This window comes from Microbacterium sp. ET2 (assembly GCF_030347395.1).
Lineage (GTDB): Bacteria > Actinomycetota > Actinomycetes > Actinomycetales > Microbacteriaceae > Microbacterium > Microbacterium albipurpureum.
Genome location: NZ_CP128170.1, coordinates 1302863 through 1359718 on the forward strand (window position 1 = coordinate 1302863; position 56856 = coordinate 1359718).

53 protein-coding genes and 1 riboswitch (2 of these 54 only partly in view) are annotated in these 56856 nt (G+C 71.0%); of the genes, 18 read left to right on the plus strand and 35 right to left on the minus strand.

Annotation, left to right across the window (positions count from 1 at the left end):
- From QSU92_RS06360 to QSU92_RS06375, 4 genes are all read right to left on the minus strand, one after another.
- On the minus strand, positions 1–934 hold the 5' portion of the coding sequence (locus QSU92_RS06360) for a bifunctional 2-methylcitrate synthase/citrate synthase (RefSeq protein ID WP_289265332.1). 251 nt of this gene lie to the left of the window's left edge; only the first 934 of its 1185 coding nucleotides appear in the window; the start codon lies at positions 932–934; the stop codon falls past the left edge of the window.
- 8 nt (positions 935–942) lie between these two features.
- Positions 943–1842 (minus strand): methylisocitrate lyase, encoded by a 900-nt coding sequence (gene prpB / locus QSU92_RS06365; protein ID WP_289265333.1) that lies wholly within the window; start codon positions 1840–1842, stop codon positions 943–945.
- A 124-nt stretch (positions 1843–1966) separates the two neighbouring features.
- Entirely contained in the window at positions 1967–3493 is a 1527-nt protein-coding gene (locus QSU92_RS06370) for an MmgE/PrpD family protein (RefSeq protein WP_289265334.1), read from the minus strand.
- A complete protein-coding gene (locus QSU92_RS06375) occupies positions 3490–4134 on the minus strand; it encodes a GntR family transcriptional regulator (protein WP_289265335.1) in 645 nt (214 codons plus the stop codon). The genes QSU92_RS06370 and QSU92_RS06375 overlap by 4 nt, the downstream gene beginning before the upstream one ends.
- Positions 4135–4281: 147 nt before the next feature.
- On the opposite strand from QSU92_RS06375, the gene QSU92_RS06380 reads away from it, so the two are divergent.
- The 6 genes from QSU92_RS06380 to QSU92_RS06405 are packed head-to-tail and all read left to right on the plus strand — an operon-like array spanning position 4282 to position 10300.
- The gene (locus tag QSU92_RS06380; protein ID WP_289265336.1) at positions 4282–5190 is read left to right on the plus strand and encodes an ABC transporter ATP-binding protein; all 909 of its coding nucleotides are present in this window, start codon (positions 4282–4284) and stop codon (positions 5188–5190) included.
- Entirely contained in the window at positions 5187–6794 is a 1608-nt protein-coding gene (locus tag QSU92_RS06385; RefSeq protein WP_289265337.1) for an ABC transporter permease, read from the plus strand. Before QSU92_RS06380 ends, QSU92_RS06385 begins: the two co-directional genes overlap by 4 nt.
- Positions 6787–7269, plus strand: a complete 483-nt coding sequence (locus QSU92_RS06390) for a GbsR/MarR family transcriptional regulator (protein ID WP_289265339.1) — start codon at positions 6787–6789, stop codon at positions 7267–7269. Before QSU92_RS06385 ends, QSU92_RS06390 begins: the two co-directional genes overlap by 8 nt.
- Positions 7266–8795: a carboxylesterase/lipase family protein gene (locus QSU92_RS06395; protein WP_289265340.1), complete on the plus strand. Its 1530-nt coding sequence runs from the start codon at positions 7266–7268 to the stop codon at positions 8793–8795. Before QSU92_RS06390 ends, QSU92_RS06395 begins: the two co-directional genes overlap by 4 nt.
- A gap of 36 nt (positions 8796–8831) precedes the next feature.
- Entirely contained in the window at positions 8832–9353 is a 522-nt protein-coding gene (locus tag QSU92_RS06400) for a ribonuclease H family protein (protein ID WP_289265341.1), read from the plus strand.
- 38 nt (positions 9354–9391) lie between these two features.
- On the plus strand, positions 9392–10300 hold the full coding sequence (locus QSU92_RS06405; RefSeq protein ID WP_289265342.1) for a hypothetical protein: 909 nt from the start codon (positions 9392–9394) through the stop codon (positions 10298–10300).
- Between the two features lie 143 nt (positions 10301–10443).
- Here QSU92_RS06405 and QSU92_RS06410 read toward each other — a convergent pair whose 3' ends face one another.
- The 7 genes from QSU92_RS06410 to rlmN form a co-directional block, all read right to left on the minus strand.
- Positions 10444–10905 (minus strand): NUDIX hydrolase, encoded by a 462-nt coding sequence (locus QSU92_RS06410; RefSeq protein ID WP_289265343.1) that lies wholly within the window; start codon positions 10903–10905, stop codon positions 10444–10446.
- Entirely contained in the window at positions 10905–11918 is a 1014-nt protein-coding gene (locus tag QSU92_RS06415) for an aldo/keto reductase family protein (RefSeq protein ID WP_289265344.1), read from the minus strand. The genes QSU92_RS06410 and QSU92_RS06415 overlap by 1 nt, the downstream gene beginning before the upstream one ends.
- 23 nt (positions 11919–11941) lie before the next feature.
- Positions 11942–12871: an aldo/keto reductase gene (locus QSU92_RS06420; protein WP_289265345.1), complete on the minus strand. Its 930-nt coding sequence runs from the start codon at positions 12869–12871 to the stop codon at positions 11942–11944.
- A gap of 100 nt (positions 12872–12971) precedes the next feature.
- Positions 12972–14969 carry an ABC1 kinase family protein gene (locus QSU92_RS06425; protein ID WP_289265346.1) on the minus strand — a complete coding sequence of 666 codons (1998 nt, stop codon included), beginning with the start codon at positions 14967–14969 and terminating at the stop codon, positions 12972–12974.
- Positions 14970–15013: 44 nt separating this feature from the next.
- Positions 15014–15856 carry an ABC transporter permease gene (locus QSU92_RS06430; protein WP_289265347.1) on the minus strand — a complete coding sequence of 281 codons (843 nt, stop codon included), beginning with the start codon at positions 15854–15856 and terminating at the stop codon, positions 15014–15016.
- Positions 15853–16758, minus strand: a complete 906-nt coding sequence (locus tag QSU92_RS06435; protein WP_289265348.1) for an ABC transporter ATP-binding protein — start codon at positions 16756–16758, stop codon at positions 15853–15855. The genes QSU92_RS06430 and QSU92_RS06435 overlap by 4 nt, the downstream gene beginning before the upstream one ends.
- Positions 16759–16813: 55 nt before the next feature.
- Complete coding sequence (gene rlmN / locus QSU92_RS06440; protein ID WP_289265349.1) at positions 16814–18043, minus strand: dual-specificity RNA methyltransferase RlmN; 1230 nt, start codon at positions 18041–18043, stop codon at positions 16814–16816.
- Positions 18044–18237: 194 nt separating this feature from the next.
- On the opposite strand from rlmN, the gene QSU92_RS06445 reads away from it, so the two are divergent.
- Complete coding sequence (locus QSU92_RS06445; RefSeq protein ID WP_289265350.1) at positions 18238–18705, plus strand: GNAT family N-acetyltransferase; 468 nt, start codon at positions 18238–18240, stop codon at positions 18703–18705.
- 3 nt (positions 18706–18708) lie between these two features.
- On the opposite strand, the gene QSU92_RS06450 is transcribed toward QSU92_RS06445, so the two are convergent.
- The 4 genes from QSU92_RS06450 to QSU92_RS06465 form a co-directional block, all read right to left on the minus strand.
- Positions 18709–19539, minus strand: coding sequence for an SDR family oxidoreductase (locus QSU92_RS06450; protein WP_289265351.1), 831 nt, complete (start codon positions 19537–19539; stop codon positions 18709–18711).
- The gene (locus QSU92_RS06455) at positions 19536–20363 is read right to left on the minus strand and encodes an enoyl-CoA hydratase/isomerase family protein (RefSeq protein ID WP_289265352.1); all 828 of its coding nucleotides are present in this window, start codon (positions 20361–20363) and stop codon (positions 19536–19538) included. Before QSU92_RS06455 ends, QSU92_RS06450 begins: the two co-directional genes overlap by 4 nt.
- A complete protein-coding gene (locus tag QSU92_RS06460) occupies positions 20360–21121 on the minus strand; it encodes an SDR family NAD(P)-dependent oxidoreductase (RefSeq protein ID WP_289265353.1) in 762 nt (253 codons plus the stop codon). Before QSU92_RS06460 ends, QSU92_RS06455 begins: the two co-directional genes overlap by 4 nt.
- Before the next feature lie 111 nt (positions 21122–21232).
- A complete protein-coding gene (locus QSU92_RS06465) occupies positions 21233–22267 on the minus strand; it encodes a TerC family protein (RefSeq protein WP_289265354.1) in 1035 nt (344 codons plus the stop codon).
- A gap of 179 nt (positions 22268–22446) precedes the next feature.
- On the opposite strand from QSU92_RS06465, the gene QSU92_RS06470 reads away from it, so the two are divergent.
- Both QSU92_RS06470 and QSU92_RS06475 read left to right on the plus strand, forming a co-directional pair.
- Entirely contained in the window at positions 22447–23181 is a 735-nt protein-coding gene (locus QSU92_RS06470) for an aminoglycoside 3'-phosphotransferase (RefSeq protein WP_289265356.1), read from the plus strand.
- On the plus strand, positions 23178–23696 hold the full coding sequence (locus tag QSU92_RS06475; RefSeq protein WP_289265357.1) for an SRPBCC family protein: 519 nt from the start codon (positions 23178–23180) through the stop codon (positions 23694–23696). The genes QSU92_RS06470 and QSU92_RS06475 overlap by 4 nt, the downstream gene beginning before the upstream one ends.
- Before the next feature lie 300 nt (positions 23697–23996).
- Here the strand turns inward: QSU92_RS06475 and QSU92_RS06480 are convergent, their stop codons facing one another.
- From QSU92_RS06480 to QSU92_RS06490, 3 genes are all read right to left on the minus strand, one after another.
- Complete coding sequence (locus tag QSU92_RS06480) at positions 23997–24785, minus strand: energy-coupling factor transporter transmembrane component T family protein (RefSeq protein WP_289265358.1); 789 nt, start codon at positions 24783–24785, stop codon at positions 23997–23999.
- Positions 24782–26269: an ABC transporter ATP-binding protein gene (locus QSU92_RS06485; protein WP_289265360.1), complete on the minus strand. Its 1488-nt coding sequence runs from the start codon at positions 26267–26269 to the stop codon at positions 24782–24784. The genes QSU92_RS06480 and QSU92_RS06485 overlap by 4 nt, the downstream gene beginning before the upstream one ends.
- Before the next feature lie 4 nt (positions 26270–26273).
- Positions 26274–26909, minus strand: coding sequence for an ECF transporter S component (locus tag QSU92_RS06490; protein WP_289265361.1), 636 nt, complete (start codon positions 26907–26909; stop codon positions 26274–26276).
- Positions 26903–27012, minus strand: a riboswitch (TPP riboswitch). Its footprint overlaps the gene before it by 7 nt.
- 36 nt (positions 27013–27048) lie before the next feature.
- Here QSU92_RS06490 and QSU92_RS06495 point away from each other — a divergent pair.
- Positions 27049–28566: a D-alanyl-D-alanine carboxypeptidase family protein gene (locus QSU92_RS06495; RefSeq protein ID WP_289265362.1), complete on the plus strand. Its 1518-nt coding sequence runs from the start codon at positions 27049–27051 to the stop codon at positions 28564–28566.
- A gap of 63 nt (positions 28567–28629) precedes the next feature.
- On the opposite strand, the gene QSU92_RS06500 is transcribed toward QSU92_RS06495, so the two are convergent.
- Genes QSU92_RS06500 through QSU92_RS06510 form a run of 3 tightly spaced genes read right to left on the minus strand, consistent with a single transcriptional unit; the run spans position 28630 to position 30940 of the window.
- The gene (locus QSU92_RS06500) at positions 28630–29556 is read right to left on the minus strand and encodes a DnaJ domain-containing protein (RefSeq protein ID WP_289265363.1); all 927 of its coding nucleotides are present in this window, start codon (positions 29554–29556) and stop codon (positions 28630–28632) included.
- A gap of 9 nt (positions 29557–29565) precedes the next feature.
- Positions 29566–29865: a helix-turn-helix transcriptional regulator gene (locus tag QSU92_RS06505; protein WP_289265364.1), complete on the minus strand. Its 300-nt coding sequence runs from the start codon at positions 29863–29865 to the stop codon at positions 29566–29568.
- A 49-nt stretch (positions 29866–29914) separates the two neighbouring features.
- Positions 29915–30940, minus strand: a complete 1026-nt coding sequence (locus QSU92_RS06510) for a TerC family protein (protein WP_289265365.1) — start codon at positions 30938–30940, stop codon at positions 29915–29917.
- Positions 30941–31125: 185 nt separating this feature from the next.
- On the opposite strand from QSU92_RS06510, the gene QSU92_RS06515 reads away from it, so the two are divergent.
- Positions 31126–31797 (plus strand): Type 1 glutamine amidotransferase-like domain-containing protein, encoded by a 672-nt coding sequence (locus QSU92_RS06515; protein ID WP_289265366.1) that lies wholly within the window; start codon positions 31126–31128, stop codon positions 31795–31797.
- A 15-nt stretch (positions 31798–31812) separates the two neighbouring features.
- Here QSU92_RS06515 and QSU92_RS06520 read toward each other — a convergent pair whose 3' ends face one another.
- Positions 31813–32649, minus strand: a complete 837-nt coding sequence (locus tag QSU92_RS06520; protein ID WP_289265367.1) for an AlbA family DNA-binding domain-containing protein — start codon at positions 32647–32649, stop codon at positions 31813–31815.
- A 9-nt stretch (positions 32650–32658) separates the two neighbouring features.
- A complete protein-coding gene (locus QSU92_RS06525) occupies positions 32659–33282 on the minus strand; it encodes an NUDIX hydrolase family protein (protein WP_289265368.1) in 624 nt (207 codons plus the stop codon).
- Positions 33283–33367: 85 nt separating this feature from the next.
- Here QSU92_RS06525 and QSU92_RS06530 point away from each other — a divergent pair, with 85 nt between their 5' ends.
- Entirely contained in the window at positions 33368–34036 is a 669-nt protein-coding gene (locus QSU92_RS06530) for an alpha/beta hydrolase (RefSeq protein WP_289265369.1), read from the plus strand.
- 5 nt (positions 34037–34041) lie between these two features.
- Here the strand turns inward: QSU92_RS06530 and QSU92_RS06535 are convergent, their stop codons facing one another.
- Complete coding sequence (locus QSU92_RS06535) at positions 34042–34389, minus strand: hypothetical protein (RefSeq protein WP_289265370.1); 348 nt, start codon at positions 34387–34389, stop codon at positions 34042–34044.
- A gap of 1045 nt (positions 34390–35434) precedes the next feature.
- On the opposite strand from QSU92_RS06535, the gene QSU92_RS06540 reads away from it, so the two are divergent.
- From QSU92_RS06540 to QSU92_RS06560, 5 genes are all read left to right on the plus strand, one after another.
- On the plus strand, positions 35435–37063 hold the full coding sequence (locus QSU92_RS06540) for an ABC-F family ATP-binding cassette domain-containing protein (RefSeq protein ID WP_289265371.1): 1629 nt from the start codon (positions 35435–35437) through the stop codon (positions 37061–37063).
- Between the two features lie 55 nt (positions 37064–37118).
- Complete coding sequence (locus QSU92_RS06545) at positions 37119–41873, plus strand: ATP-dependent helicase (protein ID WP_289265372.1); 4755 nt, start codon at positions 37119–37121, stop codon at positions 41871–41873.
- Complete coding sequence (locus QSU92_RS06550; RefSeq protein WP_289265373.1) at positions 41866–42639, plus strand: DNA-formamidopyrimidine glycosylase family protein; 774 nt, start codon at positions 41866–41868, stop codon at positions 42637–42639. The genes QSU92_RS06545 and QSU92_RS06550 overlap by 8 nt, the downstream gene beginning before the upstream one ends.
- Before the next feature lie 152 nt (positions 42640–42791).
- Entirely contained in the window at positions 42792–43199 is a 408-nt protein-coding gene (locus tag QSU92_RS06555) for a transferase (RefSeq protein WP_289265374.1), read from the plus strand.
- Positions 43200–43244: 45 nt separating this feature from the next.
- On the plus strand, positions 43245–43856 hold the full coding sequence (locus QSU92_RS06560; RefSeq protein ID WP_289265375.1) for a LysR substrate-binding domain-containing protein: 612 nt from the start codon (positions 43245–43247) through the stop codon (positions 43854–43856).
- Between the two features lie 192 nt (positions 43857–44048).
- Here the strand turns inward: QSU92_RS06560 and QSU92_RS06565 are convergent, their stop codons facing one another.
- The 4 genes from QSU92_RS06565 to QSU92_RS06580 form a co-directional block, all read right to left on the minus strand.
- Positions 44049–46499, minus strand: coding sequence for a CHAT domain-containing protein (locus QSU92_RS06565; RefSeq protein WP_289265376.1), 2451 nt, complete (start codon positions 46497–46499; stop codon positions 44049–44051).
- 128 nt (positions 46500–46627) lie between these two features.
- Positions 46628–48301: a S8/S53 family peptidase gene (locus QSU92_RS06570; protein ID WP_289265377.1), complete on the minus strand. Its 1674-nt coding sequence runs from the start codon at positions 48299–48301 to the stop codon at positions 46628–46630.
- Positions 48302–48355: 54 nt separating this feature from the next.
- Positions 48356–48826 carry a hypothetical protein gene (locus QSU92_RS06575; RefSeq protein ID WP_289265378.1) on the minus strand — a complete coding sequence of 157 codons (471 nt, stop codon included), beginning with the start codon at positions 48824–48826 and terminating at the stop codon, positions 48356–48358.
- Positions 48813–49430 carry an RNA polymerase sigma factor gene (locus QSU92_RS06580; RefSeq protein ID WP_289265379.1) on the minus strand — a complete coding sequence of 206 codons (618 nt, stop codon included), beginning with the start codon at positions 49428–49430 and terminating at the stop codon, positions 48813–48815. The genes QSU92_RS06575 and QSU92_RS06580 overlap by 14 nt, the downstream gene beginning before the upstream one ends.
- 78 nt (positions 49431–49508) lie before the next feature.
- Between QSU92_RS06580 and QSU92_RS06585 the strand changes: the two genes are divergently transcribed.
- Positions 49509–50255: a glutamine amidotransferase-related protein gene (locus QSU92_RS06585; protein WP_289265380.1), complete on the plus strand. Its 747-nt coding sequence runs from the start codon at positions 49509–49511 to the stop codon at positions 50253–50255.
- 21 nt (positions 50256–50276) lie between these two features.
- On the opposite strand, the gene QSU92_RS06590 is transcribed toward QSU92_RS06585, so the two are convergent.
- From QSU92_RS06590 to QSU92_RS06620, 7 genes are all read right to left on the minus strand, one after another.
- Positions 50277–50768, minus strand: coding sequence for a glutaminase (locus QSU92_RS06590; protein ID WP_289265381.1), 492 nt, complete (start codon positions 50766–50768; stop codon positions 50277–50279).
- On the minus strand, positions 50765–51985 hold the full coding sequence (locus QSU92_RS06595) for a cation:proton antiporter (protein ID WP_289265382.1): 1221 nt from the start codon (positions 51983–51985) through the stop codon (positions 50765–50767). The genes QSU92_RS06590 and QSU92_RS06595 overlap by 4 nt, the downstream gene beginning before the upstream one ends.
- A 50-nt stretch (positions 51986–52035) precedes the next feature.
- A complete protein-coding gene (locus QSU92_RS06600) occupies positions 52036–52917 on the minus strand; it encodes a coiled-coil domain-containing protein (protein WP_289265383.1) in 882 nt (293 codons plus the stop codon).
- Between the two features lie 50 nt (positions 52918–52967).
- Positions 52968–53681 carry a GTP pyrophosphokinase gene (locus tag QSU92_RS06605; RefSeq protein WP_289265384.1) on the minus strand — a complete coding sequence of 238 codons (714 nt, stop codon included), beginning with the start codon at positions 53679–53681 and terminating at the stop codon, positions 52968–52970.
- A gap of 53 nt (positions 53682–53734) precedes the next feature.
- A complete protein-coding gene (gene xylB / locus QSU92_RS06610; protein WP_289265386.1) occupies positions 53735–55033 on the minus strand; it encodes a xylulokinase in 1299 nt (432 codons plus the stop codon).
- Between the two features lie 100 nt (positions 55034–55133).
- Positions 55134–56321, minus strand: coding sequence for a xylose isomerase (gene xylA, locus QSU92_RS06615; protein ID WP_124292305.1), 1188 nt, complete (start codon positions 56319–56321; stop codon positions 55134–55136).
- A 70-nt stretch (positions 56322–56391) separates the two neighbouring features.
- Positions 56392–56856, minus strand: the 3' end of a protein-coding gene (locus QSU92_RS06620; RefSeq protein ID WP_289265387.1) for a beta-xylosidase/alpha-l-arabinosidase. It continues 1947 nt past the right edge of the window; only the last 465 of its 2412 coding nucleotides appear in the window; the start codon falls outside the window, past its right edge — the gene reads right to left on this strand; it ends in the stop codon at positions 56392–56394.

Genomic DNA, 56856 nt, shown 5'->3' on the forward strand with positions numbered 1-56856 from the left:
AGATCCCCTTGCGTGAGACGAACTCCGACTCGAGCGTCTCGTAGAGCTCGAGCACGTCGGGGCGGTCGTAGTGCGCGACGAGGGTGTCGAGCGCCGCCTTCATCGTCGGCACCCGCGAGTCGCCGCGCTTGTAGACGCGGTGCCCGAAGCCCATGATCTTGCGCTTCTCGGCGAGCGCGGCGTCCAGCCACGGCGCGACGTTCTCGGCCTCGCCGATCTCGTCGAAGATGTGCAGCACGGCCTCGTTCGCCCCGCCGTGGAGGGGTCCCTTCAGGGCGCCGACGGCGCCGACGACGGCCGAGTACAGGTCGCTGAGCGTCGAGGCGATGACCCGGGCGGTGAAGGTCGAGGCGTTGAAGGAGTGCTCGGCGTAGAGGATCATCGACCGGTTGAACGCGTCGACCACGACCGGGTCGGCTTCCTCGCCGAAGGTCATCCAGAGGAAGTTCGCCGCGTAGTCGAGGTCATCCCGCGGCGCGACGGGCTGCTGACCCCGCCGGCGCCGCTGACCGTAGGCGACGATGGCCGGCAGGACGGAGAAGAGACGGATGCTGCGGGCGAGGTTCTCCTCGGCGCTGCCGCTCGCGTCGAGGACCGAGCCGGTCCCGGCGAGATCTCGGGCACCGACGAGGCTGAGGGCGGTGCGCACCTCGTCCATCGGGTGGGCGTCGAGCGGCACGAGGTCGATCGCGGCCCGCACGTCGGCGGGAAGCGCGCGGTAGGAGCGCTCGGTCGCGCGCAGCTTCGCCAGCTCCAGGTCGGTCGGCAGTTCGCCGTTCCACAGCAGCAGCGCCACCGCCTCGAACGGCTGGGTCGCGGCGAGCTCCTGCACGGGGTAGCCCCGGTACAGCAGCGAGTTCGTGTCTGGGTTGACCTTCGAGACCGCCGTGTAGTCCACGACGACGCCGGCGAGGCCCTTCTTGATGTCGGTCACGCGATCTCCTATCGGTCGATCTGGAAGGTGAAGACGTCCTGATCGAAGTGGGCGTACTGCTCGTAGTCGATGAGGTCGTACAGGTCGGCGCGGTGCTGCATCTCGCCGAGCTTCGAGGTGAGGTGGCCCTCGTCCACGAGCGTATCGAGGGCGCGCGACGCCGACCCCATCGCGATCCGCAGCAGCGACACCGGCCAGATGACGATGTTCACACCGACGTCCCGCAGCTGCGACACCGAGAAGAGGTCGCTCTTGCCGAACTCGGTCATGTTCGCCAGGATCGGCACGTCGATGGCCCGCCGCACCGCCTCGAACTCCGACAGGTCGCGCATCGCCTCGGGGAAGATCGCGTCGGCTCCGGCGTCGACCAGGGCGCGGGCGCGATCGACGGCGGCATCGAGACCGTCGACGGCACGGATGTCGGTGCGCGCCATGATCAGGAAGTCGGGGTCGCGCCGCGCGTCCACCGCTGCGCGGATCCGCTTGATCGCCGTGTCCTCGTCGACGACCGACTTGCCGTCGAGGTGGCCGCACCGCTTGGGGTTGACCTGATCTTCGATGTGCGTGCCGGCGATTCCGGCGTCCTCGAGGGTCTGGATGGTGCGGGCGACGTTCATCGGCTCACCGAACCCGGTGTCGGCGTCGATGAGTGTCGGCAGGTCGGTCATGCGCGCAATCTGCTGGCCGCGACCGGCCACCTCGGGGAGAGTCGTGAGCCCGATGTCGGGAAGCCCGAGGTCGGCCGAGAGCACTGCCCCGGAGATGTAGACGCCCTCGAAGCCCTTCCGCTCGATGAGGCGTGCCGATAGCGGGTTGAAGGCGCCGGGGAACCGCAGCAGCTCACCCGAGGCCAGCCGCTCACGGAACACCCGGCGCTTCTCATGCGCGGGAACGGTCGAGTACAGCATCAGCGGCCGACCCCCCGTGCGCTCCGGCGGGGATCCTCGCCCACACGCCGCGCCGCGGCCTCCGTCCGCGGCGTGTCGGCCCCGCGACCCGCCGTTACGAACGCCGGCACGCGCGACACACGCATCAGAACAGACCCTTCGGCGCCGGCGCGGTGGCCAGAACTCCGGGCTTCGCGACGATCGACAGCTGCCGCACCTCGTCGGCGGTGAGCTCGGGCAGACGCTCCGCGAGAGAGAGGAAGCGCTCGACCTCCTCCGGCGCGAGGACCGGCTCGGCGAGAAGCCGGAACTTCCGCACGTAGTCCTCGCGCACGAAGGGGCGCGCCCCGAGCGGATGCGCGTCGGCGACGGCGATCTCGTCCTCGATCACCGTGCCGTCGGTCAACGAGATCACCACGCGCCCGCCGAACGCCTTCTCGTTCGGGTCGTCGGAGTGGTACCGGCGGGTCCACTCGGCGTCCTCGGCCGTGGTGATCTTCCGCCACAGCTCGACCGTGTCGGCGCGCCCCGCCCGCTCGCGCGTGTACGAGTCGACGTGGTGCCACCCGCCGTCCTGCAGCGCGACGGCGAAGATGTACGGGATGGAGTGATCGAGGGTCTCGCGCGACGCGGTGGGGTCGTACTTCTGCGGGTCGTTCGCACCCGACCCGATCACGTAGTGCGTGTGGTGAGAGGTGTGGAGCACGATCGACTCCACCTGCGCCGGATCCACGAGAACCGGGTGCTCCCCGTGAAGCTTCCGCGCCAGATCGATCCAGGCCTGCGCCTGGTACTCGGCCGAATGCTCCTTCGTGTACGAATCCAGGATCGCCCGCTTCGGCTCCCCCGCGGCCGGAAGCGGCACGTCGTACGACGCCTCAGGGCCGTCGAGCATCCACGCGACCACACCGTCCTCGCCCTCGTAGATCGGCGAAGGCGACGTCTCGCCGCGCATCGCACGGTCGACCGCTTCGACGGCCATCTTCCCGGCGAACGCCGGCGCGTGAGCCTTCCACGTCGAGATCTCGCCCTTCCGCGACTGCCGAGTGGCCGTCGTGATGTGCAGAGCCTGGCCGACGGCCTGGTAGATCGTCTCGACGGGGAGGTTCAGAAGCGTACCGATCCCCGCGGCCGCCGACGGGCCGAGGTGGGCGACGTGGTCGATCTTGTGCTTGTGCAGGCAGATCGCCCGGACGAGATCGATCTGGATCTCGTAGCCCGTGGCGATACCGCGCAGCAGCGCCCGTCCATCCGCCCCCACGTGCTGGGCGACGGCGAGGATCGGCGGGATGTTGTCGCCCGGGTGCGAATAGTCGGCGGCGAGGAACGTGTCGTGGTAGTCGAGTTCGCGCACGGCGACTCCGTTCGCCCATGCCGCCCATTCGGGGCTCGTGCGGCGCTCGAGCGCGCACCCGAAGATCGTCGCGCCCTCGCCGCCGACCGACACGGCGTGGTCGAGCGCCTGCTGCCGCGCGGCGCTGACCGGCGCCCGAGTGAGGGATGCCGCCGCGACAGCGGCGTTGTCGATGATGCGGTTGATGACCATGTCGGTCGTGTCGGCGTCGACGTCGACGGGGTCGGCGGCCACCTCGGCGATGTGCCAGGCGAGCTGTCCCTCGCGCGCGAGGTGCTCATCGCTGCGGTGGACGCGCAGGTGGTGCGTGACGGTCATGCTGCTCCTTGCTGGGTGCGGGGGGATGCGATCACGTGCGAGAGCGCGTGGTGGAGGTGGACGTGCGTGGCGTGCGCGGCGAGGTCGGCGTCGCCGTCAGCGATGGCCTGCGCGATCAGGCGGTGTTCGGAGACGGATGCCGCCAAGCGGCCGGTGTGCTCTCGTGCGAGCCTACGCACCCGCACCAGGTGCGTGCGAATGGTGCGGAGGGCGGCGGCGAGGTAGTCATTGCCGTGCGCGGCGTCGAGAGCGGCATCGAACCGTGCAATGAGGGCGTAGTACTCCTCGCGCGCCGCTGCGCTGCTGACGTCCACCTCGGCGAAGCTCTCCGCCAGCTCGGCGAACCCGCGACGGAGCTGACTGCGGGCGGCGGCACGGGCCGCGGCCTCCTCGAGGGCACGGCGCACCTCGAACAGCGCGCGGATGTCATCGGAGTCGATGGGTGCGACCACCGTCACGCGCGGAGACTGCTGCACGACGAGCCCGTCGGCCACCAAGCGCGCGAGCGCCTCGCGCAGGGGCGTGCGACTGACGCCGAGGCGCGTGGATTGCTCGACCTCGCCGAGGACGGCACCTGGCGCGAGAACACCCCGCTGGATCTCGTCGAGCAGGGTCGCGTATGCCCGATCGCCTGCCCGCATCGCCGTCACCTCCTCGTCTTCACGGCCATTGTATACATAATAGACGCTTTCCTCTCCTGGCGAGCGACATGATCCCCCTTCGGTATACAAGCCTGTAACCGCAAAATCCTCTTCACAAATTTGTGAATTATGTGTAGCTTCAGCGACATGACAGAGATCATCCGCACCCGAGGACTCGTCAAGCGCTACGGACGCGTCTCAGCGCTCGAGGGACTCGATCTCACGGTGTCCGCCGGTCAGGTCCATGGATTCCTCGGACCGAACGGGGCAGGGAAGTCCACCACCATCCGCATCCTCCTCGGGCTCGCACGCGCCACGACCGGAGACGCGCACGTGCTCGACGGTGATCCGTGGCGCGACGCGGTTCGCCTTCACCGTCGCATCGCCTATGTTCCCGGCGATGTCAGCGTGTGGCCCAACCTCACGGGCGGAGAGGCCATCGACTTCCTCTCCCACCTGCGCGGCGCGGGCCGCCGCGACGCCCGCTATCGCACGGAACGCGAGCGGCTGTGCGAGGCATTCCAGTTCGATCCGCGCAGGAAGGGTCGCACCTACTCGAAGGGCAACCGGCAGAAGATCGCGCTCATCGCCGCCTTCGCCGTGCCTGCGGATCTGTACATCTTCGACGAGCCGACCAGCGGCCTCGACCCACTGATGGAACTGGTCTTCCGAGAGGAGCTTCAACGGGCCCGAGACGCCGGGGCGACGGTGCTGCTCTCCAGCCACATCCTCCCCGAGGTGGAGCAGGTCTGCGACCACGTCTCGATCATCCGCGCCGGACGTGTCGTCGAGTCCGGCACCCTCGCCGAGCTTCGCCATCTCACCCGCACCTCCGTCTCGTTCACCGCCGGTGACGGATCCGTCCCCGCGATCGCGGGCGCGCACGACGTCGAGGTGGCGGGTGGACGCATCCGCCTCTCCCTCGACAGCGATCGGGTGACCGCTGCGCTTCCCGACCTGGCCCGACTGGGCGTCGAGGGTCTGCGCATCGAGCCGCCGAGCCTGGAGGAGCTGTTCCTGCGTCACTACGGTGACCAATCCGTGGGGACGTCGTGATACTCCTTCGCCAACGGCTGCGACGCGACGGCGCGCAGCTGCTGGTGTGGATCGTCGCGACCGCCGCCCTGTGCTTCTCGGCCACGGCGGGCGTCAGCGAAGCGTTTGCCATCGAATCCGAACGGCAAACGCTCCTCGCCGTCGCGTTGGCGAATCCCGCCATCCTTCTCTTCCGCGGACTGCCGTCCGGGGCGAGCGAAGGTGCATTCCTCGTGTTCACGATCCTCCCGTTCCTCGTGCTCCTCGGCGCGCTGATGGCGAGCTTCCTCGCGGTACGCCACGTGCGCGCCGAGGAGGAGTCGGGCCGCGCCGACGCGGTGTCCGCGACCCCGGCCGGTCGGCGCGCGCCCTTCGTCGCGACCGTCGTCCACGGGGTCATCGCCAGCGTGCTCCTGGGCGTCGCCGCCGCAGTCGCTTTCATCGTGGCGGGTCTCGAGGCGGGCGGCAGCATCGCAATCGGGGCTGCCATCGCGGCCTCGACGGCCGTGTTCCTCGGGATCGGTCTCGTCGCGGCGCAGCTGTTCCGAAGCTCTCGCGCCGCCAACTCCTTCTCGGTCGGGGTGATCCTCGTCACCTTCCTCGTCGCGGGGATCGGCAACGCGCTCGGCACGCCGTCGGACGACCTCACCCGGATGGAGAGCTCCGGGCTCGCCTGGCTGTCACCCTTCGCCTGGGCCGAGAATGTGCGACCCTTCGCTGACGACGATCCGGCGCCGATCCTCCTCGCGGTCGGTGTGAGCGCGGTGCTGCTCATCGTCGCCGCCGCCCTCCAGGCCACCCGCGATCTGGGCGCGGGTGTGATCGCTCCGCGCCCGGGCCGCGCCGCGGCATCCGCTCTCCTCTCCCACCCCTTCGGGCTCTCCGTCCGCCTGAGCGCCGGATCCCTGCTCGCCTGGGTGGTGGGCGCTGCCGTCGTGGGCGCCCTCTCCACGTCGCTCGGCGACGTCATCGACGAGATCGCCACACAGAACCCTGCCGTCACCGAGATGCTCGACCGACTCGCCGCACAGGGGTCGATGGATCAGGGACTCGTCATCACCTTCTTCGTGATGGTGGGCACCTTGGCGGCGTGCTTCGGAGTGCAGACGGTGCAGCGGGCTCGTCAGGAGGAGACCCACGGCACGGCCGAGCAGACGCTGGCGACCCCGGTCGCGCGGGCGGAGTGGCTCGGCGCCTTCCTCACGACTGCCCTCGTGGGCGTCGTCGTCATCGTCGCGGCGGCGGTGGCGGCCGCGGCACTGGCCCTCTTCGCGCGCGGCGGCGACACCGCCATCCTCGGTGACGTCGTGGTCGCCGGCATCGGGCAGATCCTCGCCGCGGCGGTGTTCCCCGTCCTGACCGCCGTGATCTTCACCCTCCTCCCGCGCGCGACCACGACGCTGGGGTGGGTGCTGGTGATCGCGGCGGCATCGCTCGCGCTGTTCGGCACGCTGCTGGGCCTCGACGAGGACGTCGTCTCGCTGTCGCCTTTCGCGGCGGCACCCGTGCCGAACGCGGACGGGGTCGCCTGGAACGGAAGCGCCTGGCTCGTCGTGCTCACTGTTGCCGGGGTAGCGTCGTCCGTGATGCTCATGCGACGCAGAGAGGTGGCCACGGGTGGCTGAACCGGACGGACGCCACCCCGGCGTCGAGCGTGCGGAGCGGGCCGCCGCGATGCTCGCCGCCGCCGGCATGCCCCGCATGCCGGCGCGGGTGATGATGGCGCTCGTCGGCTCACCCGACGAGGGGTACTCCGCTGCGGATCTGGCCGCGCGCCTGGGCGTCTCCCCCGCTGCGGTCTCCGGCGCGGTCCGCTACCTCGAGTCGATGCGGATGGTGCACCGCCTCTCGCGGCCCGGCGAACGGATCGCCCGATTCGACCTCATCGACGACGGCTGGCGGTCGATGGTCATCTCCCAGACGCCCATGTACGGGCGCCTCGCCGACGACATCGACGCCATCGCCGACGACAACGGCGACGCGCCGGCCTCCGTCGACCGCGCGCGGGAGATCGCCGGGTTCCTCCGCTACCTCGAGAAGCGGATGCCGGAACTCGTCGTGGAATGGCAGGAAGCGAACGACAGGAGCGCGAGCCGATGACAGACACCGCCACTGCGACCGCGCCCGCGGGCGTCTTCCACGGTGACGGCCTCGCCGGCGGGGCGCGCCGCTGGCGCGGCATCCGCTACGCCCTCTCGACCGCCGGCGACGGCCGGTGGCGACCCTCCGAACCCGCCCCACCATCGCCCGGCCCCGTCGACGCGCGCGCGTTCGGACCCGCGGCTCCTCAGGGGCATACCCCCGCGGTCAAGCTCCCCGCCGACACCCCCACCGACGAGGACTGCCTGACGCTGAACATCTGGAGTCGGGATGCCGCGGGCGACGGCCCCGCGCCGGTGATGGTGTGGCTCCACGGCGGCGCCTACATCTTCGGGGCGAGCAGCCAGGCGATGTACGACGGCGCCGCGCTCGCGCGTGCCGGTGCCGTCGTCGTGACCGTCAACTACCGTATCGGCGCCCTGGGATTCCTCGACCTCACGCGCGTGTTCCCGGGCGAAGGGTTCACTGCGAACCCGGCGCTCGGCGACATCCTGCTGGCACTCCGGTGGGTGAAGCAGAACATCGCCGCGTTCGGTGGTGACCCCGACCGTGTGACGGTCTTCGGCGAGTCGGCCGGCGGGGGGCTCGTCACGACCCTGCTCACCACCCCGGCAGCCGAAGGCCTCTTCTGGCGGGCGATCGCGGAATCGTCGCCGGCGTCGAGCGTCTACGACGCCGACCGCGCCGCGGGGATCGCCGACCGCATGCTCAGCGAGCTGGGCGTCTCCGACGTCACGGGACTCCGAGCGGCCGCCCCGGAGGCGATCGTCGCCGCGCAGATGGCGGTGTTCGCGGCGATCCCGGCGGCTGAGCCCGGCACGATCGCGTTCGCCCCCGTCATCGACGGCGATCTCGTGCCCGAAGCGCCCGCCGCGGTGCTCGCCCGCGGCGACGGACATCCGGTTCCGCTGCTCATCGGCACGAACCGCGACGAGGCGTCGTTGTTCCGCATGATGAAGTCGCCGCTGCTTCCCGTGGACGACGCGTCGATCGACCGCATGATCGCCGATCTGTCCCGCGAGCGACCCGAGCTCGAGGTGCCGTCGCGCGCCGAGGTGCACGCCGCCTACGAGGGCGTGCGCCACCATGCCATCGGCATGGGCATCGCGCGCGACATCGGCTTCCGCATGCCGACGCTCTGGGTCGCCGAGGGCCACAGCCGTCGCGCACCGACCTGGCTGTACCGCTTCGACCACGCCACCCCGATGCTCAAGCTGCTGCGCATCGGGGCGACCCACGGGTCGGAGCTGGCGTACGTCTGGGGTACCTTCGGCGTGAACTCCCCCGACATCACCTTCCGCCTCGGCGGACGGCACGACGCCGAGCGGATCGGCGAGCGCGTGCGCGAGCGCTGGGTGGCGTTCGCCGCAGGCGGGAGTCCGGATGCTACGGACGCCGAGGCCTGGCAGCCCTACGACACCGCCGAGCGGGCGACACTCGTCATCGAGACCGTCGACCGGGTCGTGCCCGACCTCGATCAGAAGCTGCGGGAGAGCTGGGGCGACACCGTTCTGGCCTTCCCCTGAGTGGGGCGCACGCGTGAGCCCGGGTAGCGTATCGGGGTGACCAGCTACACCGTTGCCACCGACGGCGCCTGCAAGGGCAACCCCGGCCCGACCGGCTGGGCGTGGGTCGGCGAGGACGGCCACTGGGCCGCCGGGTCGATCGCGCTCGGCACGAACAACATCGGCGAACTGACCGGCCTCCTCCGCGCGATCGAGGATCACCGCGAGGTCGCCGACCTCATCGTGCAGGCCGACTCGATGTACGCCATCGACACGTACACGAAGTGGATGGACGGCCACCGCCGCCGCGGCTGGAAGACCTCGACCGGCTCGCCGACGAAGAATCGCGACCTCCTCGAGCAGCTGATCGCCGCGCGTGACGCGCGCCGAGCGGCAGGCCTCCCCGATGTCGTGCTTCAGCACGTGCGCGGCCACTCCGGCCACGTGCTCAACGCGTGGGCCGATGAGCGCGCGGTGCGCGCCGCCGAGCACGCCGCCGAGGGCAAGGAGAGCGCCTGGTCGTCCCTGGGCTCGCACCCGAAGCTGGATGTCGCGACGGCGCCGAAGAACGGACGCTGACCGGCCCCGATGCGGCGCGGCGGTTCTAGCCTGGAACCGTGGCAGAGGAGCCCGACCGCCTGCGCTCTGAGGAACGCGCCGAGCTGCGCGCGCTCCAGCGGCGGGCGTACGGACCCGATGCCGACATCCACAGCGACCCCGCGGCGCTCGCCCGGTTGCGCGCGTTGGAGGCGGCCGGGTCGCTGCCGACGCCGCCGCCGGGTGATGACGGTCGCGCCGATGGCCGGTTCACCGACATGCCCGTCGAGGCCGGCGGCGCAGGCGCGACCGGCAGCGCAGGCGGCGACCCGGTCGGGGCCGAACCCGGCGCCGACGCTGCGACAGCAGCATCCGCTCTCCCCCGTCGCGCCACCCGGCGGTCGACCCTGTGGCTCGTCACCGGCGGAGCCGCGCTGGTGGTCGCGGGCAGCGCTTTCGCCGCGTCGACCATCGGGCCGCCGTCGGCGGAGGGGGATGACCTCGCAGCCGTCCGACAGGAGGCCGCCGACGCCGCCGCGGAGCGCCTCGCACGCGACGACGACGCGCCTCATCGGAACCCCTACGAGCTCTACTTCGACGGGAAGCGGGACGAGGTCCTCACCCTGCCGGGCGCGGAGGGCGTCGCATCCCGCGTGGTGTACGACCAGTTCCGGCCCTACGGCACTCTCTACGGTCGCCTCGTCGGGGCGGGGCCGACCGAGGACGACCGGTTCTGCATGATCGTGGAGAGCAGCCCCTCGGCGGTCACGGTCTGCCTCGATCCGGCGATCTGGGGGTTCGCCCCGCTGCCGAAGACCCTCGTCTTCCCCGCGCCGCAGTTCGACGCCGCCTCGCCGGGCGAGGTCGCCTACGTCGGGTACACCCTCGAGGCCGACGGGCAGGTCGTCGCGCGTCCGGGAGTCGATCCCGCGTCGGCATCCGAGCCCGAACCCATCCGCACGGCCGTGCCGGCGCCCGGCACCCAGTAGCCCGTCGTCACGCCGCCCCCGCGCCGCACGCAACCGCGGGTCACGCGACCGACACCCCGGGGAACGGATGCCGCGGCGCGGCGTGTCGCCGATGATCCCCGCGGTTGCGCACGCGCGCAGCGCGCGCAACGCCGGCCCGCGCATCACACCGCGGCGAGCCGGGCCTCCAGGGCGTCGATGGCGGGGCGCTGGCCCTTCACCAGGCGCTCGCGCGCCACGTCGAATCCGACCCACTCGACCCGGTCGACCTCGGGGAACATCGCCTGCTTCCCCGACCGCGGCGGCCACTCCATCTCGAACTCGCCGAACCCCGCCGTCGGGGCGTCGAACCCCGCGCCGTCTCCGACGAACACGGTCACCCGCTTCCCGGACGAATACGGGTAGGTGCCGAGCTCGGCATAGGCCACGTCGGGCGCCGGGATACCCAGTTCCTCGTGGAACTCCCGCCGGGCGGCATCCAGCGGCGCCTCGTCGTCGCCGAACTCGCCCTTCGGGATCGACCACGCGCCGGCATCCTTCTTCGCCCAGTACGGCCCGCCCATGTGGGCGATGAGCACCTCGGGGTGCTCGCCGAGCCGGAAGAGGAGGATGCCGGCGCTGCGCATCAGGTGAGGCGCTTCTTCGGCGACACCCCGTAGGTGTGCTCGGGGTCGGTGAACACCGCACCGCCGAGGGCGGTGTCGATCGCCGACGACGTGTCGGCGTCGAGGGTCACCCCCGAGGCCTTGACCGTGTCGGCGAGCTGCTCGGGGCGCGACGCCCCCACGAGCGCCGCGGCGACGTTGGGATTCTGCAGCACCCAGGCGATCGCGAGCTGCGGCATGGTGAGCCCCGCCTCTTCGGCGATCGGCTTCAGCCGCTGCACGGCCTCGAGCACCTCGTCGCGGAGGAATCCCTTGATGAACTGCGCGCCGCTCTTCTCATCCGTCGCGCGAGACCCCTCGGGCACGGGCTGACCGGGCAGGTACTTCCCGCTCAGCACGCCCTGGGCCATCGGCGACCACACGATCTGCGAGATCCCGAGCTCCTCCGACGCCGGGACGACCTTGCCCTCGATGACCCGCCAGAGCATCGAATACTGCGGCTGGTTCGAGATGAGCTGGATGCCGAGGCTCTTCGCCAGGGCGTGGCCCTCGCGCAGCTGCTCGGCGGTCCACTCCGAGACGCCGATGTACAGGGCCTTGCCCTGTCGCACGACGTCGGCGAATGCCTGGAAGGTCTCCTCCAGGGGCGTTTCGTAATCGAAACGATGCGCCTGGTAAAGATCGACGTAGTCGGTGCCGAGGCGCTTCAGCGACCCGTTGATCGACTCCATGATGTGCTTGCGGCTGAGCCCGGTGTCGTTGGGGCCCCCGGGCCCGGTCGGGAAGTACACCTTGGTGAAGATCTCCAGCGACTCCCGACGCTGACCCTCCAGCGCCTTGCCGAGCACCACCTCGGCGGCGGTGTTGGCATAGGTGTCGGCGGTGTCGAAGGTGGTGATGCCGGCGTCGAGTGCGGCGTGCACCGTCTTCACCGCGGCATCGTCCTCGACCTGCGAGGCATGTGTCACCCAGTTGCCGTAGGTGATCTCCGAGACCTTCAGTCCGCTGTTTCCGAGATAGCGATATGCGACCACGTGGGTCCTCCTTCGAGAGTGGTTCAGGGCACGCGGTAGCCGGCGGCACGGAACAGTTCGTACCACTCGGCCCGCGTGAGGGGGATGTCGGAACCGAGCGCGGCACCCTGCACACGCTCGATCGTGGTGGTGCCGAGCACCACCTGCATGTTCGCCGGATGCCGGGTGATCCACGCCGTCGCGATGGCGATGGCCGGTACATCGTAGGCCTTGGCGAGGCGGTCGATCACGGCGTTCAACTCGGCGTAGTCGGGGGATCCGAGGAAGGTTCCGGTGAAGAATCCGGCCTGGAAGGGCGACCAGGCCTGCACCGTGATGCCGTGCAGTCGGCAGTAGTCGACGATCCCACCGCCGTCGATCACGACCGACTGGTCGGTGCCCGCCATGTTCGCCGCGACCCCCTGCGCGATGATCGGCGCGTGCGTGATCGACAGTTGGAGCTGGTTGGCGACGATGGGCTGGCGCACGGCGGTCTTCAGCAGCTCGATCTGGGCGGGAGTCTGGTTCGAGACGCCGAAGGCCCTGACCTTGCCCGCACTTTCGAGGTGATCGAACGCGCGGGCGACCTCCTCGGGCTCGACGAGCGCGTCCGGCCGGTGCAGGAGCAGGATGTCGATGTAGTCGGTCTTCAGCGCCTTCAGCGACCCCTCGACCGAGCTGACGAGATGGTCGTAGGAGAAGTCGAAGTACGGCCCCTCCCGCACGATTCCCGCCTTGGTCTGCAGAGTGATCTGCTCGCGCTCGGAGGAGGAGAGCTGAAGGGCCTCGGCGAAGCGCGACTCGCAGCCGTGCAGCTCTTTGCCGTAGACGTCGGCGTGGTCGAAGAAGTCGATCCCGACGTCACGGGCCGCACCGACGAGTGCGCGGACCTCGACGTCGGTCTTGTCGGCGATGCGCATGACACCGAGGACGACGTTGGGGGCGACACCTGCGCCCAGGGGGATCTTCCTCATAGCGGTCCTCTTCTCGGCCTCTCGGCATCCGGAGCGTGCGTCCCCACACTAGGCGGTGCGCGCATCAGCCGTTCCGGCTGGACAACAGCCCGGCGAGCCGTCAGGCTTCGCCGTCTGACCCGTCACCCTCGAGCACGTCGCCTCGCAGGCGGAGTGCCCGCCGGAGGCTTCGCAGGAGCAGCAGGAAACCGCCGAGCGCGACGACGCTGCCGAGGAAGGGCGAAACCGCCACCTGCGCCGTGAGCTCCGGGCCGCCGTCGGCGACGGCCAGCAGAATGCCCATGAGCAGCAGGGCGATCCCGACGACGGTCACGGTGACCTGGCCGAGCAGACCGTCGAGCCAGCTGCGCTCGGTCGGGTTGGAGAAGCGGCGCAGTTGCACGACGAACGTGCCGTCCTCGAGAGACCGGCCGAGGTTCTCCATGCGGCGGGGCAGACGTCGAAGCTGCTCGACGAACAGCGCACCGTTGGACTGCGCCGACAGGAGCAGGTCGCGGGGGGTGTTCATCAAGCGCGCCGTGTGGGGGGCGCGGCTGAGCGCGTGGCCCACCATGTCGTAGTCCGCCTGCAGCCGCCGCATCGATCCTTCGAGGGACGCCAGGGTGCGGAAGACCAGCAGGAGCGACGGCGGCATGGCCAGTCGGTGAGCGCGTAGGACGTCGATCAGCGCCCGGAACACGTTCTGGTCGATCGTGCCGTTGTGGATGCGGGTCAGCACCACGCCGATGTCGTGCTGAAGCGCGGCGCGATCGGCCGACGTGCCTCGCGTCGGTGCGCAGAGGAGAAGGACGACGTCGGTGGCGGCGATGTCGTCTTCGTTCAGGATCGCGATGAGGAAGGGCACGAGGAGGTGGCGCATGCTGCGTTCGAGCACGCCGATGGCTCCGAAGTCGACGAGCGCAACGCTGTCGTCATCGCGCAGCACCAGGTTCCCGGGATGCAGGTCGGCGTGGAAGACGCCGCGGACCGCGATCTGCTCGAACACGGCATCCACGACACCATCGGCGATCGCCACGGCGCGTTCGGGTGGAAGATCGCCGGGGGTCAGCCGACTGAACGGTGTTCCGGTCACCCGCTCGAGGACGAGCATGCGTGACGTGGTGAACTGCGCGTACACCTTCGGCACCACCACCTTCGAGTCGCTCGATCGGGCGGTGGCCCCGCGCAGCAGCTCGGTGTTCGTCGCCTCGACGCGGTAGTCGAGCTCCTCCCGCAGCGCGCGCGCGAACTCGACCACGAGGGCACGCAGTCCGTAGTCGCGGGCCCACTCCATGCGACGTTCGGCGTCGGTGGCCAGACGCTCGAGGATGTCGAGATCCGTCGTCACCTGCGCGCGGGCCCGCGGTCGTTGGATCTTCACCACGACCTCCTCCCCCGACAGCAGGGTCGCCGCATGCACCTGGGCGACGGATGCGGCGGCGAGTGGATGCTTCTCCACCGAGGCGAACACCTCGTCCAGCGGCAGCCCGAGCCCGGCGGCGATCGCCGCCTCCGCCTCGGCCCACGGGATGGCGGTCGAATCCATCTGCAGCGTGGACAGGGCGCGGACGAACTCGGGCGGGAGGACGTCCTCACGCGTGGACAGGGTCTGTCCGAGCTTGACGAAGGTCACCCCCGCCTGATTGAGGGCGGCGACGAGGGCTGTCGGCAGATCGTCGCCGTCACCGCGACGGTGGCGCTGGTAGAGCCCCAGCCCGTGTCGCGATCCGATGGCGACGATCTGCGCGTAACGGCGAGCGCGGTCGCGTCGCCGCAGGGCTTGGCGGAACGCCGTGACCGGGTTGCGGAAACCTCGGGAGGGCCACAGGAATTCGACCGCCATGATGACGGCGACGACGATCGCGAGCATCCACCCGAGCGTGAGGGCGAGGAATGCCAGGGCGATGAAGCCCTGGACGGCGAACGTGAAGTCATCGTCGAGGACACCCGAGCGCTGCAGCATCCACAGCGCCACCGGCGCGCTGACGAGGAAGACGAGCACGGAGAGGATGAGCGCCCGGATCTCGCCGATCCTCCGGTCGAGAAGACGACGCGCCACCCACGTCGCGATGAGCGCGAACGCGATCGCGATCAGACCTACGATCACCCAGGCCGGCATAGGTCGATTGTGTCAGTGCTAGCCGGCGGTGTCAGGCGAGGCGCTCAGCCGTCCTTGCGAATCCACCGGAAGGTCAGTCGGGCGAGGATCAGTCCCACCACCAGCCAGATGAGAAGCGCGATGAGGGTCTCCTGGTGCTGCCAGGAGCCACCCGGCTCGGCGTCGGCGAAGACCTCGGGGAGGAAGACCGAGCGCATCCCCTGCGCGATCCACTTCAGCGGGAAGATCCCGGCGAAGTTCTGCAACCACTCCGGGAGGGTGTCGAAGGGGATGAACACCCCGGAGATGAACTGCAGCACCAGCACGATCGGTATCACGACAGCGGTGGCGCTCCGGCCGCTGCGGGGCAGGGCACTCAGGGCGATGCCCAGCACGCCGCAGGTGATGGCGCCGAGAAGGAACACCCAGGTGAAGGTCAGCCAGCGCTCGGGATCAGTGGGGAGCGCCACACCGAAGAACACCGCCGCGATGACGAGCAGCAGAGCGGCCTGGAACACCCCGGTGACCAGCACCTGCCCGAGCTTGCCGATGAAGTACGACACCGGTGAGAGCGGCATGCCTCCCAGACGCTTGAGCGTGCCGTCGCTGCGCTCCATGGCGATGTCGATCGCCAGCAGCTGCGTGCCCGACAGCAGAAGGCCCGCGGCGAGCATGGCGGGGAGGTAATACCCGGCGGCGGTGACCTCATCGGTGGGCGGGCCGAAGGTGCTGCTGCTGAAGGCGACCGCGAAGATGAACAGGAACAGCACGGGAAAGAGGAAGGTGAAGAACACCGAGTCGCCCTGGCGGAAGTAGGCGCGCACCTCGAAGACGATGCGGCGGAGTCCCAGCCGGATGGTGCGGGCCGGACCGAATGAGACCTTGTGCGACGCGCGGGTCGTGCTCATCGGGTCACCTCCGTGACGGTTTCGGAGCCGGGACCGGGGTCGGGTGCGGAACCGTCGCCCGCCTCGCCCTCGACGAACGAGAGGTAGACGTCCTCGAGGCTCGGGCGCACGATCTCGAGGCCCTCGGGCTCCCCACCCGCCGACGCGTACAGTTCGGCGACCAGGCGTCCGGGCTGCTCGGTGCGCTGCTCGCGGACCTGGCCGGCCTCCCGCCACCGCACGATGGGAATGCGCGCCTCGGCACCGCCGAGCTCATCGACCGGACCGAGCGAGGCGAGCTTCCCGCCCACGACGATCGCGGCACGTTCGGAGAGCTCGGCGGCTTCATCGAGGTAGTGGGTGGTCAGCAGGATCGTCGTCCCCTCGCGCTGCAGCCCCCGGATGAGTTCCCAGAACACCCGCCTGGCTTCGGGGTCGAACCCGGTGGTCGGTTCGTCGAGGAAGAGAAGTTCGGGCGAGCCGATGATCCCGAGGGCCACATCCACGCGCCGGCGCTGACCACCGGAGAGCTTCCGCACCGAGGTCTTGGCCTTCTCCGAAAGCCCGACGGCCTCGATGACCTCGTCGACTTTCCGAGCCCGCGGGTAGAACGATGCGAAGTGCGACAGCAGCTCCTTCACGCTCGCCGACGGCGCCTCGCCCGTGCTCTGAAGCACGATCCCCAGGCGCGACCGCCAGCGGAGATCCCCCTGGCGCGGGTCGACGTTCAGCACACGCACCTCACCGCCGGAGCGATCGCGGTACCCCTCGAGGATCTCGATGGTCGTGCTCTTGCCTGCGCCGTTGGGACCGAGCAGGGCAAAGGTCTCACCGCGGCGGATGTCGAAGCTCACACCCTTCAGCGCCTGGAAGCCGCCGCGGTAGGTCTTGGTGAGGTCTTCGACCTCGACAACACTCGTCATACTCCGACCATGCCGTATCCCGCGGCCCTCCGGGGACGATCTGACGGGTCGGTGATCAGCTCGACGTCGCTGCCGCGACATCCTCTTCGGTCGCCACCAGCTGCCCGCACGCGCCGTCGATCTCCTTGCCGCGCGTGTCTCGCAGCGTCGTGGGGATGCCCGCGGCGTTCAGTCGCCGCACGAACTCGTTCTGAACGCTCCGCTCCGATGCGGTCCACACCGACCCCGGGGTGGGGTTCAGCGGGATCGGGTTCACGTGCACCCAGCCCCGGCCGCGGGCGTTGAGCTTCTCGGCCAGCAGGTCGGCGCGCCAGCCGTGGTCGTTCATGTCCTTGATCAGTGCGTATTCGATCGAGACGCGGCGCCCGGTCTTGTCGAAATACTCGCGGGCGGCGTCGAGGGCCTCATCGACCTTCCACTTCGAGTTGACCGGAATCAGCTCGTCTCGCAGGTGGTCGTCGGGGGCGTGGAGCGACAGGGCGAAGGTGACGGGGATCTCTTCGGCGGACAGCTTCCGAATCGCGGGCACGAGTCCGACCGTCGACACCGTGATGCCGCGTGCACTCATCCCGAGCCCGCGCTGCGGGTCGATCATCACCCGCACCGCCTGCATCACCCGGGCGTAGTTGGCCAGAGGCTCCCCCATGCCCATGAAGACGATGTTGGTGACCCGCTCGTCGGGGTGCTCGGCCTTCCCGAGCCCACCCTCGCGGATGAGGCGGTTCGCGCGCACGATCTGATCGACGATCTCGGCCGCAGACATGTTGCGGGTGAGTCCCGCCTGGCCGGTGGCGCAGAACGGGCAGTTCATGCCGCATCCGGCCTGGCTCGACACGCACAGCGTGATCCGGCCCGGGTAGCGCATCAGCACCGACTCCACGAGCGCGCCGTCGTGCAGCTTCCAGAGGAACTTGATCGTGTCGCCGCGATCCGTCTGCAGACGACGCACCTCGGTGAGAAGCGGCGGCAGGAGGCCGGCGACAAGGTCGTCGCGGACGGATGCCGGGAGGTCGGTCATCTCACCGGGGTCGCTGGTGTAGTGGCGGAAGTAGTGGGTCTCGAGCTGCTTCGCGCGGAACGCCGGGAGACCGAGCTCGGTGACTTTCGCAGCGCGCTCCTCGGCGGTGAGGTCGGCCAGATGCACCGGCGGCTTCCCCCGCTTGGGGCTGGCGAACTGCAGCAGGGGTCGGCCGTCGGCATCCTTCTGCTGCTTCCACCCCTCGGTGCGCGGCCGCACCTGGCGGACAGGCCCGGCGGCGCCGCGGGCAGGAGGATTCTCGGTCACCGTCCCAGGTTACCTGGGGCCTCCTGGGCGGAACCTGCCGCCACGTGCCGGGGGGCGCGGCACGGTCACGACCGGTCGAAAAGTTTCCGCTTCACGCGTTCCACACCGCAGAAATCGACGGGTCGCGGCGACGGACGCGGTCGCAGCGGTCAGGTCGCTCAGAAAGCGATGACGGCGCGGCGTACCGTGAGAGCGTGAGCGAGCTGCAGATCCGTGACATCCGTCCCTCCGACGCCGGCGAGGTGCTGACCCTGCAGCGAGCGGCCTTCGTGTCGGAGGCGCTGATCTACGGCAGCGTCGAGATGCCGCCGTTCACCCAGACGCTCGAGGAGGTCGAGCACGAGCTGGCCGAGAACCTCGGCTGCGTCGCGCACCTGGGTCACCGGATGGTGGGCGCCGCCCGCGCACGAGCGGATGACGGGCTGCTGCTGATTGGTCGCATCTCCATCGCCCCCGACGTGCAGGGCGAGGGCGTCGGATCGCGACTTCTCGTGGCGCTGGAGGAGCGTGGCCGCGCGGCGGGCGCGACCGAGGCCGAGCTGTTCACCGGGTCGCTCAGCGAGGCGAACCTCCGCCTCTACGAGCGCGAGGGCTACCGCGAGACCCAGCGGGTGCCGGGCGACGGCAGCGACCAGGTGTTCCTGCGCAAGCCGCTCGTCTGACGATCAGTCGAGGAAGATGTCGGGGAAGAGCTCGGAGTCGGGTGTTCCCGGCACCGCCGCGTAGCGCGAGAAGTCGGTCACCCCGGCGGCCTCCAGCACGTCTTCGACGATGAGCGTCTGGCCGGTGTACTCCCGCGACGGCTTCGTGAGCACCTCGTACGCGGCGTCGGCGTAGATCTCAGGCGTGCGGCTGGCGCGCATCATCCGGTCCCCGCCGAGCGCGAACTGCACCGCCGCGGTCGCGATGGTCGTGCGCGGCCACAGGGTGTTCGCGGCAATGCCCGCCTCGGCGAACTCCGCGGCGAAGCCGAGCGTCGCCATCGTCATCCCGTACTTCGCGAGGGTGTACCCGGTGTGCGCACCCAGCCAGCGGGGGCTGAGGTTCAGGGGCGGAGAGAGGGAGAGGATGTGGGGGTTCGCCGCGTCGCGGAGGATCGGCGCCGCTGCCCGGGACAGCATGAAGGTGCCGCGGACGTTGACATCCTGCATGAGGTCGTACTTCTTCGCCGCGAGGTCGAGGGAGGGCGACAGGTCGATGACGCTGGCGTTGTTGATCACGATGTCGATGCCGTCGAACTCGCCCTGCGTCTTCAGCACCGCCTCGGTGATGTCGTCGTCATTGCGCACGTCGCCGACGATCGGCAGGGCCCGGCCGCCTGCCTCTTCGATCGCGGCCGCGGCGGTGTGCACGGTGCCCTCGAGCTTCGGGTGCGGAGTGTCGGTCTTGGCCAGCAGCGCGATGTTCGCGCCGTCGCGGGCGGCCCGCAGCGCGATCGCGAGGCCGATCCCGCGGCTGCCGCCCGAGATCAGGATGGTCTTTCCGGCGAGGGTCATCGGGTCTCCTCCGAGCGTGATCGTGAATGGGATGCCGCGGCGAACGCCGCGACGCGGGTGCGCGCCTCGTCGGTGGCGAACCGGGTTCCGATCGTCGCGGCCTCGTCGTCGAGATTGACCTTGAACGGGCGGTCGGCACCATGCCGGACCAGTCTCTTGGCCTGCCCGAACGCCGCGGTGGCGCCGTCGATCCAGGTGCGCGCGATCGCCTCGGCGCGGGCAGCCAGGTCGTCCGCGGGCACGACCTCGGCGATGAGACCCCAGTCGAGCGCCTCTTCGGCGGTAAGGGTGCGGTCCTGAAGCAGCAGCTGCAGGGCGCGGCGCTGGCCGATCGCCGCGGGCAGCAGCGTCGTCACCCCGAGGTCGGGAGTCAGCCCGATGTTGGCGTAGCGGCTGACGAAGCGCGCCGCGTCGGTGGCCACGATGTAATCGGCGGTGAGCATGAGCCCGAGGCCCCCGCCGGCCACGGCGCCCTGCACGGCGGCGACGATGGGCTTATCCGACAGGGCGAGGGTGCGGATGCCGTCGTGGATGACGTGTGCACTCGCGGTCACGTCGTCCCCGGTGGCACCGGTGGCCGACATCGCCACGACGTCGCCGCCGGCGCAGAAGGCCGGGCCCGCGGCATCCAGGATCACCGCCCCGATCCCCGGGTCATCGGCCACCCGGTGGGCGATCTCGCGCCAGCGCTCGGCCATCGCGAAGTCCATCGCGTTCAGTCGCGCCGGGCGGTTGAAGGTGACGCGTGCGAGGCCGTCCTCCGCGATGGTGACGAGGATGCTCTCCTCGGCGGCGGTGCTGTCGAGGACGGTCGTCGGGGTCATCGCGGAGCCATCCGGATCGCGCCGTCCAGGCGAATGGTCTCGCCGTTGAGGTAGCCGTTCTCGACGATCTGCTGCACGAGGGCGGCGTATTCGTCGGGCCTGCCGAGCCGGGCGGGGTAGGGCACCTGCTCGCCGAGGGAGTCCTGCGCCGCCTGCGGCAGCCCCTTCAGCATCGGCGTTTCCATGATGCCGGGGGCGATCGTGACGACCCGAATGGCGTGACGGGCGAGTTCGCGCGCGATCGGAAGGGTCATCGCATGCACGCCCCCCTTGCTCGCCGCATAGGCCGGCTGACCGATCTGCCCGTCGAACGCCGCGACGCTCGCGGTGTTGACGATGACGCCGCGGTCTCCGGATGCCGTCGGCTCAGTGCGGACAATGGCCGCGGATGCTTGCGCGATGACGTTGTAGGTGCCGATGAGGTTCACGCGGACGAGGCGTTCGAAGTCGGCCAACGGGGTCGGCCGGCCGTCTCGGTCGAGGACCTTGGCCGGCGGGGCGATGCCGGCGCAGTTCACAACGATGCGCAGCGGTCCAGTGCTGGCCGCCGTGGCGACGGCCGCCGCGACCTGCTCGGGGTCGGTGACATCGGCGGGGGCGAAGGCGCCGCCGAACCCGTCCGCAACCCCGGCGCCGGGCGATGAGGGCAGGTCGACGATGGTCACGACCGCGCCCGCGCGGGCGAGGCGTTCGGCGGTGGCGAGGCCGAGGCCGCTCGCACCTCCGGTCACGAGGGCTGCTGCGCCCGAGATCTCCATGCCGTTCTCCTTCGAACCGTCCAGCCTGTCAGCGATACGGCGTGTCAATCCCTGTGGGACTGAGTGTCACCGCCGTATCGCTGACACCAGGCTAACCGGTCCGAGGAAACCTCACGAGCCGCGCGACTCGTCCTTCGCGACGATGACCGGCTCGCCCTCGATCTGCTCGCGATCCTTCGCCTCGCGGTCGTTGCGGGTCTTGATGAGGCTCGCGATCGTCGCCACCGTGATCGTGCCGGCGATGAACAGCAGCGAGAGCCAGATGGGAATCTCGGGGACCCACAGCAGCGGCTCACCGCCGTTGATGAAGGGCAGCTCGTTGACGTGGAGGGCGTGGAAGACGAGCTTCACGCCGATGAAGGCGAGAATGACCGCGAGGCCCTGCGCCAGGTAGACCAGGCGCTCCAGTAGACCGCCGATGAGGAAGTAGAGCTGACGCAGACCCATCAGGGCGAACGCATTCGCGACGAAGACGATGTACGCCTCTTCGGTCAGGCCGTAGATCGCAGGGATGGAGTCGACGGCGAAGATGAGGTCGACGAAACCGATCGCGACGATGACGAGCAGCATCGGGGTGACGAACCGACGGCCGTCCTTCTTGACGGTCAGCTTGTCGCCGTTGTACTCGTCGCTGACCGGCAGGTGGCGACGCACGAACGTCATGAACCTTCCGTTGGCGGGGTCGGACTCGCCGTGCGCGAACGCCTGCCGGTAGGCCAGGAACAGCAGCAGCGCGCCGAAGACGTAGAAGATCCACGAGAAGTTCTCGATGAGCGCCGCGCCGACGGCGATGAACGCGCCGCGCATGACCAGCGCGATCACGATGCCGATCATCAGCACCTTCTGCTGGTAGATCTTCGGCACGGCGAAGCCGGTCATCACGATGAGGAAGACGAAGAGGTTGTCGATCGACAGCGCCTTCTCGGTGAGGTAGCCGGCGTAGTACTCGCCGCCGAAGTCCCAGCCCCAGACCATGCCGATGACGACACCGAAGAGGAGCGCGAGGCCGATGTAGAACGCCGACCAGCGGGCCGACTCGCCGATGCTCGGCTCATGGGGCGTTCGCACATGGGCGAAGAACTCGTAGATGAAGAACGCGATCGTGACCGCGATCGTGATGATCCAGACGAGGGGGGTGATGTCCACGAGGAGGCTCCAAGGGTGGGTGGGTAGGCGTGGTACCGCCCAAGGTCTCCTCCGCCCAGAATGGGTCGGCGGCCCGGAACGCTGCATCGGATTCGTATTGACGGGCACGCCGCAGACGGGAGTACTCCCCTTGTCGCGGCTACCAGGGTACCAAAGCCCCCCGGGTCTAGGGTGGCCCCGTGTCGATTCCGGTGGATGGGGTGGTGGTGCCCGGGCGGGTCCGCCGGCTCGCCGGGGGTGACGATCTGATCCCGGTCTGGCGGAACGAGCTCGGCGGGCTGACCTTTCGGGCGAATGGGGCCGGCGGCATCCGGTACGTGAAGTGGGGTCCGCGTAACGCCGAGACGACCGTCGAGGGCGAGGCGGAGCGCCTGGCATGGGCGACGCGATTCACCGCAGTGCCACGGGTGATCGCGCGGGGCGGCGATGACGACGAGGAGTGGCTTGTCACCGAAGCGCTTCCGGGCGAGAGCGCCGTCGCGCCGCGGTGGATCGCGGCACCCGAGGTCGCCGTGACGGCGATCGGGGTCGGACTGCGGTCCTTTCATGACCGGCTGCCCGTGCCGGAGTGTCCGTTCTCGTGGCGCGTCACCGACCGCTTCGAGAAGGCGGCGCGGCGCGGCATCCAGCTGCCCGAGGCATTGCGGGACGCGCCTTCCGAGGACGACCTCGTGGTCTGCCACGGCGACGCGTGCGCCCCGAACACGGTGCTCGCCGACGATGGGAACGTGTCGGGGCACGTGGATCTCGGTGCGCTCGGCGTCGCCGATCGCTGGGCAGATCTCGCGGTCGCCGCGATGAGCCTGGAGTGGAACTATGGGCCAGGATGGACCGAGACGTTCCTCGACGCCTACGGCGTCGCCGGGGACGAGGACCGGATGAGCTACTACCAGGAGCTGTGGAACGCGACATGAGTGACATCCCCAAACCCTCGGTCACCGGCGTCGTCGAGTCGATCGACAGCGAACCCCACCTCGTCCTTCGTCGCACCTTCGCCTCCTCGGCGAAGAAGGTGTGGCGCGATCTCACCGACTCCGACCGCCTTTCACGGTGGATCGGGCACTGGAAGGGCGACCCCGCCGAAGGCCACGTGTCGTTCCAGATGACGGCCGAGGGCGACAACGTCCCGCCGGAGACCTTCACGATCCGCGAGTGCGACAAGCCGCGCCGGTTCGTCGCCGACACCCAGCAGGGTGGCGGCACGTGGCACCTCTGGTTCGAGCTGCGCGAGGACGACGGGGAGACGACTCTCACCTTCGGGCAGCGGTTGAATCCGAACGAGGATGTCGGCTCGATCGGCCCCGGGTGGGAGTACTACCTCGACCGCCTGGTCGTCGCGCGGCAGGGCGGCGACGTGGACGCCGTCGAGTGGGACGCGTACTACCCCGCGCTCCGGGCCGGGTACCAGAAGCAGGTCGCCGCAGGCTGAGCGCGGGGCGTTCGCGCGGCGGCGGCGCCGCGTGGTGATGCCGCGATGCGGTGGCCTGGCGCAGAAGTGGCGCATATGGTCGCCTTGCCGCGCTCAACCCGACAATCTGCGCCACATCGATCCGCAGCGCCAGGAGAAGGTGACGCACATTGTCGCCTTAGGCCCCTCAACCCGACAATCTGCGCCACCTCGATGAGCCGGTGCGTACGGCGCTGACACGCGTGGGCGCGCGTGGGCGCGCGTGGGCTTCGGGCGACCCGACCCTCAGCCCGACCCTCGACCCGACCCTGCGCCCGACCGTCAGCCCGGCCCGAGGATGAGGTTCCAGGTACCCGCGGCGACGGCCGCGGCAACCGCGATCCCGCCGATGGCGGCGCCGACCGCCAGCAGCGCCCACTCGCGACGACCGAACGTGGATTCCCGGGCCCAGGTGCGGCGGCCCGGCGCGCCGAAGCCCCGCGCCTCCATCGCGGTGGCGAGTGTCGCCCCGCGGCGCAGCGACAGCACGAGCAGGGCGAACGCCATGCCGAGGAAGCGCCGCACCCGCCCGCGATCGGCAACGCCGCGCGCGCGGCGCGCGAGTTCGAGCGCCCGCCAATCATCGAGGAACAGCCCCACCATGCGCAGCCCCGCGAGCGCGCCGAGCACGAAGCGCGACGGCAGCCGCAGCACCTGGCCGAGCCCGTCGGCGAGGTCGGTGGGATCGACGGTCACGAAAAGCACGACCGAGGGCAGCGCGATGGCGAGCACGCGCAGCATCGTCGCGAACGCCAGCTCGAGCGACCCCTCGCTGACCCGCACGACGAACAGCTCCAGCAGCACCCGCCCCGACGTCTCGCCGTAGAGGGCTATCGTGAGCGCCGTGAGGGGCGCGGCCAGCCACACCGGCCAGGTGCGACGCCAGAACTCGCGCCAGCCGAGCCCGGCGAACGGGAACAAGGCGAACTCCAGCAGCAGGGCCACCCCCGCCGACACCGGGTCGAGGGTCAGCACGAGCGGCACGGTGAGCAGCGCCGCGGCGCCGAGCTTGGCGACGGGGTTGATCGCGGCGACCGGGCCGGTGCGCGCACGCGTGCGCTCGAGCGTCATCCGACCGCCCCCATCTCCAGCTCGTCGGCGCCGAGCGCGCGCACCACCTCGCGGTCATGCGTGATCGCCACGATCGCCGTCCCGGCGTCGCGGAGGTCTGCCAGGAGCGCCACGAGCTCGCTCCAGGTGCGGGCGTCCTGTCCGAAGGTCGGTTCGTCGAGGACGAGCACGCGCGGCCGCGTCGCGATCGCCGCCGCGACCGTGAGCCGACGCTTCTCGCCACCGGAGAGCGTGTACGGGTTGGCCGCACCGAGGTGGTCGAGCCGCAGCCGCCGCAGCAGGTCGTCAACCCGCGCCTCGACGTCGGGGTCGGCCAAGCCGAGCGCGCGCGGCCCGACGGCGAGCTCGTCGCGCACCGTGCGCGTGAGGAGCTGATGCTCGGGCTCCTGGAACACCGTGCCGATGCGGGTGAGAAGCGCCCGCGAACTCCACCGGATCGGCGTCGGCCCCGCTCCGTCGGCGAGCGTCTCGGTCGCCACAAGAGCACCGGATGCCGCAGGCAGGAGTCCCGCGAGCGTCAACCCGAGAGTGGACTTGCCAACCCCGTTCGGTCCGGTGATGGCCAGCACGCCGCGCTCGCGCACGACGGCGCGCTCCACGCGCGCGACGGGGGTGTCGCGCACGCGTGCGACAGCGAGGTCGTCGCCCTCGAGGAGAGGGCGACCGGGCGGAAGGGGCGCCGGCGCCGGGTGACGCGGCGGCCACCCCGGCACCCAGACTCCCTGCGCCGCGACGGCCGCGCCGTCGCGGCGCAGCACCTCATCGGGTGCACCGTCGGCGATGACTCCGCCCGCACCCCCGACGTCGCTCGCACGGTCCGGACCGCCCAGCACGATCACCCGATCGACGACCCCGAGCCACGCCTCGACGCGGTGTTCGACGACGACCAGTGTCATCCCGGACTCTGCCGCGACTCTGGCGACGGCGTCGCGCACCTCGATGACCCCCGCCGGGTCGAGGTTGGCAGTCGGCTCATCCAGGAGCAGGATGCCTGGGCGCATCGCCAGCGCCCCGGCGAGCGCGAGCCGCTGCTTCTGACCCCCCGAGAGCGCCTTCGTCGGCCGGTCGAGCGGCACATCGAGGCCGACGGCGTCGAGGGCCGCCCCGACCCGCGGCCAGATGTCCGCTCGGGGGACGCCGAGGTTCTCGCAGCCGAAGGCGACATCGTCGCCGACGCGGGCGAGGATCACCTGAGCGTCGGGGTCCTGGAGCACCAGGCCCGCCCGACCGCGGGCGTCGGCCGCCGGCATCCCGTCGATGAGGAGCTCGCCGGCCTGCTCGCCGTCCTCCCCCTCGCCGAGGACGCCGGCGAACCCGTGGAGAAGGGTCGACTTGCCCGCTCCCGACGCTCCGAGCAGGAGCACGCGCTCCCCTGGATCGATTCGCAGCGTGACGTCGTTCAGCGCCCACGCACGACGCGAGGCGTGTCGCCACCCCCAGCCGCGCGCCTCCAGCGCGCCCGGACGTGTGCCGGTCGAGTCCACCGGTCTAGACGCGCGCGCGCGCCTCGCGCCCGATCGCGAAGCGGTCGAGTGCGCCGGTCGCCGCGAGGCCTCGCGCGAGCACCCACGACAGCGCCCCGGCGATCAGCGCGCCCGACACGAGCGTGCTGGCGAGGTACACGGTGATGAACACGCCTCCGGAGCCCGGGTACCACAGGATCAGGTTGTTGATGCCGCCGGCGAGCGCCGCGCCCATGCCGGCGAGCACGGCGACCGGGAGGCTCCAGCGCCGGTAGAAGAACAGCAGGAAGATGAGCTCGGCGCCCAGGCCCTGGACGAGACCGGCCTCGATCGTGAGGAACCCGCCCCAGGTGTTGCCGACGAGGGCTGAGACGACCGCAGCGAGCGTCTCGGTGTAGATCGCCGCCCCGGGCTTGCGGATGATGAGCGCTCCGAGCACCCCGGCGAACAGCCACGGTCCGTCGAGAAGGCCCTGAAGCCCCGGCAGCAGGGGGCTGAGGAAGTTGCTCGGCCCGAGGTAGGCGATGTTCCACAGCAGGAACACCAGACCCGCCGCAACCCCGAGGACGCTGGCGATGACGATGTCGATGACGCGCCAGCGGAAGCGGTGGCCTCCGGTGCCGGTGGTCGACGACGCGGACGTGGACGTGTGCGTGTGCATCAGTACTCCCTTCCTGCGCTGGCATGACCCAGATCAGGTTCGACGGTCGGAGCGCGATTCGCTCCCTCTCAGCCCGGCTCGCCGGACTCCCGTGGTTTCGGCAACCATCCTATCGCCGTCGGCGTTGTAGCGTAGGCGAATGGCGGAGGACGACCGGGACCCCCTCACGCGTCGTGGCCTGCGCCGGCGACAGGGGGAGACGGATGCCGCGGAGTCGCCGTCGCACGCGGGAGTGTTGACCGCACCCGAGGGCGACGCCGCCCCGTCACCGACACGATCGAGCTTGGCCGAACCGTCGATCGTCGCCGAGTCGCGGCATCCCACCGCCCTCACCTGGGTCGATGAGTCTGCGCTCCTCGCCCGCCCGCCCGGGTTCACCGACCTCTCCGGCGGGGGTGTGCCGTATGTGCCGGTGGGCGCCGACCTGCTCGCCGGCGCCCCGCGCCGCTCGATCTTCCGTCCCGGCGTCCTGCTCCCCGCCGCGGTGATCCTCGGTCTCGTGGGGGGCTACGCCGCGACCACGGGACTCTGGCCGCTGTACGCCGTGACCCCCGAGGTCGAGGCCGTGCAGGTCCTCCCGTCCGCGGCGCCCGCGGCAGCGCCGGTGTGGCCCACCGAGGGAAGCGCCGCCGTCGCGGTCGAGGGCATCGGCGGGCCGCTGGCCTCCAGCGCCGACCGCGACGCCATCGCGAGCATCACCAAGGTCGTGACCGCCCTCGTCGTCCTCGATGAGCTCCCCCTCGCCCCCGGTGAGCCCGGACCGGAGTTCCGCTTCACCGGAGGTGACAGCAGCGAGTACTGGGACTACCTGGCCGGCGGCGAGTCCGCCCTCGACGTCCCCGTCGGGGGAAGCCTCTCGATGTACCAGATGCTCGAGGGCATCCTGATCGGCTCTGCCAACAACTACGCCGACCGCCTCGCGTCGTACCTGTACCCCACCGACGCCGTCTTCGCCGACGCGGCGGCGAGCTGGCTCGACCGGCACGGCATCTCGGGGCTCACGATCGTCGAACCCACCGGCATCGACGAGCGCAACAGCGCCAGTGCCGAAGCCCTCATCCCACTCGCCCAGCGCGCGCTCGCGAATCCGGTCGTCGCCGAGATCGTGGCCAAGCAGTCCGTGGAGCTTCCCGGAGCCGGGCTCGTGACCAACACCAACGGCCTCCTCGCCGACCCGGGGGTCGTCGGCATCAAGACCGGCACGCTCGACCGGTGGAGCCTGCTGTCGGCGAAGAACATCACCGTCGCCGAGACCCCGATCACCCTCTACGCCGCCGTCCTCGGCCAGCCCGATGACGAGACGCGCCTGGCGGCATCCCGCGCCCTGTACGCGCAGCTCGAGGCCGAACTGCAGCCGACGGTCGCGGTACCGGCCGGCACGACGGCCGGATTCGTCCGGACGGCGTGGGGTGAGGACGTGCCGATCGTGACGAGTGCGGATGCGTCGGTGATCGCGTGGAACGGCGGGTCGGCGTCCGTGGAGTCGACCTTCGACCTCGACGACCTGCGCGCCGAGGGCGACGCGGTCGGAGCGCTCACCGCAGCCGGCGCGCTCGATGACAGCGTGGTCGGCCTCGAGCTCGCGCAGGACGTCGAGGACCCGACGTTCTGGTGGCGGCTCACCCATCCGCTGGAGTTGTTCGGCCTCACCGGCTGAGCGCAGCGCGGTCGCGGCTTCTCGCGCTGGCGGCCCGCGCGGTCACGGCGCGGGCGTCGCCGCTCAGACGAACTGCGCAGTGTGCTGGAGCCGCGTGCGGATCTCGAACAACTCCGTTCCGCCGATGGCGCGGGCACCGGGCAGACCCCGTCGCAGCACCGTGGCCAGGGCGCTGCGCGAGACGAGCGCTACGGGCACGCCCTTGACCTTGCCGAGCTCCTGGATCGTCTCGGCGACGTCCTCGTCCGGGAGCACCACGATGGCCCCGGTGAACTTCACCCGTGCGGCGCGGGAGACCACCCGCATCCGCGACAGCAGTCCCGCGACGGATCCCTCGGGGATCCCGTCTCCGACGATCTCGCCTCGGCGGACCCCGACCGGCCCGCCGAAGTCCTCGGAAAGGATCCCGAACAGCCCGCTGGGGCCGAGCACGATGTGATCGAGCTTGACGTCGGGGTCGCCGTCGCGACCTGAGGCGGCGACGTCATGCCACACGGTGTAGCCCATGCCGAGGTCGGCGACGGTGCGGGCGGTCTCCTCCTCGGCGAGCGCGTCTGCCAGCAGCCGACGCAGGTGGTGGGGCGCGGAGCGGACGAGAGCCGGGTCGTAGGGGTCGTCGACGGTGACCCCGCGTCCGACCCACTCACGGACGAGGGCGAGATACCGCTCGCGACGCCAGCCCCCGGGGTGCCCGTAGGACCGGGCGCGGGGACGCGTGTCGGCGCGGGGCGCCGGCGGGCGCCATCCCGACCATTCCGGTGCCGGCTCGGCACCGAACCCGTGCCCGCGGTCGTAGGCGGCGCGGGCGTCGGCGGTGCCGACGAGTTCCCAAGCCCGCTGCACCTGCACGAAGATCGCGGCATCGCCCCCGGTGTCGGGGTGAGTCTGTCGCAGCCGCAGGCGGTAGGCACGGCGCAGGGTCTCGTCATCGGCCGTGGGGTCGACCTGCAGCACCTCGTAGGCCGAGGCGGACAACGGGCTGTCGAACACCGTTTCAGGCTATGCGCTGCTGATCGAGACTCGGCTGAGAGCGCCGATCAGGTCGCCGATCGTATGGTCGGCGTTGGAGGGATGCCGCAGGGGCCGCGTCGAACGCACCGTGTAGTGGTTGCGGCGCCCGCGCCGCTCGCGCTCGACGTAGCCCTCGGCGACGAGGTCGTTCAGGATCGTCACCGTCGAGCGCTCGGAGATCCCCACGATGCGGGCGATCTCGGCGAGGGTGACGTCGTTGTTGTCGGCGACGGCGACGAGGACGTGCGCGTGATGGGTGAGGAAGGTCCACGCTCCGCCGCTGGTCATCCCTCGATTGTGTCGCGCGCGCCCCCCGCCCGCCAATCCCGCACCTCGGTCAGACCTTCTCGAGGCGGGCGGAGGGTCGACGCCAGAGCGGCTCGAGCTCGGCCATCTCCTCCTCCGTGGCAAGACGGAAGGCTCCGGCCGACTCCACCTCGATCTGTCGACGACCCTGACCGCGGGTCGCGATGAGCGACGCGGTGATGGCGACGGCGATGATGAGCGCGACCACTGCGAGCGAGACGAGGGTCGGGATCTTGACGATATCGAGGAGGGCCATTTTCACACCGACCCACACGAGCACGAACGCGAGCCCGATCTTGAGGTAGCGGAAGCGGTGGATGAGGTCGGCGAGGAGGAAGTACATCGCCCGGAGGCCGAGGATCGCGAACGCGTTGGCGGTGAACACGAGGAACGGCTCACTGGTGACGGCGAAGATCGCCGGGATCGAGTCGACCGCGAAGATGATGTCGGTCACCTCCACCAGCACGAGAACCGCAAGAAGAGGCGTGGCGACCAGGACGCCGGCCTTGCGCACCAGGAAGCGCGGGCCGTGGTAGGCGTCGGTCATCGGGACGAATCGGCGGAACAGCTTCAGCGTCCGGGACTTCTCGGGGCGGACGTGCTCGTTGCGGGTGCGGATCATCTGGATGCCGGTGAGGACCAGGAACGCGGCGAAGACGTACAGGATCCAGGAGAAGTTCTCGATGAGCGCCGCGCCGGCGGCGATGAAGATCCCGCGGAAGACGAGGGCCCCGAGCACACCGAGGAAGAGCACCCGGTGCTGGAACTCGCGGGGCACCGCGAAGGCGGCGAAGATGATCGCCCAGACGAAGACGTTGTCGACGGCGAGGGACTTCTCGATGACGTATCCGGCGAAGTACTGCTGGCCGAACTCCGCGCCCCACGAGTTCCAGACGACGATGCCGAAGGTGATGCCTGACAGCACCCAGACGATCGACCAGGCGGCCGCCTCGCGGATCCCGATGACGTGGGCTTTCCGGTGGGCGACGAGATCGGCGACGAGCATCGCGACGATGACGCCGAGGACGACGAACCAAGCCCAGAGCGGGACGGACATGAGAGAACCTCCACGAGTGTCGTGAAGGTCTCATCAGGCGTGTCGCGCCCCACGCACCGGGTCACAACGGGTGACCGTACTGTCGATACGTCGCGAGGATTACTCCCCTTCGAAGAAGAGTGAAGCATACTTCATGTTTCGGTGGCAAGCTCGTGCATCGTGCGGACGGCGCGTAGGGTGCGATCGTGAAGCTCCTCCTGACATCCGGCGGCGTGACGAACCCGACCATCCGCGAGGCTCTGGTCGAGATGCTCGGCAAACCCGTCGAAGAATCGGATGCGCTCGTCATCCCGACCGCCCAGTGGGGCCACCCCCTGTGCTCACCGCAGAGCGCTTGGCGAACCGTCGCTGCCCACCCTCCGGGAGGGTCGGCGCTCACGGGGCTCGGCTGGCGATCGCTCGGGATGCTGGAACTCACCGCGCTGCCGAGCATCGACCGCGATCGCTGGGTGCCCTGGGTCAGGGAGGCGGACGCGCTGCTCGTCGACGGCGGCGAGGCGGTTTTCCTCGCTCACTGGCTGCGGGAATCCGGCCTCGCCGATCTCCTCCCCTCCTTGACCGACACGGTGTGGGTCGGCGTCAGCGCCGGGAGCATGGTGCTCACCCCGCGCATCGGTGCGCAGTTCGTCGAGTGGCGACCCGATGCAGGCGACGAGACGCTGGGCCTGGTGGACTTCTCGATCTTCCCCCACCTGGATTACCCGGGGTGGGAGTCGAACACGCTCGACCGCGCGCACCGGTGGGCGGAGGGGATCGACCGGCCCGCCTACGCCCTCGACGATCAGAGCGCGATCTCGGTCGTCGACGGAGTCACGCACGTCCTGTCGGAGGGCACGTGGGTAGACCTCCGCGCGTGATGCGGCGCGGGGGGCTCAGCCCGCGGGGCGTCCCGTCAGCACCGACGCGAGCGTCGGGCGCCAGTGGCGCTGGACGTACTCCAGGGCCTCGTCGACCGGCAGCGCACGGGTGGAGTTGCCCACACGGATCCACAGTTCGGTCGTGGCGCCTCCGCCGCTCGCCGCAAGGAACACCGGCTTCGGTGACGGCGGGCACTCCACCGCGCAGACGACAGCATCGCCGGGTGACACACGGACGAACCGGATGCGCGGCAGCGCCGCCGCGTTCCGGCCGAGCGTCGTGGACAGCATGTCGCGCAGCCACAGCTCGAATCGATCATGGTCGGGTGTCCGAAGGGTCGCGAGGTCGCGGTCGAGTCCCACCGCCTCGCCGGCGTCGTTCGCACCGATGACGAGCACGCCGCCTCGACTGTTGAGGAACGCCGCAATCGTCTTGGCGATCGCGAGCTCCATCCGCGCATCCTTCTTGCTCTCCCGCACGTTCCAGCGCGCCGTCTCCTTGAACTCCGCGCGCTCCGACTCCCCCGCGCGCAGCACCGCCGAGACGTCGGCGTCGCCCGCCCCGCGCTGCGTGAGGGCGACGATCGCCGCGACGAGGAACGACAGCCCGAGGCTCGTCCCGAAGGTGAGGAGGAGGGTGGTGGGCATCCATAGTCGCTGGCCGTAGAGGAACATTCCCGCCAGGAAGATGCCGACGCTGAACCCGAGGAGCGAGATCAGCGTCATCGCCGTGACGCTGAACGAGAGGCGTCTGCCGAAGATCGCCAGGATGAGGCGGGCGAGCAGATACGCGGTACCGACGGAGATCGGCAGCGCGACGGCGAAATCGACCAGAAGGGGGCTCTGCGGCATCCGTCCCTCTCAGCGCAGCGCGCCCACGCTCGCCAGCGCGAGGCGGATGAGGGTTCCGCGCCCACCCTCCATCTCGGCCGCGACGGCGTCGGACGACGCCTCGTCGGGCGAGAGCCAGGTGACTTCGAGGGCGTCCTGACGCGGCTCGCAGGTGCCGGTGACCGGCACGACGAACGCCAGCGACACGGCGTGCTGCCGGTCGTCGTGGAAGGCGCTGACACCGGGGAGGGGGAAGTACTCGGCCACGGTGAACGGCACCGGCTGAGGCGGCAGGAGCGGGAAGGCCATCGGGCCGAGGTCGTTCTCGAGGTGGCGGAACAGCGCGTCGCGCACCGTCTCGCCGTACCGCACCCGCCCCGACACGATCGAGCGGGTGATCTCCCCGACGGGGGTGGCACGGAGCAGGATGCCGACCTGGATCACCTGCCCCATGCCGTCGGTGCGGACGGGAATGGCCTCGACGTACAGCATCGGCAGCCGCCGCCGGGCCTCGGCCAGTTCGACGTCGCTCAGCCATCCGGGATTGGCCGACGAGCCCGTCGAGCCCCCGCCGAGCCCGTCGAGCGGGTCGCGGCGAGCGCCGCGGGCGTCGTCGTTCTCGCCCGGGTCGGGGTCAGGGGTACGCACCGGCATAGGTCATGTATACCCCGAGGCGTCGCGATCACCCAGGAGCGAGAGCGCCGGGAGACCTGTCGGGAGCCTCTGGAAGGATGTCGGCATGTCCGACGAGCCCGCTCCCTCCCTCGCCCTCGCCGACGACCTGGCGCTGTGGTCCGCTGAGCCCGGCGACCGCGCGGGGCGACCCCTGCTGGTGCTGCTGCACGGCTACGGCGCCGACGAGCGCGATCTGTTCGGACTGGTCCCGTTCCTCCCGCCCGACTTCGTCGTCGCCGCGGTGCGGGCGCCGCTGACTCCGCCGTGGCCCTCGCCGGGGTACTCCTGGTACCCCATCGAAGGTCTGCAGGGCCGCGACCCGGGGGCCGTCACGTCCGCCGCCACGGCTCTTCTGCAGTGGATGGATGCCGCCGCCGCGCCGGCCACGAGCGTCGGCCTCCTGGGTTTCTCGCAGGGCGCGGCCGTCGCACTGCAGGCGCTGCGCCTTCACCACGAGCGCTTCGCCTTCGTGGTGAACCTGTCGGGCTACGTCACGCCGGGGGCGCTTCCCGGCGACGCCGCCCTCGCGGCACGCCGGCCGCCGGTGTTCTGGGGTCGCGGGTCGCGCGACGACGTCATCCCCGCGGCGCTGGTGGATCACACCGCGCAGTGGCTCCCCGACCACGTCGACCTCAGCGGCCGGCTCTATCCGGGGCTCACGCACAGCGTCTCCGAAGACGAGCTGCGCGATGTCCGGGTGTTCCTCGACAAGCGCCTCGACCAGTCGACGTAGGCGACTCAGTCCCCGCCGCCTCCGCCTCCGTCTCCGTCGAAGCCCCCATCGGGAAGGTGCCGGTCGTCCGTGGCCGCGGCCCTCGCGGCGCCGGCGCCCGACGCCTCCGCCCGACCCGAGCGATCAGCGCGGCCCGAGCGGTCGCGGCGACGCGCCCCTGGCGAACGGACAGCGGAGAGGGCTGAGCCCATGGCCACTGCGACGCCGGCACCGATGGCGACACCCACGCCGACGTTGCCGAGCGACAGCCCGATGGCCAGTCCTACGCCGAGTCCGATGATGATGCCGCCGAACCACCCGAGCGCCCGTCGATCGGGGCTGCGACCGCCGTCGTCAGTGCCGTGCTGCGTCATGCCGCCACGGTATGGCGAGGCATCGGTCTTCGCGTCCCCCTTCCGGCGGATTCTCCGCACACCGGCGGAGATCGACGTCAGGGAGGACGTGACGCGCGGGTCGGCACCTCCGTTGCGTCGATCTCCTCCGGTGCGCCGCGCGGGCGCGCGCGACGGCGGGCTGGCATGTGTGTGACGGCGGGCTGGCACGTGTGTGACGGCGGGCTGCACGCGACCCGTCGAAAACTGCGGCTCGCGCGCCCTGCGGGCTGCACTTTCTGACGGGTCGCGACCCGCCGAGGCCCGCCCTGCGGGCGGGGCTCGGCCCGCGCCGCAGGCGGAGCCCGCCCCCGGGCCGCCGCGCCGCCTCTGCTCGCGACCCGTCAGAAAGTGCGGCTGGTGCGCCCCACGGGCGGCACTTTTCGACGGGTCGCGACCTGCCGGGGCCCGCCCCGCGGGCGGGGCTCGGCCCGCCCGCAGGCGGAGCCCGCGCCCGGGCCCCCGCGCCGCCTCTGCTCGCCACCCGTCACAAACTGCGGGTCGCGCGCCCCGCGGGCAGCACTTATTGACGGGTCGCGACCCGCTGAGGCCCGCCCCGCGGGCGGGGCTCGGCCCGCCCGCAGGCGGAGCCCGCGCCCGGGCCGCCGCGCCGCCTCTGGTCGCGACCCGTCAGAAAGTGCGGCTGGTGCGCCCCACGGGCAGCACTTATTGACGGGTCGCGACCCGCTGAGGCCCGCCCCGCGGGCGGGGCTCGCCCCGCCCGCAGGCGGAGCCCGCGCCCGGGCCGCCGCGCCGCCTCTGGTCGCGACCCGTCAGAAAGTGCGGCTGGTGCGCCCCACGGGCAGCACTTTTTGACGGGTCGCGAGCCGTCGAACCCCTTGCGATGCACCCGGGATGACCCGCTACAGTGTCCAGGTCCTGTTCCCGACGTGAGGAAAACCGGTGAAGGTATCCGACGGCTCCGCGTTCACGCGCTGACACCGTCGACCCGCCGCATCCGTCAGGTCTTCTCTGCCGCATCTCGGCGCCCGGTGTCTGTGCATCCCTCAGACATCCGGGAGGCCTCGTGCCGCAGTCATCCATCACCCCGTCCGTCGTCCTCGACGACGTCTCGTTCCACTGGCCCGACGGGACGGTCGCGCTTCGCGACGTCTCGGGCGCGATACCCGCGTGCCGCACCGGCCTCGTCGGCCGGAACGGCACGGGCAAGACCACCCTCCTCCGCCTCATCGCGGGCCATCTCATCCCCACCGCCGGGAGGATCCAGCGCATCGGCGATGTGGCGACCCTCGCGCAGCGGCTGACGCTCGACGTCCACACCCCCGTCGCCGACCTGCTGGGTGCCGGCCCGGCGCTGCGCGCGGTCCGCGCGATCGAATCCGGCGATGTCGACCCGCAGCACTTCGACACCGTCGGCGACGACTGGGACATCGAAGCACGCTGTCACGCCGCCCTCGCCGAGGCGGGCCTGCAACCCGACATGCTCGACCGCTGCGTGGGAGAGCTGTCGGGCGGCGAGGCCGTGCTCGCCGCGATCGCGGGCATCCGTGCGGGCGCGACCGCCATCACCCTGCTGGACGAGCCGACGAACAACCTCGATCGCGATGCGCGTCACCGCCTGTACGACCTGATCGACCAGTGGCGGGGAACGCTGATCGTCGTCAGCCACGACACCGCGCTGCTCGAGCGCATGGACGACACCGCCGAGCTGTACGACCACACGCTGTCGGTGTTCGGCGGCCCCTACTCGCAGTGGCGGGCGTGGCTCGACGCGGAGCAGGGTGCGGCGCGCCAGGCCGAGCGCGCTGCCGCGCAGCGCTACCGGCGAGAGCGGCGCGACCGCATCGAAGCCGAGACGAAGATCTCGCACCGCATGGCGACGGGGCGGAAGGCCGAGCGCGAGAAGCGGGTGCCGAAGATCGTCGCCGGCGGGCTGAAGCGGGCCGCGCAGGTGTCGGCGGGCAAGTACCGCGGCGACATGGCCGACCGCGAGGAGGCCGCCCGCGTCGACCTCGACCTCGCCGAGCGTCGTGTGCGCGATGACGACGCAGTGCGCATCGACCTGCCCGATCCGGGGGTTGCGGCGGGACGACGCATTGCCACGATCGACGGCGGCGAGCGCGCGTGGATCATCCAGGGTCCCGAGCGCGTGGCCCTCGTCGGACCGAACGGCGCGGGGAAGACCACCGCGCTGGAACGTCTCGTGAGCGGCGGAGGTTCCGTCGACGGCATCCTGCTCGAACCTCATACCGACCGGATCGGCTACCTTCCGCAGCGGGTGGACGGACTGAGCGACGACGAGTCCGTGCTTGCGAACATCGCCTCCGCCGCGCCGGGCACCGGCACGGTGGAACTGCGCAACCGGCTCGCCCGGTTCCTCATCCGCGGCGCGGCCGTCGACCGACCGGTGTCGGCGCTGTCAGGTGGTGAGCGATTCCGGGTGGCGCTGGCCCGCCTGCTCCTGGCCGACCCGGCGCCCCACCTGCTCGTGCTCGACGAGCCGACGAACAACCTCGATCTCGACACCGTCGACCAGCTCGTCGCGGCGCTGTCGTCGTACCGCGGAGCGGTGCTGGTCGTCAGCCATGACGACGCGTTCCTCCGACGGCTGGGGGTCGACCTCGTGCTCGGGCTGCGGGACGGGGTGCTGCACGAGGCTGACCTCGATGGGCAGGAGCCCCCGGACGTGGAGTGAGGAGAGGGACGGTCAAGCCCGCCCCGATGTCGGAGGGGCGCGGGAAGATGGGGGGATGAGCGACGCCTCGACGGTCGCAGCACCTGGGGTGCTCGGCCGCTTTGGTCCTGCAACCCAGGATTGGTTCCGTGGCGCCTTCGCCGAACCGACAGCGGCGCAGGCCGGGGCGTGGGATGCGATCTCCCACGGCAAGCATGCGCTCGTGGTCGCACCGACCGGGTCGGGGAAGACCCTGTCGGCGTTCCTGTGGGCGATCGACCGCATCTTCCGGGAGAAGGATGCTCCGGCGAAGGCCTCCGACGATGCCCCCCGTCGCCGCCGCCGCGGCGCCCGGGCGACCCCGCCCGCCCAGACCCGGGTGCTCTACATCTCGCCGTTGAAGGCCCTGGGCGTCGATGTCGAGCGCAATCTCCGGTCTCCGCTGGTCGGCATCGGCCAGTCGGGACGCCGTCTCGGCCAGCCCGTGCCGAACGTCACCGTCGGTGTGCGGTCGGGTGACACCTCCTCGAGCGACCGCCGCAAACTCGTCACCGATCCCCCCGACATCCTGATCACCACGCCCGAGTCGCTGTACCTCATGCTCACGAGCCAGGCGGGCGAGACGCTCCGCGAGGTGCATACCGTCATCATCGACGAGGTGCACGCCGTGGCTGCGACCAAGCGTGGCGCCCACCTCGCGGTGAGCCTGGAGCGCCTCGACGCGTTGCGGCAGTCACACGATGCGGGCGTCGCGCCGGCGCAGCGCATCGGCCTGTCGGCCACCGTCCGCCCCATCGACGAGGTCGCGCGCTTCCTGGGCGGCTCGCAGCCGGTCGAGATCGTCGCGCCGCGTTCGACCAAGGCGTTCGACCTGCGCGTGGTGGTGCCTGTCGAAGACATGCTCAACCCGCCGCCTCCTCCGGGGGCGGCGCCCGAACCGGATGCCGCCGGCGACGCGTCCGGCGACTGGTACGCGCCCGACTCGGCTCCGGAGGAACGGACGGGGTCGCTGTGGCCGCACGTGGAGGAGGCGATCGTCGACCGCATCCTCGCCCATCGGTCGACGATCGTGTTCTCCAACTCCCGACGTCTCGCCGAGCGATTGACGGGCCGGCTGAACGAGATCTACGCCGAGCGCATCGGCGCCGAGGTCCCCGACCCGACCGTCCCGGCCGCGACGATGGCACAGGCCGGATCGTCGGCCGGCGCCCCCGCCGTCCTCGCCAAAGCCCACCACGGGTCGGTCTCGAAGGAGCAGCGCGCGCAGGTCGAGGAGGAACTGAAGTCGGGCGTGCTCCGCTGCGTCGTGGCGACGTCGAGCCTCGAGCTGGGTATCGACATGGGCGCCGTCGATCTCGTCATCCAGGTCGAGGCTCCCCCGTCGGCGGCATCGGGTCTGCAGCGCATCGGCCGGGCGGGCCATCAGGTGGGCGAGGTGAGCCGCGCCGCACTCTTCCCCAAGCACCGCGGCGACGTGCTGCACACCGCGATCGTCACCGAGCGCATGCTCGCAGGCCAGATCGAGGCGATCACCGTTCCGCAGAACCCCCTCGACATCCTCGCCCAGCAGACCGTCGCGGCGTGTGCGCTCGGGCCGATCGACGTCGAGGGCTGGTTCGACACGGTCAAACGCAGCGCGCCGTTCCGCACCCTCCCCCGCTCCGCCTACGAGGCCACGCTCGATCTGCTGGCCGGGCGGTTCCCCTCCGATGAGTTCGCCGAGCTCCGGCCCCGGCTCGTGTGGGATCGCGACCACGGCACCCTCACGGGGCGTCCCGGCTCCCAGCGGATCGCGGTGACGAGCGGCGGCACGATCCCCGACCGTGGTCTGTTCGGGGTGTTCGTCGCCGGCGAGAGCAGCAACGCCCGCGTCGGCGAGCTCGATGAGGAGATGGTCTACGAGTCCCGCGTCAACGACGTCTTCACCCTCGGTACGACCAGCTGGCGCATCGTCGAGATCACCCACGACCGGGTCAACGTCGTGCCTGCCTTCGGTCAGCCCGGCAAGCTTCCCTTCTGGCACGGCGACGGCATCGGGCGCCCCGCCGAACTCGGTGAGGCTCTCGGGAAGTTCTCGCGAGAAGTGACCTCAGCGGGCGCCGAGAAAGCGGCCCAGCGCCTCGACGCCGCGGGACTCGACCCGCATGCGCAGCAGAACCTCCTCACCTACCTCGCCGAGCAGCGCGAGGCGACCGGATCCCTCCCGACCGACCGCACCCTCACCGTCGAGCGTTCGCGCGACGAGGTCGGCGACTGGCGCGTCATCCTCCATTCCCCCTTCGGCATGCAGGTCCACGCGCCCTGGGCCCTCGCGGTGAACGCCCGTATCCGCGAACGCCTCGGCGTCGAAGGCGCCGCGGTCGCGAGCGACGACGGCATCATCGCCCGGGTGCCGGATGCCACGGCGGAGCCGCCCGGCGCGGAATTGTTCGTCTTCGAACCCGACGAGCTCGAGCAGATCGTCACCGACGAGGTCGGCGGGTCGGCGCTGTTCGCCTCGCGGTTCCGCGAGTGCGCGGCGCGGGCGCTGCTGATGCCGCGAACCAACCCCAACCGGCGGAGCCCGCTCTGGCAGCAGCGGCAGCGAGCGGCGCAGCTGCTCGAGGTCGCACGTCGGTACCCGACCTTCCCGATCATCCTCGAAACCCTTCGGGAGGTGCTGCAGGACGTCTACGACCTCCCCGCGCTCCTGCGCATCGCCGCGAGCATCGCCGACCGGCGCATCCGTCTCATCGAGACCACGACGAGCCAGCCGTCGCCGTTCGCGCGCGACCTGCTCTTCGGATATGTCGGTGCGTTCATGTACGAGGGCGACTCGCCTCTCGCCGAGCGCCGCGCCGCCGCCCTCTCGGTCGACCCCGCGCTGCTGGGTGAACTGCTCGGCAAGGTCGAGATGCGGGAGCTGCTCGATCCGGACGTCATCGCGCAGTTCGAACGCGAGGTGCAGCGGCTGGACCCCGAACGCCGCGTGAAGGGTCTCGAGGGCGTCGCCGACCTGTTGCGACTGCTCGGTCCGCTCGATGCGGATGACGTCGCCGCACGCCTTCAGCCGAACGACGAGTCGCCCGGTGATGCGGCGGACCGTCAGACCGCCCAGGCACTCCTCGACGCCCTCGTCGAGGCGCGCCGAGCGATCCCCGTCACCATCGGCGGGGTGGCACGCGTCGCCGGCATCGAAGACGCCGGCCGCCTCCGAGATGCGCTCGGGGTGGCCCTGCCCGTGGGCATCCCCGTGGCCTTCCTCGAGCCGCTGGCCGATCCACTCGGCGACCTCGTCGCGCGCTTCGCGCGCACCCATGGCCCGTTCCGCACCGATGACGTCGCAACCCGCCTGGGCCTCGGCACCGCCGTCGCCCGCCTCACGCTGCAGCGCCTCGAAGCGCAGGGGCGCCTCTCGAGCGGGTTCTTCCTCCCCGTCGGCGACGACCGGACCGGTCGCGCCGAGGAGGCCGAGTGGTGCGACAGCGAGGTGCTGCGCCGCCTGCGGATGCGCTCGCTGGCCGCCATCCGCGGCAGCGTCGAGCCCGTTCCCCCCGACGCCTTCGCGCGATTCCTCCCGGAGTGGCAGCACGTGACCCGGCCGCTCGAGGGCATCGACGGCGTCGCCGCCGTCGTCGAGCAGCTGGCCGGGGTACCCATCCCGGCCAGCGCGTGGGAGTCGCTCATCCTCGCGGCGCGGGTTCGCGACTACACCCCGGCGCTCCTGGACGAGCTGACCACGAGCGGCGAGGTGGTCTGGTCCGGACACGGGTCGCTCCCCGGACGCGACGGCTGGATCGCCCTGCATCCGGCCGACACCGTGCCTCTCACCCTCGCACCGGCCGAGGACGAGCTCGCCGAAGGGTCGCTCGAGGCGCGCATCATCGAGGTCCTCGAGGCAGGGGGCGCCTACTTCGCCGCGCAGCTGAGGTCACTTGCCGACGCGGAGAACGAGCAGTCCGTGATCGATGCCCTCTGGGCGCTGACGTGGACCGGACGCGTCACCAACGACACATTCGCGCCTATCCGCACCCTCCTGACCGGCGGCTCGCAGGCCCACCGCGTGAGCCGGCGTGCGCCGCGCGCCCGGATGTACCGCGGCGCGGCCCTGCCCCGCGTCACCCCGTCGGCACCGCCCCGCCCGCCGGCCATCGGTGGGCGCTGGTCGCTCCTCCCCGCACCCGAGCCCGACCCGGCGCTGCGGGCGACCGCGGCGGCGAGCCTGCTGCTCGACCGCTACGGGGTGGTGACGCGCGGCTCCGTCCAGTCCGAGGGGATGCCGGGCGGCTTCGCGCAGGCGTACCGGGTGCTGGCGGGCTTCGAAGAGGCCGGCCACTGCCGCCGCGGGTACGTGATCGAGAAGCTCGGCGCGGCCCAGTTCGCCGCGTCGAGCACCGTGGACCGGCTGCGCCACTTCGCCGCCCTCGCCGACCCGCCGCCGCTCGCCGCCGTCACCCTCGCGGCGACCGACCCTGCCAATCCCTACGGCGCCGCTCTCCCCTGGCCGCGGGTCGAGGAGGTGTCCCACCGCCCCGGCCGCAAAGCCGGCGGCCTCGTCGTGCTCGTCGACGGTCGTCTGGTGCTCTACGTCGAGCGTGGGGGGAAGTCGACCCTCGCGTTCACCGACGAAGCCGCCTCGCTGCAGGCGGCGGCGCGTGATCTGGCCGCGACGATCGCCGCGCGCCGGCTCGACACGGTGACGGTCGAGCAGGTCAACGGCTCGTTCGTCCTCGGCACGCCCGTGGGAGGCGCACTCCGCGAGGCCGGATTCGTCGAGAGCCCCCGCGGTCTGACGCTCCGCCGCGCCACTGCGACCGCGGCCGGCGCGGGCGGATCGGCGCGCCGTGCCTGAGGGCGACACCGTCTTCCGCGCCGCGCGGCGGCTCCACGAGGCCCTCGCCGGTCACCCGGTGGCGCGCTTCGATCTGCGGGTGCCGCAGGTCGCGACGGTCGATCTTTCCGGTGAGACCGTGCACGCGGTGGTTCCGCGAGGCAAGCACATCCTGCACCGGATCGGCTCTTGGACCTTGCACAGCCACCTCAAGATGGAAGGCGAGTGGCACGTCTATCGCCGCGGCGGGCGGTGGCGCAAACCCGGATACAAGGCTCGCGCCATCGTCGGCACGGCCGAGTGGGACACCGTCGGATTCGACCTGGCCGACATCGCCGTCGTGCCCACCGAACACGAAGGGGAACTCGTCGACCACTTCGGCCCCGATCCGCTTTCGAGCCACTGGGACCCGGCGGAGGCTGCTCGGCGGCTCTCCGCCGACCCTCGCGAGATCCACGTCGCGCTTCTCGAGCAGCGCAATGTCGCGGGGTTCGGAAACGAATACGCCAACGAGATCCTCTTCGTCCGCGGCATCCTTCCCACCACTCCCGCCACGGACGTCGACGCGGCGGCACTGCTCGATGTCGGAGCACGCATGATCCGAGCCAACCGCGACCGCTCCGGCCGGACGTTCACCGGCGACTCGCGCCCCGGTCAGAGCACCTGGGTCTACCGCCGTGAGGGACGACCCTGCAGGCGGTGCGGCACAGCGATCATCGGCGGAGAACTCGGGGCAGATCCGACGCGCGAACGCATCGTGTTCTGGTGCCCCGTCTGCCAGACCTGAGACGCCGCACCCATCGACCCATCCGCTGTGTACCTCTGCGACGAAGACTTTGCAAGCCCCTGCATCCAAGAAGGCTGATGCGAGGGAATGTATCTGTGCAGGCATCGGTTGTATCTGTACTCGGCGCAACAACCGCGCTGAAGGAGGAGATCGTGGGTAAGAACTACGTCGACATCGAGAACGACCAGGGCGAGACGCTCCGCTACCGCAAGCACGTCAACGGACGCGGACTGATCGCTCACGGCGCGAAGGTGCACCCGACCGCCATCGTGGAGGCCGGTGCCTACGTCGAACCGGGTGCCCAGATCGCTGCCGGCGCCCGGATCGGGCGCGGTGCATGGATCGAAGCGGAGGCCATGATCGGCCCCGAAGTCCACATCGCTCCCCACGCCCACGTCGGACCCGGCGCGGTCGTCGGAGGCGGGGCGCGCATCGGCGTCCGCACGAACATCGGCGCGGGCGCCCGGGTCGCGGTGAACTCCCTCATCCGCGACGACGAGACGATCGCCGACGGTGAGCGCGTGGCGACCGACCGCCGAGGGTTCCGTCTGGCCGCATGACCCCGCCGGGCGCGGCGATGCGTCGGCCGCCGTTAGCCTGAAGGCATGACCTCCCGGCCGTTCCTTCTCGGAGCCGTTCCCGGCGCCACCCCCGGGAAATGGATCGGGATCTGGAAGGAGCGGATGCCGCGCGTCGCGCTCGAGCTCATGCCGATCTCGGTCTCGGAGCAACGGCGTCGGCTCGAAGCCGGTGACGTCCACGCGGCGCTCGTTCGTCAACCCCTCAGTAGAGACGGCCTGCACCTCATCCCGCTCTACGACGAAGTACCCGTCGTCGTCATGTCCACCGAGTCCCACCTGAGCGTCGCCGACGAGCTGACCTTCGGCGACCTGGCGGGCGAGACCGTCTTCACTCCCTCGGACGATGTGCTCGGCGTCGAGATCTCGGGAACGGTGGCGGCGACCCTCGACGGCTCGCTCGACACCGCCGAGGCCATCGCCACCGCGGCGAGCGGAGCCGGAATCGTCATCGTGCCGATGTCGCTGGCGCGCTTGCACCACCGCCGCGATGCGACGTTCCGTCCGCTGATCGACGGGCCCGTGTCATCCGTGGGTCTGGCCTGGCCACTGGATCCGCCGGACGATGAGATCGAGACGCACATCCAGACCTTCATCGGGATCGTCCGTGGCCGCAGCGCCCGTTCTTCGCGAAGGTGAGACAGGGGTGCCGCGGACCGAAACCCCCGCGACACCCCCGGAAGCGGCTCGGATCCTTCACGCCCCGCGGGAGCGCGCCCCCCGGCTGATCCTGAGTGCCCCCCGGTCGGGCTTCGGCCGACCGCACTCACTGCCGCTTCACAGTGTCGGAGCGGCGCGACCGGCCCGTGATACACGCCGCGCGAAGTTTTTCTAGAAGCCCCGGCCGTACACCTGGAACGGCGCGCGGATTCCCGTCCGTCGCCCAGCAGCAGCGAGCGCCTCAGCCGGGGCCCCGCCGGCGGCGAGGCCCTCGTGCATCATCGCGAGCAGTTCGCATGCGTCGTCGTCGGCCACCCGGACGGGTGCCGCGATCACCGACTCCGCTCCGCCGTGCAGCCAGATACGGGCCATACCGAGCGCCTCCTCGCCCCACCGCACCGAGGACCGCCCGACCTCGCAGGCCGAGAGCACCACGACGCGGGGCACATCGGGGATGAGGTCGATGTCGTAGCCGAACAGCACGCCGTCGGTGAGCTCCAAACCTGAGAACATCGGGTTGTCGGCGGTGTGACGACCGTGCGCGGCGACGTGGAGGACGCTGGAGGACGCGGCGAGGACGGCCGCCCCACGCACGGTCGCATCGGCCCCGATGAGCGTCGCCGACCAGGGCCAGGCAGACGCCGCCCTGGTGGCTTCCTCCTCGCCGCGTGGCACCCCCGGTCCGACGACGAATCCGGTTCCACCGCCGGTGGACACGGGTGGTCCGGACCTTGCGCGCACCCAGCGCGTCGCCGACGTCGCCGTCGTGAACACCCGCCCCTCCATCGAGGGGAGCATCCCCCACGGCACCCCACTGAGGAGGCCGGGCACCGTGAGCACGAGTCGCCGGCGATCGGTGCGGGCGAGCGCGGGATCGAGAATGCCCCTGCCGAGCTCCGCGAGTCGGGTCTGCAGCGCGGCCTGCACGACCGAGACCATCGGACCCGACCGCACCGCCGCTGCCGCATCGAGATCCGCGCGCAGCCCCGACAGCAGCAGGCTGACCCCGGCGGGGTCATCGAGTCGGATGAGACTGTCGTGCTCGCTGTCCGACACGAGGACCGCGAGAGCGGCTCCTGTGTAGACGAAGCTGAGCACCGCGGTGTCGGCACCGAGGACGCTGCGCAGGGTCTGCAGTGTCACACGCTCCGACGCCTCGCCCGCGCGGGTTCCCGCCCACTGCCGCCGGCGCGCCCGTTCGCGCAGCTCTGCCGCACGTGGATCGTCGAGCCAATCGATCCCCGGCCGCTCTGCGCGGATCGTGCGGAGTTCCGCCAGCTCGGCGGCCAGCTGGGGGTCGGGAGGCGGACGGAGCGGCGTCGACTGCTGGCTGAGCTGTCGGGCGCGCTCCGCCCACGCGAAGGCGACCTCCGGATCCCGGGAGTGCAGGGCCGCGTCCAGACCGGCGTACATCAGACGCGCACCGTGCATCGCGGCGGAGGTCTGCAGATCGAGGCTGCCGAACGTGCCGGTCCAGGACGCCAGGGTGTCGATGCCCCGCGCCGCGTGCCGGCGTACCTCACCGCGCCGACCGCGCCGCGCCGCACGGGCCGCTTTCACCTCGTGGGCGATGAGGCGCACTTCGAGGGGCGCGTCGTCGCGCACCCGGAGGCGCCGCCCGTCGAGCGAGGGATCGGCCGCGGCAGCCGTGAACCGCAGGGCGGTCGCCTCGCCGCGGAAGCCCTCTCGGACGAGATCCACCGCGACCTCCTCGACCCGTCGGGCGACCTCCTGCCCCGAAACTCCGCGCGGGGACTGCAGCTCGGCGCGCAACCGGATCGCATCCGCCCGGTGCGCCCAGGCTGCGTTCCCCAGGCGCTGGAATCTGCGGGATGCCGCGAGTGCGACCTTCCGCGCACGCGCGGGGTCGTGAGTGAGGAGCGATCGGGCCAGCTGGAACTCCGCCTCCGCCCGCGACTGCGGCATCCGGTGGGATCCGAAGACGCCCGCGACCCGCTCGAGCAGGCGCTCGGCCTCGGTGGTCTGCCCCGCTTCTCGCAGCACCTCGGCGCGGTCCATGTCGCCCACCGCCCCTGCGACGGGGGTCGTCGCCGCGGCCGGCCTGGCGGTCAGCATCGCCTCCAGCGCCGTCACGAGGTCTCCCGAGAGAAGGGCGATGTAGCCGAGATTGTGGCGGGCGTGGGCTTCGTCGGTCGCGAGACCCGAAGCGGCGAAACGCGCAGCCGCCCACTCGGCATCCGCCGCGGCCCCCTCGAGATCGCGGAGCTGCATCCGTCCCAGGCTCCGATTCATCCGCACCCGGGCGGAGGCGAGGGGATCGGCGTCGTCGAGAGAAGCGATCGCCTCACCGAAGAGCCGCTCGGCCTCGTCGAGCCGTCCGCCGTACATCGCCAGGGCCCCGAGCTGACCCCGCAGGATGGCGCGGGTGTGCGCCGTCAGCCCGCGCGCGGACAGGGCTGCCCGGAGCACCCGCTCGGCATCGGCCGGCGATCCGGTGCGCTGCAGCGCCAGCGCCTGGGTTCCCTCGATGCGCGCGAGAAGATCGGGGTCATCCGTACGGCCGGACGCCTGCGCGAGCACGCGGAGCGCGCGCGCGTAACGTCCGGAGATGCACAGCTCGACGGCGAGTCGGTGCAGATCCTCGGCGCTTCTCGTGGCCACCCTTCATCTTGGCGCAGACGCGGGCGTGCGCAATGGCGGGGCCGAATGCCGGCACGCCGGGACCCGGATGCCGCGGGGCGGCGTGTCGCCTGCGATCCCCGCCGTTGCACGCGTCCACCACCGGGAGCTCAGGCGGGCGCCCGGGTGGTGCCCTTCCATTCCTTCTCCAGCTGCGCTCCGGCTTTGCGGAGAGCCTTCACCCGTGGGCCGGGCTTCTCATCGAGGGAGCCGTCCATGAGTCCCACCCCGACCATCTCGGCGAGCGCTCCCGCGATGTGCGGGGCGGCGAAGGAGGTGCCGCTCCAGATCACGAAGCCGCCGGTGAAGTCGTCGGGGTCGATCGTCTCGCGGCGGAGGCCGTACCGGTCGTTGCGGGTGCCCGCCTGGATGCCGCCGTTCAGCGGCGGGGCGGAGCTGACGACGGCGACTCCCGGGGCGTACACGCGGACCCAGTCGCCGACGTTGCTGAAGAGGGCGACACTCCTACCGTTGGGGTTCAGCGCTCCGACCGACAGGTGCGGAGCGGCGTCGTCGGGGTCCTCCACCGTGAAGTCGGCGTCCGGCCACTTCCACAGCGCGGCGGGGAACGCCGGGCGATCGGTCGCATCGTTGCCGGCCGAGCAGACCACGGCGCAGCCGTGCCGACGCGCGGCGACGAGGTACGTCACGAGGGTCTGATCGAACTGCCCGTCCTCGGGCGTCTCGTGGTAGTAGCTCAGCGAGAGATTGAGGACGTCGATCGGCCGGCCACCCTCACCGCGGGCGTAGCGGATGACGAGCTCCGCGACCACGCGCACCGCCTCGAGAAACTCCCCTTCGAGGAGGGTGCCCTGGCTGTCGGCGACGCGGATGGAGATCAGGTCGGCGTCGGGAGCGATCTGCCGGATCACCCCCGCGACGAAGGTGCCGTGCCCCGCGGCCTGATCGAGGAATCCGTCGAAGGGCCCGGACACGTCGCCGACCTCTTCGGGGTCGGTGGCAGCCCCCACGACGCCGACCGGCTCGCCGCCGTTGTGGAGATGACGATCGACGATGCTGTCGGGCAGCCACGCGTGCCGCCCGCATCCGGTGTCCATGAAGGCGACCACGGGGCGGCGCCCGCGGATCGAGTCGTCGTCGCGGCGAGGCGGGTCTCCGATGTACGAGACCACCCCGCGGCCGCCGGACCCGGGATAGGCGTAGGAACCGGGACCGGGGGCATTGGTCGACCCGTACGGGTTGGTCGAGCCGTAGGGGTTCGTGGACCCGTAGGGATTGGTCGAGCCGTAAGGATTCGTGGACCCGTAGGGATTGGTCGAGCCGTAGGGATTCGTCGACCCGTAGGGGTTCGTCGAACCGTACGGATCGATGGAGATGATGTGGTCGAGCCCGACCCCGGGCAGTCCCTTCCCGGAGCGGCCGCGCGCCCGCTGCAGCAGTCGCCACGCATCGATGGGCGGAACGGGTTCGTCGTCGCGGCCGGGCTGCGGGTCGGGGAAGATCCGCGCGACGAGGACGAGCGGAAGACCCAGCTCCCGTCGCGCGACCCCGGCGCGTTCCCGCGCCGCCTCGTCGGAGAGCCGCTCCCCCCGCACCGTCTCCAGTCGCACGCCCCACCCGAAGTCGCCCGCGGCGCCGCGGAGGATCGAGAGGATCTCGTCCAGCAGCTCGTCGTCGGTGAGAAGGAGGTGGTCGGGGTCGTATGCGGTCGGGTAGGGCCGCACCCCCTCGACGCGTTCGCTGGTCGGGTCCAGGGGCACTCCGCGGGGGCGGGCGGCGTCGACGCGATCGCGCCAATCAGGGGTTCCGTCGGGTCGGACCATGGTGAGGCGTCTCCTCGATCAGGGGCGAGGCCGCGCCCGTCGGGCGCGGCAGGATCAGATTTCGAACTGCGGAGTCTGGAACTCGCGGGTCTCGGTCTCCCCGTGCGCACCCGGAAGCGACAGACGGAGGCGGGTCAGACCCGGGGGAACGTCGACGAACGCGAACCGGCCGTGCTCGCCGGCATCCGTCGTCCACTCGCGACCCTTCTGCACAAGGCGGATCGACAGCGGTTCGGCGTCCACCCAGCCGTCCACCCGGCGACGGCCGTCATCGGCGACGGAGAGGTGCAGCAGCACATTCGTGCGCCCGTCGCTGAACTGCAGCGTGGCCGTGTCGGCGTCACCGCGGGTCGCTGCGAGCGTGCCCTCCACGAGCGTCAGCAGCGCATACTCGCGGGAGAGGTCTTCGACCGCCACGGCGGCCACCATCCGGTCGACCAGGCCCGCGGGCATCGGATCGACCTCCTCCCACACCGCGCGAAGCCGTGCGAACAGACGGGCATCGGCCGAGTCATCCGTCGTCATCTCTGCCGTCCTCTCCTTCCTCTGCGAGGATCGCCCGCAGTTTGCCGAGACACCGCTGCCTCGTCGGACCGATCGAGCCGACGGGCATCGCGAGATCTGTCGCGATGCGGGCGTAATCGGGTCGTTCATCGAAGGCGACCACGCGCAGGAGGCGCTGGCACCGTTCATTGAGCTGACCCACCGCGAGCCAGAGGCGCTGCGACGCATCGTCGCGAAGCGCCGTCTCCTCGGCCGATTCGTGGGCCGGCAGGTGCGGCTCGAGATCGTCGACCTCGGTGGGATCGGCACGGCGCTGCTGGCGGCCGACCCGCCACGCCTCCCGCCGCGCCGTCGTGGTGAGCCAACCCGAAACGGCACGCGGCTCCTCGATCGATTCGTGCCGGCGCACCAGGGTCAGCCACGTCGTCTGCACGACGTCCTGGGCGAGCGCCGCATCGACGCCGTAGGCGCGGACGACGTGCCACAGGGTCGGGGTCATGAGTCGGACGAGGTCATCCATCGCGCTGCGGTCGCCGTCGCGCCATCGCTGGAACAGGGTGGCGGCGAGCTCCCAACGCAGAGGGCGGGCAGGGTCGACCCCGGCATCCGCGTCAGCATGCGTCATAGCGCCCATTGTGGCCACACCCGAACAGAGGCACCACCCGGACGTGTGATACATCCTCGGCCGACCTAAACTTCACGGGTGACCTCCGCCGACCTGCTCTACCTCTGCGCGCGTCCCCAGGAGGCGGCCGCAGCGGCCGAATACACGTCGTTCCGCGAGGCGATGGGGGTCGGCATCGAGCGGATGCACCGCCACGACCTGGTCCGCTCGCCCCTGCCGGATGACGCACTGGAGACGTACCGCGCCGTGGTCGTCGGCGGGAGCCCCTTCAATGTCGTCGACCCCGAATCGTCGAAGACCGACGTGCAGCGCCGCGTCGAGCGCGACCTCGAACGGGTCGCCGCCGTGGCGGCCGAGGGCGACTCCCTCGCGGCGATGTTCACCTGCTACGGCATCAGCGTGGTCACGCGCCTCCTCGGCGGCCAGGTCAGCCGCGGATTCCCCGAGGATGCCGGTCCGACGGCCGTGTCGCTGACGCCCGCCGCCCAGGACGACCCGCTCTTCGCCACGCTCGCGTCGAGCTTCTCCGCCCTGACCGGCCACAAGGAGGGCACCGCCGCCCTGCCGTCCGGCGCCGTGCACCTCGCCGCGAACGAGGCCTGCCCGGTGCAGGCCTACCGCGTCGGCGATCGGCTGTACACCACGCAGTTCCACCCCGAGCTGACCCCGCGGGCCTTCACCGAGCGCATGCAGGTCTACCGCAACGACGGATACTACGACGCCCGCGACTACGACGTCATCGCCGGCCGGGTGCTCGCGACGCCGGTCACGGAGCCTGCCCGCCTGCTGGCTGCGTTCGGCGCGCGCTTCGGCGCACCGGTCTGACGCCTCCTCCGGCGGCACCGCTCAGGTCGCACCTCCGGGGGGATCGACGAGCAGACCCACCCGTTCGTCGAGATACCCCGCGAGGGGAACGTAGCCGCCGGTCGCGCTCCATCGTACGCGCGGTTCGTCGTCGACCATCGTCACGGGACCGGATGCCACGCCACGACCGATCGCGTCGAGGTCCAGTCGCTGCCATCCGATGTGGACGGTCTCGCCCTCGGCGAATCCGCCCCGCTGGGCAGCCGCCGCCAGCTCCGCGCGCTGCCGCTGCGACTCCGCGGTGAAGCCGCGCCGCACCTCGGCGCGAGCTCGCAGGATGTCGCCCGTGGCCAGCAGCTCGTCATCGGTCAGAAGGAGCGTGCCGAGATGCCACGCGGCGCCCCGCCGGACGATCCGGGGCGCACGCGGGATTCCGAGCATGCGCCGCGGCGGCAGCAGCTCCCCGAGACCCTCACGGGAGACCTCGGCCAGCCGGGTCCGGGCACCGGCGAGCAGATCGTCGAGGACACTCACGCGGTGTCGGACATCGGGGCGGAATCCCACTCGAGGCTGTCATCGGCGGAGGTCGCGCGCTTTCCGCGCGTGAGGGCGGCGATGAGCGGAAAGAGGAGCACCGAGAGCATCCCCGCCCCCACCAGCACCGCTGCGGTGGACCCCTCGAGCACCTGCTCGTCGACGCCGATGGTCGTCACCGCGACAATGATCGGCAGGCCGGTTGCGCCCATGAACATCGTCGCCAGCCGGTCGCGCACGCTCGATCCCCGCGGCGCGGCCAGCATCGACGGAAGCCCCCGGACGACGAGCAGCCCGATCAGAGCGACGGGGACGGCCAGGAGCAGCAGCGGCTCGGCGATGAGGCTCGCCAGGTCGAACTCGATGCCCGTGTCGATGAAGAACACCGGGATGAGGAAGCCGAACGCCACCGCTTCGACCTTGGTCTCGACGTCTTTCCGCTGCTTCTCGCCCGCTCCGCGCATGAGGAGCCGCCAGATGACACCGGCTGCGAAGGCACCGAGCAGCACGTCCACGCCCAGGATGACGCTCAGGACCACCAGCGCCGCGATGATGAGGAACATCACCCGGATGGCGAACTGCCCGGAGGTGTGGAGCGTCGCGGTGACGACCGTGTAGAGCGGGCCCTGCGGCATCCGGTACGCCAGCACCATCGCGCCGGCCGCGACGACGAGGAAGATCAGGAGCACCACCGTCGCCGTCCCGATGTCACGCCCGCCGAGGAACAGGGTGATCGCGATGAGCGGACCGAACTCCCCGACGGTGCCGACCGCCATGACCGAGCGACCGAACGGGGTGCGCAGGTCGCCGCTGTCACGGAGGATCGGCACCAGGGCGCCCAGCGCGGTGGACGCCAGCGCGATTCCGATGATGACGCCGGCCTCGCCCGGGGAGAGGATGAAGCCGATCCCCACGCCGACGGCGATGCTGATCGCCCAGCCGAACCACGCGAACCGGCCGCTCCTGCCTCTCAGTGCGCTGGCCTCGATCTCGGAGCCGGCGATGAAGAACAGGGCGACCAGGCCGAACTCGCTGAGGAAGTCGATGAACGCCGACTCGCCGACCCAGCCGAGCACCTGCGGGCCGACGAGGATCCCGAGGAGGAGTTCGAACACGACGATGGGCACGGCGACCCAGCGGCTGAGGCCGCGCACCAGCAGCGGCGCCGCCACGGCGACCAGCGCGATCACCACAGCGGCGATGTCCAACCCGTCCACGTCGCTCAGCGTAGCGAGCGGGCGGTACGCACGTCAGCGGGGAGCGCCGATCACGCCGGCGGAACGGCCCTTCGAGCGGTTTCGAGGGTGCGGCGCGCGTCCTCGACCCGTTCGGCGGCGGCGGTCCGCGCTGCAGCGGCCGCCTTCCGTGCGTCGGCCGCGGCGCGAGCATCCTTCTCCACGCGCGCGAGCTGCGCACGCAGCTCCTCGACCCGCTCGGAGAGGTGGTCGGCACGTTCCGTCGCCGTGGCGAGCAGAGCTTCGGCGCGCGTCAGCTCGCGCTCGGCGTCGCTCGCTCCGCGCTCCGCGGCCCGCACCGCCTGCTCGGCCGCCTTCCGGGCCCGGCGCGCGGCGAGGTCGTCGGTCGTTCGCTCAGGCCGGGCGGCGGCGTCGGGGAGACCCGGGATGCTGCCCCCCACCGCCTCGGACAGGTCGACCGGATCGACGCCGGTCGCCTCGAGGGGCCGGATGAGGCGCCCGGTCGCGACCGCCGCCCCTGCGAGCGGGTCGAGGAGTGCGGCGGTGATCGTCGCCGCGACGTCGTCGCGCGCGGCCGCGCTGACCGTCACGCCGTGCTCGGCCGCGAGCGTCACCGCCTGGCGCGCGAGCGCCTGAACCAGCGCGCGGCGTTCCCGACCGAGGCGCTGCATCTCCTTGGCGTCGAGGTCGTCCTGCGCTTCGCGCAGCGCCGCCGCGAGGTCGAGCACCTCGGTGAGACGTCCCTCGCGGGCGAGCAGGTCGACCGCCCAGGCGGAGGCCGCCGGCTTGCGGAGGGAGCGGATACGGGAGCCGAGCGCCCGCGGCGCGGCAAGTGCGCGCGCGTTGCGTGCGGCGGTGAACTCGTCGGGGCGGAGGGCGTAGAGCTCGGCCGCGACGGCGTCGAGCTCGTCGGCCTCGCCGCCGCTCGCACCGCCCGAATCCTCCCCGGCCATCGACCCATTCTGCCCCGCATCACCGGCGCTCACGGGGGCATCGCGCGGGGTCAGACCGCGAGCGCGCCGCGGCGAGACGCCGGGGCCACCACCGTCGGCGTGGCGGGCGGCGCGTGGAGCTCACGGTGGAGACGCTCCATGCGGACGTCGAGTTCGGCGGCGGTGTCCGCGGCATCCCGCAGACTCTCGATCAGCCCCTCGGGAACCTGCCGGTCGTACTTGTAGTAGATCTTGTGCTCCAGACTCGCCCAGAAGTCCATCGCGATGGTGCGGAACTGCACCTCCACCGGCACCGTGACGGGGCCGGTGGAGAGGAACACCGGCACCTCCACGATCGCGTGGAGACTCTTGTAGCCGTTCGGCTTGGGGTCTTCGATGTAGTCCTTCACGGTGCGCACCGTCACATCGTCCTGGCGCGTCAGAAGGTCGAACAGCCGGTAGGCGTCGGTGACGAAGCTGCAGGTGACGCGGACGCCGGCGATGTCGGTGATGTGCTCGCGCACCGCGGCGAATTCGGGATCGATGCCCTTCCGCGCCACCTTGTCCACGATGCTGTCGGGCGACTTCACGCGGCTGGAGACGTGCTCGATGGGGTTGTAGTCGTGCAGATACAGGAACTCGTCGCGGAGGATGCCGATCTTGGTCTCGATCTCCTGCATGCCGAAGCGGTACTCCAGCAGGAAGCGCTGCATCTCGTCGCGGAGCGCCCGCATCTCGGCAGGGCTCACCGAGATGCGGTCGTCGTCACCGGGGTCTGGGTCCATGATGCGACGCTAGGGACGCCGGCTCTGAACGGGCTGAAAGGCCTGCGGCGGTGTCAGAGGATGCCGGCGGCCTGCCGTGCGGCGCCGAGGGCGACGTACTCACCGGGCGCCGGCACCTCGACGGGCATGCCGAGCACGAGCGGAGCGATCTCGCGCACCGCCTCGGACTGTGCGCCGCCGCCGATGAGGAGTGCCCGCTGCAGCGGCACGCCGAGACTCCGAAGGGCGTCCAGACCCGCGCCGAGTCCGCCGAGCATCCCCTCGACCGCCGCGCGGGCCAGGTTCTCACGGGTCGTGGATGCGAGGGTCATGCCGTCGAGCGATGCCGTGGCGTCGGGGAGGTTCGGAGTGCGCTCGCCCTCGAAGTACGGCACGAGCGTGAGGCCCGCCGCGCCCGGCTCGGCGGCGAGCGCGAGGCGGCTGAGCTCGGCGTGGTCGACGCCCAGGAGTCGGGCGATCGCGTCGAGCACGCGCGCGGCGTTCAGGGTCGCCACGAGCGGGAGGAACCGCCCGGTGCAGTCGGCGAAGCCGGCGACCGTGCCGGTCGGGTCGATCGTGCGCTCGTCGCTGACGGCGAAGACGGTGCCGCTCGTGCCGATCGAGACGACGACATCGCCCGCGGCCGCACCGAGCCCGAGCGCGGCACCGGCGTTGTCGCCCGCCCCGCCGCCCACGCGACGCCCCTCGGCGTCGGTGACATGGTCGTCGGGGCCGAGCACCCGCGGCAGGCGCGCGTCGTGGCCGAGCGCGGCCTCCAGGAGTGCGTGATCGTAGCCGCCGGTCCCGGGATCCCAGTAGCCGGTGCCCGAGGCATCCGATCGGTCGGTGACGAGCTCGTCGAGGACGGGACCGCGCGGGGCCTCGCCGACAGGCCCGAACCCGCGCAGCCGCCAGGTGAGCCAGTCGTGCGGAAGAGCGACCGCTGCGACCTGTGCGGCGTTGTCGGGCTCGGCATCGCGGAGCCAGCGAAGCTTGGTGATGGTGAACGACGCCACCGGCACGAGACCGGAGCGCTGCGCGAGGTCGTCGGCACCGAACTCGGCGATGAGATCGCGGGCCGCGCCCGCCGAGCGGGTGTCGTTCCACAGCAGGGCCGGACGGATGACGCGGCCGTCGGCGTCGAGGACGACCATGCCGTGCTGCTGCCCCCCGATGGCCCACGCCTCGACGTCGGCCAGACCGCCGGCATCCTCGATCGCCGCCTGCAGCGCCTGCCACCAGGCGGAAGGGTCCACCTCGGTCCCCTCCGGGTGCGTGGCGCGTCCCTGGCGGACCACCTCGCCGGAAGCGGTGTCGACGATCACGACTTTGCACGACTGGGTCGACGAGTCGACCCCCATCACGAGCGCCATGGCTCTCCTCGTTTCCGGGTGGATCCGCCGAAACCCACCGCGGCCGTCGAGACCGACGGTATCGCGGTGGGTTTCGCGCGGGAAGGTGGGTCTCGACGCGTCAGCGCGCGCCGAGCAGGTGCTCGGTGGCCAGCTGCTGCAGGCGGACGAAGCCGAACCCGTGGCCGCCGAGGTAGGCCTGCGCGTCGAAGTCCTCGTACGCCGAGCGGTCGCCGAGCAGGTCGTCGTACGACTCTCCCGCGTTCAGCGTCGGCTGGGCGAGCTCGGTGACCTTCGACGCCTCCAGTGCCTCCTGCACCTCGGGGTCGGCGCGGAAGGCCGCGGCGCGCTCCTTGAGCAGCAGGTAGGTGCGCATGTTGGCGGCCGCCGAGTCCCAGACACCGGTCTCGTCCTCGGTGCGCGAGGGCTTGTAGTCGAAGTGACGCGGGCCGTCGTAGGCGGGCACGCCACCCGGGCCGCCGTTCTCGAGCAGGTCGACCAGGGCGAAGGCGTTGTGCAGGTCGCCGTGACCGAACACGAGGTCCTGGTCGTACTTGATGCCGCGCTGCCCGTTGAGGTCGATGTGATAGAGCTTGCCGTGGTAGAGCGCCTGCGCGATGCCGGCGGCGAAGTTCAGGCCCGCCATCTGCTCATGGCCGACCTCGGGGTTCAGGCCCACGAGCTCAGGGCGCTCGAGCGAATCGATGAACGCCAGAGCGTGCCCCAGCGTGGGGAGCAGGATGTCACCGCGGGGCTCGTTGGGCTTCGGCTCGATCGCGAAGCGGATGTCGTAGCCCTTGTCGGTGACGTAGTCGCCGAGGAGGTTCACGGCCTCGCGGTAGCGCTCGAGAGCGGCGCGGATGTCCTTTGCGGCGTCGTACTCCGCGCCCTCGCGGCCGCCCCACATCACGAACGTCTTCGCACCGAGCTCGGCGGCGAGGTCGATGTTGCGGAGCACCTTGCGGAGCGCGAAGCGGCGGACCTGACGGTCGTTCGAGGTGAACCCGCCGTCCTTGAAGACCGGTGCGGAGAAGAGGTTGGTGGTCACCATCGGCACGATGAGGCCGGTGTCGGCGAGGGCGCCCTTCAACCGGTCGATCTGCGTCTGGCGCTCGCTGTCGCTCGAGCCGAAGGCGAAGAGGTCGTCGTCGTGGAAGGTGAGTCCGTAGGCGCCGAGCTCAGCGAGCTTCTCGACGGCGTGGACGACGTCCAACGCCGGTCGGGTCGGGCCGCCGAACGGGTCGGTGCCGTTGTATCCGATGGTCCAGAGGCCGAACGAGAACTTGTCGGCGCGGGTGGGGGTGGGCATGGCGCTCCTTCGCGGGAAATTGTTGCGGTTAACAACCTATACCACGACGGATGCCGCGTCCACCCGCTCCTCATAGCCGCGCTGACACCGAGGACACCTCGATCTCGGCACGGAGTCGGCGGCGGTGATCAACCTGCCGAACAGGTCCGGAGAGGACGATCGCATAGTCGGAGACGAGGTCTGCACTCGACCTGCCCGCCGACAGGACGAGCCGCCCGGCGTCAACGATCCGCTTCCCCGCAGCGCCGGTGTAAGCGGCCAGGTCGGCGTGCACCCGGAAGCGGACGTCGGCTGATTCGCCCCGCTCCAGCGGCACCCGCGCGTAGGCGATCAGCTTCTGCAGCGGCCGGGCAACCGTTGCCACCGGGTCGTGCAGATAGAGCTGCACCACATCGGTCCCGGCGCGCTCGCCGTCGTTCGTCACACGCAGGCTCAGCGTCACCTCGCCGTCCGTCGTGATCTCCGCCGCGTCCCCGTCGAGATCGGACCACGTGAAGGAGGTGTACGACAGACCATGACCGAAGGGGAACGCAGC

Coding starts and splice junctions, on each gene's coding strand:
- prpB (WP_289265333.1), bottom strand. CDS start 1,842: ATGCTGTACTCGACCGTTCCCGCGCATGAGAAGCGCCGGGTGTTCCGT.
- QSU92_RS06370 (WP_289265334.1), bottom strand. CDS start 3,493: ATGACCGTCACGCACCACCTGCGCGTCCACCGCAGCGATGAGCACCTC.
- QSU92_RS06375 (WP_289265335.1), bottom strand. CDS start 4,134: ATGCGGGCAGGCGATCGGGCATACGCGACCCTGCTCGACGAGATCCAG.
- QSU92_RS06380 (WP_289265336.1), top strand. CDS start 4,282: ATGACAGAGATCATCCGCACCCGAGGACTCGTCAAGCGCTACGGACGC.
- QSU92_RS06395 (WP_289265340.1), top strand. CDS start 7,266: ATGACAGACACCGCCACTGCGACCGCGCCCGCGGGCGTCTTCCACGGT.
- QSU92_RS06410 (WP_289265343.1), bottom strand. CDS start 10,905: ATGCGCAGCGCCGGCATCCTCCTCTTCCGGCTCGGCGAGCACCCCGAG.
- QSU92_RS06420 (WP_289265345.1), bottom strand. CDS start 12,871: ATGAGGAAGATCCCCCTGGGCGCAGGTGTCGCCCCCAACGTCGTCCTC.
- QSU92_RS06425 (WP_289265346.1), bottom strand. CDS start 14,969: ATGCCGGCCTGGGTGATCGTAGGTCTGATCGCGATCGCGTTCGCGCTC.
- QSU92_RS06430 (WP_289265347.1), bottom strand. CDS start 15,856: ATGAGCACGACCCGCGCGTCGCACAAGGTCTCATTCGGTCCGGCCCGC.
- QSU92_RS06435 (WP_289265348.1), bottom strand. CDS start 16,758: ATGACGAGTGTTGTCGAGGTCGAAGACCTCACCAAGACCTACCGCGGC.
- QSU92_RS06450 (WP_289265351.1), bottom strand. CDS start 19,539: ATGACCCTCGCCGGAAAGACCATCCTGATCTCGGGCGGCAGCCGCGGG.
- QSU92_RS06455 (WP_289265352.1), bottom strand. CDS start 20,363: ATGACCCCGACGACCGTCCTCGACAGCACCGCCGCCGAGGAGAGCATC.
- QSU92_RS06460 (WP_289265353.1), bottom strand. CDS start 21,121: ATGGAGATCTCGGGCGCAGCAGCCCTCGTGACCGGAGGTGCGAGCGGC.
- QSU92_RS06475 (WP_289265357.1), top strand. CDS start 23,178: ATGAGTGACATCCCCAAACCCTCGGTCACCGGCGTCGTCGAGTCGATC.
- QSU92_RS06480 (WP_289265358.1), bottom strand. CDS start 24,785: ATGACGCTCGAGCGCACGCGTGCGCGCACCGGCCCGGTCGCCGCGATC.
- QSU92_RS06490 (WP_289265361.1), bottom strand. CDS start 26,909: ATGCACACGCACACGTCCACGTCCGCGTCGTCGACCACCGGCACCGGA.
- QSU92_RS06495 (WP_289265362.1), top strand. CDS start 27,049: ATGGCGGAGGACGACCGGGACCCCCTCACGCGTCGTGGCCTGCGCCGG.
- QSU92_RS06505 (WP_289265364.1), bottom strand. CDS start 29,865: ATGACCAGCGGCGGAGCGTGGACCTTCCTCACCCATCACGCGCACGTC.
- QSU92_RS06510 (WP_289265365.1), bottom strand. CDS start 30,940: ATGTCCGTCCCGCTCTGGGCTTGGTTCGTCGTCCTCGGCGTCATCGTC.
- QSU92_RS06520 (WP_289265367.1), bottom strand. CDS start 32,649: ATGCCGCAGAGCCCCCTTCTGGTCGATTTCGCCGTCGCGCTGCCGATC.
- QSU92_RS06525 (WP_289265368.1), bottom strand. CDS start 33,282: ATGCCGGTGCGTACCCCTGACCCCGACCCGGGCGAGAACGACGACGCC.
- QSU92_RS06530 (WP_289265369.1), top strand. CDS start 33,368: ATGTCCGACGAGCCCGCTCCCTCCCTCGCCCTCGCCGACGACCTGGCG.
- QSU92_RS06535 (WP_289265370.1), bottom strand. CDS start 34,389: ATGACGCAGCACGGCACTGACGACGGCGGTCGCAGCCCCGATCGACGG.
- QSU92_RS06545 (WP_289265372.1), top strand. CDS start 37,119: ATGAGCGACGCCTCGACGGTCGCAGCACCTGGGGTGCTCGGCCGCTTT.
- QSU92_RS06560 (WP_289265375.1), top strand. CDS start 43,245: ATGACCTCCCGGCCGTTCCTTCTCGGAGCCGTTCCCGGCGCCACCCCC.
- QSU92_RS06570 (WP_289265377.1), bottom strand. CDS start 48,301: ATGGTCCGACCCGACGGAACCCCTGATTGGCGCGATCGCGTCGACGCC.
- QSU92_RS06575 (WP_289265378.1), bottom strand. CDS start 48,826: ATGACGACGGATGACTCGGCCGATGCCCGTCTGTTCGCACGGCTTCGC.
- QSU92_RS06580 (WP_289265379.1), bottom strand. CDS start 49,430: ATGACGCATGCTGACGCGGATGCCGGGGTCGACCCTGCCCGCCCTCTG.
- QSU92_RS06600 (WP_289265383.1), bottom strand. CDS start 52,917: ATGGCCGGGGAGGATTCGGGCGGTGCGAGCGGCGGCGAGGCCGACGAG.
- QSU92_RS06605 (WP_289265384.1), bottom strand. CDS start 53,681: ATGGACCCAGACCCCGGTGACGACGACCGCATCTCGGTGAGCCCTGCC.
- xylB (WP_289265386.1), bottom strand. CDS start 55,033: ATGGCGCTCGTGATGGGGGTCGACTCGTCGACCCAGTCGTGCAAAGTC.
- xylA (WP_124292305.1), bottom strand. CDS start 56,321: ATGCCCACCCCCACCCGCGCCGACAAGTTCTCGTTCGGCCTCTGGACC.